At 73.0% G+C, this 56513-nt stretch carries 50 protein-coding genes and 2 pseudogenes (2 of these 52 cut by a window edge); 19 read left to right on the top strand and 33 right to left on the bottom strand.

Annotated elements, in window-relative coordinates; genetic code table 11:
• On the top strand, window positions 1–800 hold the 3' portion of the coding sequence (locus tag ABZX40_RS29370) for a glycosyltransferase 87 family protein (protein ID WP_355747669.1). 547 nt of this gene lie to the left of the window's left edge; only the last 800 of its 1347 coding nucleotides appear in the window; the start codon falls outside the window, past its left edge; its stop codon occupies window positions 798–800.
• A gap of 35 nt (window positions 801–835) precedes the next feature.
• Here the strand turns inward: ABZX40_RS29370 and ABZX40_RS29365 are convergent.
• From ABZX40_RS29365 to ABZX40_RS29350, 4 genes and pseudogenes are all read right to left on the bottom strand, one after another.
• A pseudogene (locus ABZX40_RS29365) lies at window positions 836–1732 on the bottom strand (serine hydrolase); the annotation flags it as partial.
• Between the two features lie 498 nt (window positions 1733–2230).
• The gene (gene rho, locus ABZX40_RS29360; RefSeq protein ID WP_355747516.1) at window positions 2231–3397 is read right to left on the bottom strand and encodes a transcription termination factor Rho; all 1167 of its coding nucleotides are present in this window, start codon (window positions 3395–3397) and stop codon (window positions 2231–2233) included.
• Between the two features lie 327 nt (window positions 3398–3724).
• On the bottom strand, window positions 3725–4555 hold the full coding sequence (locus ABZX40_RS29355; RefSeq protein WP_355747518.1) for a class I SAM-dependent methyltransferase: 831 nt from the start codon (window positions 4553–4555) through the stop codon (window positions 3725–3727).
• Window positions 4556–4616: 61 nt separating this feature from the next.
• On the bottom strand, window positions 4617–5015 hold the full coding sequence (locus tag ABZX40_RS29350) for a nuclear transport factor 2 family protein (protein ID WP_355747521.1): 399 nt from the start codon (window positions 5013–5015) through the stop codon (window positions 4617–4619).
• Between the two features lie 70 nt (window positions 5016–5085).
• On the opposite strand from ABZX40_RS29350, the gene ABZX40_RS29345 reads away from it, so the two are divergent.
• Both ABZX40_RS29345 and ABZX40_RS29340 read left to right on the top strand, forming a co-directional pair.
• Entirely contained in the window at window positions 5086–5658 is a 573-nt protein-coding gene (locus ABZX40_RS29345; RefSeq protein WP_355747523.1) for a PadR family transcriptional regulator, read from the top strand.
• A gap of 5 nt (window positions 5659–5663) precedes the next feature.
• Window positions 5664–6398, top strand: a complete 735-nt coding sequence (locus ABZX40_RS29340) for a class I SAM-dependent methyltransferase (RefSeq protein ID WP_355747525.1) — start codon at window positions 5664–5666, stop codon at window positions 6396–6398.
• 651 nt (window positions 6399–7049) lie between these two features.
• On the opposite strand, the gene ABZX40_RS29335 is transcribed toward ABZX40_RS29340, so the two are convergent.
• The 4 genes and pseudogenes from ABZX40_RS29335 to ABZX40_RS29320 all read right to left on the bottom strand — a co-directional run bounded on the left by ABZX40_RS29335 (window position 7050) and on the right by ABZX40_RS29320 (window position 10766).
• Complete coding sequence (locus ABZX40_RS29335; RefSeq protein ID WP_355747528.1) at window positions 7050–7787, bottom strand: GntR family transcriptional regulator; 738 nt, start codon at window positions 7785–7787, stop codon at window positions 7050–7052.
• A gap of 138 nt (window positions 7788–7925) precedes the next feature.
• Window positions 7926–8956 (bottom strand): annotated as a pseudogene (locus ABZX40_RS29330) (serine hydrolase domain-containing protein).
• Window positions 8957–9048: 92 nt separating this feature from the next.
• On the bottom strand, window positions 9049–10017 hold the full coding sequence (locus tag ABZX40_RS29325; protein WP_355747531.1) for an acetylxylan esterase: 969 nt from the start codon (window positions 10015–10017) through the stop codon (window positions 9049–9051).
• 125 nt (window positions 10018–10142) lie between these two features.
• A complete protein-coding gene (locus ABZX40_RS29320; RefSeq protein WP_355747534.1) occupies window positions 10143–10766 on the bottom strand; it encodes a hypothetical protein in 624 nt (207 codons plus the stop codon).
• Between the two features lie 235 nt (window positions 10767–11001).
• On the opposite strand from ABZX40_RS29320, the gene ABZX40_RS29315 reads away from it, so the two are divergent.
• The 3 genes from ABZX40_RS29315 to ABZX40_RS29305 all read left to right on the top strand — a co-directional run bounded on the left by ABZX40_RS29315 (window position 11002) and on the right by ABZX40_RS29305 (window position 13781).
• Window positions 11002–11925 (top strand): NADP-dependent oxidoreductase, encoded by a 924-nt coding sequence (locus tag ABZX40_RS29315; protein ID WP_355747537.1) that lies wholly within the window; start codon window positions 11002–11004, stop codon window positions 11923–11925.
• Window positions 11922–12728, top strand: coding sequence for a GNAT family N-acetyltransferase (locus tag ABZX40_RS29310; RefSeq protein WP_355747539.1), 807 nt, complete (start codon window positions 11922–11924; stop codon window positions 12726–12728). Before ABZX40_RS29315 ends, ABZX40_RS29310 begins: the two co-directional genes overlap by 4 nt.
• 216 nt (window positions 12729–12944) lie before the next feature.
• Entirely contained in the window at window positions 12945–13781 is an 837-nt protein-coding gene (locus tag ABZX40_RS29305; protein WP_355747542.1) for a putative protein N(5)-glutamine methyltransferase, read from the top strand.
• A 226-nt stretch (window positions 13782–14007) separates the two neighbouring features.
• Here ABZX40_RS29305 and ABZX40_RS29300 read toward each other — a convergent pair whose 3' ends face one another.
• Entirely contained in the window at window positions 14008–16086 is a 2079-nt protein-coding gene (locus ABZX40_RS29300; RefSeq protein ID WP_355747545.1) for a SpoIIE family protein phosphatase, read from the bottom strand.
• A gap of 249 nt (window positions 16087–16335) precedes the next feature.
• On the opposite strand from ABZX40_RS29300, the gene ABZX40_RS29295 reads away from it, so the two are divergent.
• From ABZX40_RS29295 to ABZX40_RS29285, 3 genes are all read left to right on the top strand, one after another.
• Window positions 16336–16704: a hypothetical protein gene (locus tag ABZX40_RS29295; protein WP_355747547.1), complete on the top strand. Its 369-nt coding sequence runs from the start codon at window positions 16336–16338 to the stop codon at window positions 16702–16704.
• 92 nt (window positions 16705–16796) lie between these two features.
• Entirely contained in the window at window positions 16797–18821 is a 2025-nt protein-coding gene (locus ABZX40_RS29290) for an NADPH-dependent 2,4-dienoyl-CoA reductase (protein ID WP_355747550.1), read from the top strand.
• Between the two features lie 43 nt (window positions 18822–18864).
• The gene (locus tag ABZX40_RS29285) at window positions 18865–19428 is read left to right on the top strand and encodes a PadR family transcriptional regulator (RefSeq protein WP_355747553.1); all 564 of its coding nucleotides are present in this window, start codon (window positions 18865–18867) and stop codon (window positions 19426–19428) included.
• On the opposite strand, the gene ABZX40_RS29280 is transcribed toward ABZX40_RS29285, so the two are convergent.
• Window positions 19416–19985 carry a hypothetical protein gene (locus tag ABZX40_RS29280; protein WP_355747556.1) on the bottom strand — a complete coding sequence of 190 codons (570 nt, stop codon included), beginning with the start codon at window positions 19983–19985 and terminating at the stop codon, window positions 19416–19418. The genes ABZX40_RS29285 and ABZX40_RS29280 overlap by 13 nt on opposite strands.
• On the opposite strand from ABZX40_RS29280, the gene ABZX40_RS29275 reads away from it, so the two are divergent.
• Complete coding sequence (locus ABZX40_RS29275; RefSeq protein WP_355747559.1) at window positions 19984–20214, top strand: hypothetical protein; 231 nt, start codon at window positions 19984–19986, stop codon at window positions 20212–20214. The genes ABZX40_RS29280 and ABZX40_RS29275 overlap by 2 nt on opposite strands.
• Here ABZX40_RS29275 and ABZX40_RS29270 read toward each other — a convergent pair.
• A complete protein-coding gene (locus ABZX40_RS29270; protein WP_355747562.1) occupies window positions 20175–21152 on the bottom strand; it encodes a fibronectin type III domain-containing protein in 978 nt (325 codons plus the stop codon). The two genes, ABZX40_RS29275 and ABZX40_RS29270, sit on opposite strands and share 40 nt — an antisense overlap.
• A 482-nt stretch (window positions 21153–21634) precedes the next feature.
• On the opposite strand from ABZX40_RS29270, the gene ABZX40_RS29265 reads away from it, so the two are divergent.
• Complete coding sequence (locus ABZX40_RS29265; RefSeq protein ID WP_355747565.1) at window positions 21635–22330, top strand: glycoside hydrolase family 75 protein; 696 nt, start codon at window positions 21635–21637, stop codon at window positions 22328–22330.
• Window positions 22331–22343: 13 nt separating this feature from the next.
• On the opposite strand, the gene ABZX40_RS29260 is transcribed toward ABZX40_RS29265, so the two are convergent.
• The 3 genes from ABZX40_RS29260 to dhaK form a co-directional block, all read right to left on the bottom strand.
• Window positions 22344–22754, bottom strand: coding sequence for a PTS fructose transporter subunit IIA (locus tag ABZX40_RS29260; RefSeq protein WP_355747568.1), 411 nt, complete (start codon window positions 22752–22754; stop codon window positions 22344–22346).
• Window positions 22747–23346, bottom strand: a complete 600-nt coding sequence (gene dhaL / locus ABZX40_RS29255) for a dihydroxyacetone kinase subunit DhaL (RefSeq protein ID WP_355747571.1) — start codon at window positions 23344–23346, stop codon at window positions 22747–22749. The genes ABZX40_RS29260 and dhaL overlap by 8 nt, the downstream gene beginning before the upstream one ends.
• Before the next feature lie 61 nt (window positions 23347–23407).
• Window positions 23408–24400 carry a dihydroxyacetone kinase subunit DhaK gene (gene dhaK, locus ABZX40_RS29250; protein WP_355747574.1) on the bottom strand — a complete coding sequence of 331 codons (993 nt, stop codon included), beginning with the start codon at window positions 24398–24400 and terminating at the stop codon, window positions 23408–23410.
• Window positions 24401–24664: 264 nt separating this feature from the next.
• Between dhaK and ABZX40_RS29245 the strand changes: the two genes are divergently transcribed.
• On the top strand, window positions 24665–25597 hold the full coding sequence (locus ABZX40_RS29245; protein WP_355747576.1) for a hypothetical protein: 933 nt from the start codon (window positions 24665–24667) through the stop codon (window positions 25595–25597).
• 21 nt (window positions 25598–25618) lie between these two features.
• On the opposite strand, the gene ABZX40_RS29240 is transcribed toward ABZX40_RS29245, so the two are convergent.
• On the bottom strand, window positions 25619–26068 hold the full coding sequence (locus tag ABZX40_RS29240) for a hypothetical protein (protein ID WP_355747578.1): 450 nt from the start codon (window positions 26066–26068) through the stop codon (window positions 25619–25621).
• Window positions 26069–26275: 207 nt separating this feature from the next.
• On the opposite strand from ABZX40_RS29240, the gene ABZX40_RS29235 reads away from it, so the two are divergent.
• Window positions 26276–28387 (top strand): tetratricopeptide repeat protein, encoded by a 2112-nt coding sequence (locus ABZX40_RS29235; protein ID WP_355747581.1) that lies wholly within the window; start codon window positions 26276–26278, stop codon window positions 28385–28387.
• Here the strand turns inward: ABZX40_RS29235 and ABZX40_RS29230 are convergent.
• The 10 genes from ABZX40_RS29230 to ABZX40_RS29185 all read right to left on the bottom strand — a co-directional run bounded on the left by ABZX40_RS29230 (window position 28384) and on the right by ABZX40_RS29185 (window position 40696).
• Entirely contained in the window at window positions 28384–29244 is an 861-nt protein-coding gene (locus tag ABZX40_RS29230; RefSeq protein WP_355747584.1) for a fumarylacetoacetate hydrolase family protein, read from the bottom strand. The two genes, ABZX40_RS29235 and ABZX40_RS29230, sit on opposite strands and share 4 nt — an antisense overlap.
• A gap of 123 nt (window positions 29245–29367) precedes the next feature.
• Entirely contained in the window at window positions 29368–30384 is a 1017-nt protein-coding gene (locus tag ABZX40_RS29225; RefSeq protein ID WP_355747587.1) for a hydroxyacid dehydrogenase, read from the bottom strand.
• The gene (locus ABZX40_RS29220) at window positions 30368–31462 is read right to left on the bottom strand and encodes a dihydrodipicolinate synthase family protein (protein WP_355747590.1); all 1095 of its coding nucleotides are present in this window, start codon (window positions 31460–31462) and stop codon (window positions 30368–30370) included. Before ABZX40_RS29220 ends, ABZX40_RS29225 begins: the two co-directional genes overlap by 17 nt.
• 6 nt (window positions 31463–31468) lie before the next feature.
• Window positions 31469–32614: an NAD-dependent epimerase/dehydratase family protein gene (locus ABZX40_RS29215; RefSeq protein ID WP_355747593.1), complete on the bottom strand. Its 1146-nt coding sequence runs from the start codon at window positions 32612–32614 to the stop codon at window positions 31469–31471.
• 5 nt (window positions 32615–32619) lie between these two features.
• Window positions 32620–33567 (bottom strand): carbohydrate ABC transporter permease, encoded by a 948-nt coding sequence (locus ABZX40_RS29210; protein ID WP_355747596.1) that lies wholly within the window; start codon window positions 33565–33567, stop codon window positions 32620–32622.
• A 5-nt stretch (window positions 33568–33572) separates the two neighbouring features.
• Window positions 33573–34481 (bottom strand): sugar ABC transporter permease, encoded by a 909-nt coding sequence (locus tag ABZX40_RS29205; RefSeq protein WP_355747599.1) that lies wholly within the window; start codon window positions 34479–34481, stop codon window positions 33573–33575.
• Window positions 34482–34534: 53 nt separating this feature from the next.
• A complete protein-coding gene (locus ABZX40_RS29200; RefSeq protein WP_355747602.1) occupies window positions 34535–35806 on the bottom strand; it encodes an extracellular solute-binding protein in 1272 nt (423 codons plus the stop codon).
• A 66-nt stretch (window positions 35807–35872) separates the two neighbouring features.
• Window positions 35873–37192: a Gfo/Idh/MocA family oxidoreductase gene (locus ABZX40_RS29195; protein ID WP_355747605.1), complete on the bottom strand. Its 1320-nt coding sequence runs from the start codon at window positions 37190–37192 to the stop codon at window positions 35873–35875.
• 138 nt (window positions 37193–37330) lie between these two features.
• Window positions 37331–39511 (bottom strand): peptidase C14, encoded by a 2181-nt coding sequence (locus ABZX40_RS29190; RefSeq protein WP_355747672.1) that lies wholly within the window; start codon window positions 39509–39511, stop codon window positions 37331–37333.
• 414 nt (window positions 39512–39925) lie between these two features.
• Window positions 39926–40696 (bottom strand): IclR family transcriptional regulator, encoded by a 771-nt coding sequence (locus ABZX40_RS29185; protein ID WP_355747675.1) that lies wholly within the window; start codon window positions 40694–40696, stop codon window positions 39926–39928.
• 367 nt (window positions 40697–41063) lie between these two features.
• Between ABZX40_RS29185 and ABZX40_RS29180 the strand changes: the two genes are divergently transcribed.
• The 4 genes from ABZX40_RS29180 (at window position 41064) to ABZX40_RS29165 (ending at window position 45358) form a co-directional block, all read left to right on the top strand.
• Entirely contained in the window at window positions 41064–42401 is a 1338-nt protein-coding gene (locus ABZX40_RS29180) for an aspartate aminotransferase family protein (protein ID WP_355747608.1), read from the top strand.
• Window positions 42401–43588 carry a mandelate racemase/muconate lactonizing enzyme family protein gene (locus tag ABZX40_RS29175; RefSeq protein WP_355747611.1) on the top strand — a complete coding sequence of 396 codons (1188 nt, stop codon included), beginning with the start codon at window positions 42401–42403 and terminating at the stop codon, window positions 43586–43588. The genes ABZX40_RS29180 and ABZX40_RS29175 overlap by 1 nt, the downstream gene beginning before the upstream one ends.
• The gene (locus ABZX40_RS29170) at window positions 43585–44427 is read left to right on the top strand and encodes an amidohydrolase family protein (RefSeq protein WP_355747613.1); all 843 of its coding nucleotides are present in this window, start codon (window positions 43585–43587) and stop codon (window positions 44425–44427) included. The genes ABZX40_RS29175 and ABZX40_RS29170 overlap by 4 nt, the downstream gene beginning before the upstream one ends.
• Before the next feature lie 106 nt (window positions 44428–44533).
• Window positions 44534–45358 carry an SDR family oxidoreductase gene (locus ABZX40_RS29165; protein WP_355747616.1) on the top strand — a complete coding sequence of 275 codons (825 nt, stop codon included), beginning with the start codon at window positions 44534–44536 and terminating at the stop codon, window positions 45356–45358.
• A gap of 7 nt (window positions 45359–45365) precedes the next feature.
• Here the strand turns inward: ABZX40_RS29165 and ABZX40_RS29160 are convergent, their stop codons facing one another.
• Entirely contained in the window at window positions 45366–46163 is a 798-nt protein-coding gene (locus ABZX40_RS29160; protein ID WP_355747619.1) for a class I SAM-dependent methyltransferase, read from the bottom strand.
• Between the two features lie 800 nt (window positions 46164–46963).
• Here ABZX40_RS29160 and ABZX40_RS29155 point away from each other — a divergent pair.
• Window positions 46964–48475 (top strand): MFS transporter, encoded by a 1512-nt coding sequence (locus tag ABZX40_RS29155; RefSeq protein WP_355747622.1) that lies wholly within the window; start codon window positions 46964–46966, stop codon window positions 48473–48475.
• A gap of 369 nt (window positions 48476–48844) precedes the next feature.
• On the opposite strand, the gene ABZX40_RS29150 is transcribed toward ABZX40_RS29155, so the two are convergent.
• From ABZX40_RS29150 to ABZX40_RS29120, 7 genes are all read right to left on the bottom strand, one after another.
• Window positions 48845–49201 carry a MazG-like family protein gene (locus ABZX40_RS29150; protein ID WP_355747624.1) on the bottom strand — a complete coding sequence of 119 codons (357 nt, stop codon included), beginning with the start codon at window positions 49199–49201 and terminating at the stop codon, window positions 48845–48847.
• A 282-nt stretch (window positions 49202–49483) separates the two neighbouring features.
• Window positions 49484–50617, bottom strand: coding sequence for a hypothetical protein (locus ABZX40_RS29145; protein ID WP_355747627.1), 1134 nt, complete (start codon window positions 50615–50617; stop codon window positions 49484–49486).
• Window positions 50614–51543: an NAD(P)-binding domain-containing protein gene (locus ABZX40_RS29140; protein WP_355747630.1), complete on the bottom strand. Its 930-nt coding sequence runs from the start codon at window positions 51541–51543 to the stop codon at window positions 50614–50616. Before ABZX40_RS29140 ends, ABZX40_RS29145 begins: the two co-directional genes overlap by 4 nt.
• A complete protein-coding gene (locus tag ABZX40_RS29135) occupies window positions 51537–52754 on the bottom strand; it encodes a hypothetical protein (RefSeq protein WP_355747633.1) in 1218 nt (405 codons plus the stop codon). Before ABZX40_RS29135 ends, ABZX40_RS29140 begins: the two co-directional genes overlap by 7 nt.
• A gap of 529 nt (window positions 52755–53283) precedes the next feature.
• Window positions 53284–53829, bottom strand: a complete 546-nt coding sequence (locus ABZX40_RS29130) for a hypothetical protein (protein WP_355747635.1) — start codon at window positions 53827–53829, stop codon at window positions 53284–53286.
• Window positions 53826–54560, bottom strand: a complete 735-nt coding sequence (locus tag ABZX40_RS29125) for a hypothetical protein (RefSeq protein ID WP_355747637.1) — start codon at window positions 54558–54560, stop codon at window positions 53826–53828. Before ABZX40_RS29125 ends, ABZX40_RS29130 begins: the two co-directional genes overlap by 4 nt.
• Window positions 54561–54737: 177 nt before the next feature.
• Window positions 54738–55991 carry a helix-turn-helix transcriptional regulator gene (locus ABZX40_RS29120; RefSeq protein ID WP_355747640.1) on the bottom strand — a complete coding sequence of 418 codons (1254 nt, stop codon included), beginning with the start codon at window positions 55989–55991 and terminating at the stop codon, window positions 54738–54740.
• Window positions 55992–56218: 227 nt separating this feature from the next.
• Here ABZX40_RS29120 and ABZX40_RS29115 point away from each other — a divergent pair, with 227 nt between their 5' ends.
• Window positions 56219–56513, top strand: partial view of a hypothetical protein gene (locus tag ABZX40_RS29115; RefSeq protein WP_355747642.1) — the 5' portion only. The gene runs 179 nt beyond the window's last position; the window shows 295 of its 474 coding nt (coding positions 1–295); it begins with the start codon at window positions 56219–56221; the stop codon falls past the right edge of the window.

The following is a 56513-nucleotide window of genomic DNA, read 5'->3' as shown; positions in this document are numbered from 1 at the left end:
GGCTGCTGCTGGTCGCCCGGCGCTGGCGGGCCGCCGCCGTCGCCACCCTCGTCGCCACCGCGGCGACCGGCGTCGCCGCCCTGCTGGTGCCCGGCGCCTCCGGCTTCTACTGGACCGAGGCGCTGTGGGACACCACCCGCGTCGGCCGCCTCGACCATGTCTCCAACCAGTCCCTCCAGGGCCTGCTGGCCCGGCTCGGCGAGACCGGCCGCCCCGCCTGGGCGCTCGCGGTCGCCCTGGTCCTCGGCGTCTGGGTCTGGCGCACCCGCCGGGCGGTGGCCGGCGGCGACTGGCGGGCCGCGTTCGCGCTGACCGGGCTGACGGCCTGTCTGATCAGCCCGATCACCTGGGTCCACCATCTGGTGTGGCTGCTGCCCGCCTTCGCCGTCCTCGTCCGCGCCGGACACCGCAGAGCCGCGGGCACCCTCTACGCGCTGCTGTGCACCAGCGTGGTCTGGCTCTGGTTCGACGACGCCTCCGGCCTCGACGGCTTCCTCGGCAGCAACCTCTACACCTGGATCACCCTCGGTCTGCTGCTGTGGCTGCCGGTCGGTCAGTCCGCCCGTACGCCCACCCTGCGCAGCGCCACCGACATCGCGCCCGCGCCCAGACAGGCCGCGAACGCGATGGCCACGATCTCCGGCCACCCCGGCCCGGTCTCCGGTACGGCGGCCATGGCGACCGGCACCGCGTCGGGATCGGACCGCGGACGGGACCGCAGCGCGTCCAGCGAGCCGACCGGGTTCACCCGCCCGGCCGCGTCGAAGCCCCAGTCGAGCAGCGACCGGGCCTCCTCGTAGACCGCCGAGGCACGGCCGTCCTGCGGGTTCATCACCGTGACGACCAGGGTGCGGCCGTCCCGGTGGGCGGCGGTGACCAGGGTGTACCCGGCGTTGCTGGTGTAGCCGTTCTTGATGCCGAGCAGCCCCTCGTAGGGCTCCACCCCGTCGTCGCCGGTGAGCAGCCGGTTGGTGTTGCGGATCGGGAACGTCCAGCCGCCGCCCCCGGGGAACTTCGCCTCGACCGTCCGGCAGTACCCGGCGAAGTCCGCGTTGCGCAGCCCCTCCCGCCCGAACACCGCGAGGTCGTACGCCGAGGAGACCTGGCCGTCCGTGTCGTAGCCGTCGGGGGACTCCACGTGGGTGTCCTTGGCGCCCAGGCTGCGCGCCTTCTCCTGCATCCGGCGGGCGGTCGGCCCCCAGCCGCCGTTGAGCCGGGCCAGCACCCGCACGGCGTCGTTGCCGGAGCTGAGGAACACCCCGCGCCACAGATCCTCCAGCCGGTAGGAGACGCCCTCCTGGACCCCGACCAGACTGCTGCCGGGCCCCACGTCGAGGAGTTCGTCGTCGGCCACCTCGTGCTCGATGCCGCCGGGCAGCTTCGGCAGCACGGTCAGCGCGAAGAGGGTCTTCAGGGTGCTGGCGGGCGGCAGTCTGCGGTGCGCCTCGTGGGCGGCGAGCACCTCGCCGGTGCGGGCGTCGGCGACCAGCCATGACAGTGCGGAGACGTCCGGGACCCGGGGCGCCCCGGCATGCGGGCGGACCTGCGTGCCGGAGCGGTACAGCAGGGACGGATGCGGGGTCAGGGCGCTCTGTCCGGGGGCGAGGGGATCCGCGCCGGGCCGCGCGGCCCCCGCGCCCACGGCGGCGGGAGCGGGGGCGAGGGCGAGGACGCCCGCGACACAGAGCACGCAGGACACGGAGGCCGTCCGGGAGGAGAATCCGATCGTCATACGATCAACGTAGGAAGCCGGGCGCCGGGCAACCGCGCTGCAAGGTCCGAACGGGCCACGCGAGCACCCGTATGCCGCACGCCTGCGGCGTGTCGGGGCGACGGGGGGAGTGACGTCCCCGTCTCGGCGGGACCGGTTCTGTTCGGCCAGTCGGGTCGGGTCGGGGAGGCGGGGCCGGTCGGGGTCCACGGACCGTGGTGGGGGCGGGGCCGCTTCGGCCTTGGGGGACGGGCCACTCCCGTATCGGCGGGGTTGGGGGCGGCTCACGCCCCGGTGGGGTTAAGGGCCGTTCATGGCCCGGCAGGGTTCGGGGCCGCCTATGGCCCGGCGAGGCGGGTCGGGGCCGTTCATGATCCGGCGAGGCCGGACGAGGCCGGACGAGGCCGATCGGGGCCGTTCATAGTCCGGGGCCGGGCCGGTCGGGGCCCATCTGCCCCGGTGGTGGCAGTGGTGGTGGCAGCGGTGGCGGCGGAAGCCGACGGCCCCGCCCGCCTCCGCCTACTGCGCCCCCGCCCCTGTCCCCGTCCCCGGCAGCGTCGGCTGGATGCGGCGCAGGAACGTCGCGTTGTCCGGGGTGGTGCGCAGTCGGTCCAGGAGGGTTTCGAGGCTCGCCTCGCCGTCGCGGTTCTGGAGGACCCGGCGCAGTCCGTGCATCGTGGTCAACTCGGGCGGGGCGAGGAGGAGTTCCTCGCGGCGGGTGCCGGAGCGGTTGATGTCGACGGCCGGGTACACCCGGCGGGCGGCGAGTTCGCGGTGGAGCCGCAGCTCCATGTTGCCGGTGCTCTTCAGCTCCTCGAAGAAGAAGTCGTCCGCGCGGGACCCGGTGTCGACGAGCGCGCTGGCGAGAATGGTGAGCGAACCGCCCTCCTCGGCCAGCCGGGCGGCGCCGAACAGCCGCTTCGGGCCGTGCAGCGCGCCCGCGTCGACCCCGCCGCTCAGGGTGCGCCCGCTGGAGGCCGCCGCGTTGTTGTGGGCCCGGCACAGCCGGGTCAGCGAGTCGAGCAGGATCACCACGTCCTCGCCCGCCTCGACCAGCCGCTTGGCGCGTTCGATGACGAGTTCGGCGAGCGCGATGTGCTGCTTGGGCGCCCGGTCGAAGGTGGAGGCGTACACCTCGCCGCGCACCGAGCGCCGCATGTCGGTGACTTCCTCGGGGCGTTCGTCGAGCAGTACCACCATCAGATGGCACTCGGGGTGATTACCGGCGACGGCCGCCGCGATCTGCTGGAGCAGTACGGTCTTGCCGGTCTTGGGCGGGGCCACGATGAGCCCGCGCTGGCCCTTGCCGACCGGGGAGATCAGATCGGTGACGCGGCCGGTGAGTCCGGCCGCCGGGTGTTCGAGCCGCAGCCGCTCCTGGGGGTGCAGCGGGGTCAGCTCGTGGAAGTGGCGGCGTCCGCGCTGCTCGTCGGGGGTGCGCCCGTTGATGAGCGCGACCTCGGTGAGGCCACCGCGCTCACCGCGGGTGCCCTCCACCAGATCGCCCTTGCGCAGTTGGTGACGGCGGATCAGGGCGGGGGAGACGACGGGGTCGGCGGAGGCGGGTGTCAGGCTCTCGGCCCGCAGATGCCCCTTCCCGTTGCCGTCGATGTCGAGGACGCCGACGGCGAGCCGGGGAGCGGTCTGCTGCCGTACCGGGGGGTGTTCGAGTGTGGTGGTGGTCATGGAGTGCGGTCCTTTCGAGGACACGGGCATGGGACATGCGAGAGGAAGGGGTTGCCGCGAGAGAGAGGCGGTCGGGCGCTCGGACACGCGCCACGCCTGGGTGCGGCGGGAAACAGCTCACCTGGAACAGGTGGTGCTGGAGAGCCGGGGATCGGAACCGGGAAGGCGGCCGGATCAGCGGCGGGAGTGAGGAGAGGAAGAACCATCCGGCACCGGCGTCCACGACGGGACGAACACAAGTGCTGCCCGTACCGTACCACCCGGGGGCGGGTACGGGGTGGAAATCGCCCGGCGTTGCGGCTCAGCGTTCCGGCTAGGCGTTGCGGCTCAGCGTTCCACGAGGAGGCCGTACAGGAGGGGGATCCGGGGTTCCGGGAGGCGCCACCAGCCCGAGGGCGTGCGCTCCATCCGGTCCCAGCGCGGCCACGGCAGCTCGTCGCTCTCGCGCAGCCGCCGGACCTTCAGTCCCGCAGTCGTCAACGCGGTGATGACCTCCCCTATTCCGTGCATCCACTCGTAACTCTCGGTGGCGCCCTCGACGGCGGGCCCGTCGGTGTAGGTGAAGGTGGCGTCCCGGCGCACGGCCCCGCTCCCGGCAAGACAGTCGTGGCGCAGCAGCAGCTCCGGTCCCTCGCCGGGGCCCGGGGTGGGGCCGAGCGCGTTGAGCAGCGGATGGAACTCCACCACGTACAGCGCCCCGCCCGGCTTCAGGAGGCGGGCGGTCACCTCGGCCCAGCGCGGGAGGTCCGGCAGGTAGCACAGGGCGCCCTTGCCGGTGTAGACGACGTCGAAGCGCCGCCCGCCGAGCGCCGCCTCGGCGTCGTACACATTGGCCTGCACATAGGTCACGTCCAGCGCCGCGCGGGCGGCGAGGTCCCGGGCCGCGGTGACCGCCGCCGGGGAGAAGTCCAGGCCGGTCACGGTGGCCGCGCCGCGCCGGGCGAAGGCGAGGGTCTCGGTGCCCAGATGGCACTGGAGGTGCAGCACCTCGCGCCCGGCGAGATCCCCGAGGTCGGTCCACTCGAAGGGGGCGAACCAGCGTTCCGGGTCGGCCCCGGTGTCCACCCCGTAGAAGCGGCTCGCCAGATGGACGGGGGTGCGCGCGTCCCAGTTGGCGCGGTTGGCCCGCATCCGGTGGTCGTCCTCGTCGCTGGTCATGGGGTCATCCAACCGCGCGGGGCGCGGCGGCACCGAACCCGGTCGAAGGCCAGGGGCGGGATCAGGCCGTTCGCGCCGCGGCCTCCCGGGCGATCTGTTCGAAGCGGGCGCCCATGGCCTCGGCCAGCGCCCGGGCGGCCGACAGCGGCCGGACCATCACCATGAACCGGTCGATGCGGCCCTCGGGGTCGGTGTGCAGGAAGTCGCAGCCGGTGAGGGCGCGGTCGCCGACCCGGGCGGTGAAGACCAGGGCGTGGTCGTCGCCGCTCTCGCCCGCGTACTCGGTCTGATAGCGGAAGTCCTGGAAGACCTCGGCGACCGTGCGCAGCACGGCCGCCGTGATCGCCCTGCCCTCGTAGGGCTTGAAGACGACCGGGCTGGTGAAGACCACGTTCTCGGCGAGCAGTGCCTCGGCGGCGTCCAGGTCGCCCGCCTCGATCGCGGCGCGGAATGCGTGCATCGGAGCACCTCATAGTCAATTTATTGATTAAGTGCGGATGACAATAGTCACCTGCTGTTAGCGTGTCCATATGTCGTTGAAGTACGCCGTGCTGGCGGCCCTGCTGGAGGGCGAGGCGTCCGGCTATCAGCTCTCCAAGGTGTTCGATGTCTCGCTGGCCAATTTCTGGCCCGCCACCCCTCAGCAGCTCTACCGGGAGCTGGAGCGGCTGGCCGGGGACGGGCTGATCCGGGCCCGGGTGGTGCGCCAGGAGCGGCGGCCCGACAAACGGATGTTCACCCTCACCGAGACCGGCCGCGAGGAGCTGCGGGCCTTCGCCGCCGCGCCCGTCCGGCGCCCCACCGCCCTGCGCGACGAACTCCTGATCAAGATCCAGGCGATGGACGGCACCGACCCCGCCGTCACCCGCGAGCTGATCGAGGAGCGCCGCACCTGGGCGCGCGGCCGGCTCGACCGCTACGAACGGATGCGCGAACGCCTGCTGGACGGGCGCGACGAGGACGCCTACCTCGACGACGCGCGGCGGATCGGCCCGTATCTGACGCTGATGGGCGGGATCGCCTTCGAGCGGGAGAACCTCGCCTGGTGCGACCGGGTGCTCGCGGTCCTCGGACAGCGCGCCGCGCGCGCGGGCCGGGGATGACGCCGATGTTCCATCCCGAGGGCCCCAGCCTGCGTGAACTCACCGTCCAGGCCCTGTCGTCCGTCGAGCACGGCTACGACCTGCTCGCCCCCAAGTTCGACCGCACCCCGTTCCGCACCCCCGAGCCCCTCCTCGGCGCCATGGCCGCCGCCCTCACCCGCCCCGGTGTCCGCCCAGGCGGCTACGCCCACGGACTCGACCTGTGCTGCGGCACCGGAGCCGGGGTCGAGGTGCTGGCCGAGGTGTGCCGGGAGACGGCGACCGGCGTGGACTTCAGCACCGGGATGCTGGAGGTGGCCCGCGCGCGTGCCTGGCCCGCCGCACCCCGGGTGTCCTGGGTGCGCGCCGACGCCCGTGCCCTGCCCTTCGCGCCCGCCTTCGACCTGGTCGTCAGCCTTGGCGCGTTCGGGCACTTCCTGCCGCGCGAACTGCCCGCGCTGCTCGCGCAGGTCCGCGCGGTGCTGCGGCCCGGCGGCGACTTCGTCTTCCCGGTGCTGGCCCCGCCCCGCCCGACCACCCGCGCCTACTGGATGCTGGCCGGTTTCGATGCGGTGATGCGGGTGCGCAACGCGCTGTGGCGGCCCCCGTTCGTCATGTACTACCGGGCCTTCGGCCCCGGCGCGATGGAGCGGGAGCTGACGGCCGCCGGATTCCGGGTGGGCCTGACGACCCTGCCCGAGTTCGGCCGCCGCGACGACGGCAGCCCCCGGGTACGGATGGTGACGGCCCGGGTGGAGTGATCCATGTCCCTGGGGAATCGCGGACGCTGACCAGGCACTTCCTCGCGCCCGTCGGCGTGGCGTCGGCCCGCTGTACTTCTCCGGGTCCGCCCCGGAGGCCGGGCGGACCCGGAGCGCCGCCTGTCTGTTTCACCTGGCGCCAGAACGCTCCGCTCCGGCCCCCACTACGAGGGACGACCCGCCCCCGACGCCCCCCCGCCCCGCCGACTGCCCGGTCCTCGAACTGCCCGGACACCTCGTCCCGTTCGCCCCGCCAGCCGGAGATCCGACCCGCCACCGCCGACCGGGGGCGAGCGGGCCGAACTCACCGCCTGGGGCCGGTGCACGGACGGCCGGGCGTTGGACGCGGCGGCCGGGACCACCCTCGCCGCCGCGCTCCTCACCGACGCCCTGCCGCCCGCTGGCACACCCCCGGCCGGTGCCCACCGCCGAACCAACCGTCCACGGCACCGACGCCCTGACCGGCGCCGCCCCCCGAGGGCCCCGCGCCGGTCCGGATCCGCGCCGAGCGCGCGGACGGGGCCGGGGCCGTCCGGCGACAGCGCGGTCCGGGGCTGCCTCCTGCCGCGGCTGCTCGCCCTCGGGCGCCGGGCCCGGCCGATCCGGGCCGCGCGGCCCGCCGACGGCATCTGACCGCGTGGAGCGGGCTCCTCAGCCCGCCGCGGGCACGGTGAACTCATAGACCAGCGCGTCCTGCCGGGCCTCCACCAGGAGATCGGTGATCTCCAGGGGCCGGGCGTGCTGATCGTGCACCAGCCGGGTCACCCGCATCGACGGGATGTCGTGGAGGGGGGTGATCGCATCCCGGTGGTGCAGCGCCAGACCGGCCCGCCGCATCCAGTCGTAGACCCGCCGCAACTGGGCCGAGTCGCTGGTCAGCGGGCGCTCCCGGTACCGGGCCAGCTCCGCCACCTCGGACAGCGCGACCGCCGAGAACGTGGTGATCGCGGTGGACCCGCCGAGCCCGTCCGCGCCCGCCGACTCATAGCGGTGGACCAGCGTCGGCCGGTTCGGGGCCAGCCCCAGCGCGCGGGCGTGTTCGGCCGAGGGCAGCTCCCAGGCGACCGTCGCCCGGTCGGAACCGCCGGTCGCCCGGATGCCCACCGGGAAGCTCAGCGCCGTCGGATGTTCGACCGGTACCCCCGGCAGCGTGGCATGACTGCCCCGCCGGTCCGTGGCCACCAGCCCCTCGCGGCGCAGCACCTCCAGTGCCTGCCGGACCGTCTCCCTGCTCACGCCGAAGTGCTCGGACAACTGCCGTTCCCCCGGCAGCCGCTCGCCTGGAGGAATCGTTCCGTCGCGGAGTTCACCGAGCAGTTCCGTCGCTATCCGCCGATACAGGGGCGGCGCCTCGCCCCGAGAGTGGTCGTGCGGGGTGGTGCAGGCCATGCCGCGCCCTCCAGTGGTGACGTGCTGTAGCCGTGCGGGCTCATTGCGCCACCAGATCTAGCACCGGCGCGAATCACCGAGGAAGAGTGGTTGGGAGGTTCGGCCGAAACCGGACCGTCCGGCCTCGGCCAGGCATTGTTACAGCGCGCTGTACACGGCGTTGACCAGGGCTGACTTTCGTGGATCATCGACGATACGCGGGCCCATCCGGTTCATGACATAGCCCACCGAGAGCCGGGCCTCCGGGTCGGCCAGCCCGAACGACCCGCCGAATCCATCGTGACCGAAAGCCTCCGGGTTGGGTCCGTAGGCGCCGCGCGGTCCGCTGAGCCAGAACCCCAGGGCCAGCTCGGTCTCCCCGCCCAGCGCCGCCCCCGGCACCAGATCCACGCCCGCCCCCTGGCCCTGGCGGGCCCGCGCCACCGCCTCCGGCGACAGCACCCGCCGCCCGGCCAGGCTGCCCCCGCCCGCGAGGATCCCGTACAGCGCCGCCACCGCCCGCGCGGTGCCGTGGCCGTTCGCGGCCGGGATCTCCGCCGCCCGCCACACCGCGCTGTTCGCGACCGGAACGGGCACCGCCGGACTGGTCGGCACGGCGAGGGCGACCGGCGTCAACTGGCCGAGCAGCTCCGCCTGCGCGGCGAACTCCTCCGGCGCCGGAGGCACCAGTTCCGCCGCCCTCCCGCGTCCGCCTCCGGCAGTCCGACGGTGAAGTCGATGCCCGGCGGGCCGGTGATCTCGCGGGCCAGGAACGCCCCCGGCCGCAGCCCCGACACCCGGCGCACCACCTCACCGACCAGATGGCCGAACGTCATCAGGTGATAGCCCGACGCGGTGCCCGGCTCCCACCACGGCTCGGTCGCCGCCAGCCGCTCGACCGCCGGCTCCCAGGCGTAGAACTGCTCCAGCGTCATCTCCTCGCGCGGCCCGGCCGGCCCCGCCCGGTGCGCGAGCAGATGCCGTACCAGCACCCCCTCCTTGCCGGCCGCCGCGAACTCCGGCCAGTACGCCGCCACCGGGGCGTCGAGATCGAGCAGCCCCCGGTCGGCCAGGTGGGGGCACCTCCCACGCCCTTGAGGCAGTGGGGGAGGGTTCTCCTCGAACGCCTCGCGCACCCCGGCGAACGCCGGTGCGCAGTCGCCCCTGACCTGGTGTTCCGGCTCGGACATCGAGCGGCCCTCCCTCACCCCGCGGCCCGGATCCGGCGAACGCCAGCGACGGCCGGGACGGCGAGGAAGACCGCGTACCGGGACCGGCCGGGTCAGGTGTACGACCGCAGCCAGCGCATCTTGGCCGCCTCCTGGTACGGCCCGCCGCCCTCGTGGTCGTTGAAGTCGTACACCTCGATCGCCTTGTCGTCGTGGGCCCAGGCGTTGAACGCGGCGAAGACCGTCGACGGCGGGCAGGTCTGGTCCTCCAGCGCCGCCGAGAACAGCGCCGGGGACCGGCCGCGGGCCGCGAAGTGCACCCCGTCGAAGTAGGCCAGCGTGCGCAGCGCGTCCTCGGTGCGGCCCCGGTGGGTCTTCAGCCACAGCGCGATCTCCCGGTAGGGAAGCCGCTCCGTCAGGGTCGTCGCGCGCGGGAAGTCGCACAGGAACGGCACATCCGGGGCGATGGCCACCAGGTCCGGGACCAGGGCGCCCACCGCCACCGTGATCCCGCCGCCCTGGCTGGTCCCCAGCGCCACGGTCCGGGAGGCGTCGGCCAGCGGATGCGAGCGGGCGGCCTCCACCGCCCGGACGGCGTCGGTGTAGACCCGCCGGTAGTAGTAGTTCTCCGGCGCGTCGATGCCCCGGGTCATGAAACCGGGGTACGCCGGACCGCCCGCCACCGGGTCCGCGGTGCCGCCGCCCCCGCCCCAGGCGCTGCCCTGGCCCCGGGTGTCCATCACGAAGTGCGCCCGGCCGGTCGACGCCCACAGCAGATGCTCGTGCGCCAGCCCGCGCCCGCCGCCGTACCCGAGGAACTGCACCACCAGCGGCAGCGGCCCGGCCGGGTTCGCGGGCAGGGTCAGCCAGCCCTTCACCGGGTGACCGCCGAACCCGGCGAAGGTCACGTCGTACACCTCCACCGTGGTCAGCCCGCTGTCCACGGGCTCGAACCGGGCGTCCAGATCGTGCTCGCGGGCCTCCTGGAGCGTCTTGGCCCAGAAGGCGTCGAAGTCCTCGGGGGCGACGGAGGCGCTGCGGTACTCCCGCAGCGCGTCGAGGGGCAGATCGAACAGGGGCATACGGGATCACCTTCGCGGAGAGGGGCAAGGCTGCGGATGATCACACCGTAGGCACGGGGTGGGACGGGGCACCAGGGTGCGGCGGCCGTACGGTCGCAGGGGGCGGGGGAGCGAGCCGTGCGCGGTCACGCCCAGCGGCGGGTCCACTCCGGCTCCGTGCGGTCCCAGTCCCGCTCCCACTCCGCCATCCGGTGGCCGAGGGCGACCCGGCGCGACGCCGACCAGCCCAGCAGCACGGCCGCCGCCGTACCGCCGGAGGCGCAGACGCCCAGGGTGATCGCGTGCTGCCAGACGATCGACGCGTCCGGCGGCGGCCCCACGTCACGGTCCCGCCGGTCCAGCCACAGCCGGACCGTGTCCCCCGGGCGGGCGCTCTCCGGCACCGAGGTCACCCCGGCCTCCCGCCGCCCCCCGGGATCCGTCCAGCGGACCGCCGCCTGATAGGTGTACGGGCCGCCGCCGACCGCCGGGAGCGCCCGCCGGGGCTCGCCCGCCACCACCGCGCTCACCTGGTGCCGCTCCGCCCGCTGGGCCGCCACCGTCGCCCGCGCGTCCCCGTACGCCCACCAGCCCGTCGCGGCCCCCGCCAGGGGTGCCCCGAGCAGCAGGAGCAGGGCGACCACGAGCAGCGCCCACGCCTCGATCACATCCGACCGGCGCCGCAGCGGACTGGACCGCCAGCGCCAGCCCCGTACCCGGTTCCGCATGCCGACCTCCTCGCCCTCACGCGCGCGAGTGGTTCTAAGCATCAGGTACCCCGTCCGTCGCTCTCTTGAGCCTCCCGGCGGGGACCTATCGAAGCGGACATTCCGGGTGGCGGGCGTGGCGGGGTCGCCCGAACGGATCCGCGATCGTGAACCGCGTATGAAGTCTTCCGCGGCCCGGGAATAGCTCGACAGCGATCTTCCTTGCCCGAGATGCCCGATCCGCCGGTGCGCACGTCCCCCTCGTGCCCCGGCGACAGCGCGAAAAGTGGGAGCCACCATGCCCAAGGCATACGTCTTCACCCGGAACGGCGGTCCGGAGACCGAGGCGCTCGTCGACCGGGACCGGCCCGTGCCCGGTCCCGGCGAGCTGCTGGTCGCCGTGCGCGTCGCCGGGGTCAATCCGGTCGACTACAAGATCCGCAACGGCTACCGCCGCGCGGGTCAGGGTGCCGTCGAGCCCCCGGCCGTCCTCGGCAGCGAGGTCTCCGGGGTGGTCGAGGAGGTCGGTCCGGAGGTCACCGGGTTCGCCGTCGGCGACGCGGTGTTCGGGTCGCCGGTCTCGGGCGGTTACGCCGAGTTCGCGGTCCTCCCGGTGGAGGTGGCCGCGCACAAGCCCGACGCGCTCTCCTTCACCACCGCCGCGACCCTCCCGGTGGCCGCCGCCACCGCCTACGACGGCGTCCGGCAGCTGGACCTGCCCTCCGGCAGCACCTTGCTGGTGACCGGCGCGGGCGGCGGCGTCGGGGTGGCCGCCGTCCAGATCGCCCGAGCCGCCGGGATCCGGGTGCTGGGGCTGGCCGGGGCCACCAAGAAGGATCTGCTGGACTCCCTCGGCGCGGTCCACGTACCGTCCGGGCCGGGCTGGCCCGAGCGCGTCCGGGCCGCCGCCCCCGAGGGCGTCGACGGCATCTTCGACCTCGTCGGCGGCGAGGTCTTCGAGGAGGCGGCGGCGCTGGTGCCCGGCGGGACCCGGCTGATCACCGCCGCGGTGCGCCCCGAGGAGGCCGAGCGGCTCGGCGGCGCCCGGGTGGCCCGCGCCCGCAACGCGTCCGTGCTGGACGCCGTCGCCGCCCTCGCGGTCGACGGCACCCTGGATCCGCAGGTCAGCCGGACGTACCCGCTGGAGCGCGCCGGGGAGGCCCTGCGCGCGGTCGAGGACGGCCACGCCCACGGCAAGACGGTCATCGAGGTGTCCCGGTGACCCGGGACGAGCGCGGGCGGATACCCGAGCAGCCCCGGACCCCGGGCCCGTCCCACGGGCCGGAGGCGCCCCCGACGCCGGACAGCCCCCACACCCCCCACCTCCTCGACAACCCCGCCCGCGCCGCCCTCACCGGGCCGCACGCCCATTTCGCCGAGCGGCGCGGGCGGATCCTGCGCTACCCGGTCGACGTCTCCCCCTGGCTCGCGCTGCCCGACCGGCTGGAGCCCGAGGACTGGGCCGATCTGGCGGCACTGTCCGGGCCGGGTGCCGAGGTACCGCTCCTCGGCCATCAGGGGCCCGTCCCGGACGGCTGGGAGATCACCTTCCACGCGGAGGGCGTCCAGCTCGTCGACGACGGGATCGCCGCCGCGCCCGAGCCCGAGGCGATCGTCCTCGGCCCCGCCGACGTACCCGAGATGCTCGACCTGGTCGAGCGCACCCGGCCCGGTCCGTTCCTGCCCCGCACCATCGAGATGGGCACCTATCTGGGCATCCGGCGACAGGGACGGCTCGTCGCCATGGCGGGGGAGCGGCTGCACCCGCCGGGCTGGACCGAGATCAGCGCGGTCTGCACCGACCCCTCCGCCCGCGGTGAGGGACTCGCCACCCGGCTGGTCCTCGCCGTCGCCCACGGCATCCGCGAGCGCGGCGAGACCCCGTTCCTGCACACCGGCGCCGCCAACACCGGCGCCATCCGGCTTTACGAGCACCTGGGCTTCCGGCTGCGCCGCAGCACCGCGTTCATGGCGGCCCGCGCTCCGCAACCGACGGGCGGGGAACGGGCGATGGCGGTGTCCTGAGCGGCGGCCGGGCGCCGATCGAGCAGGTGTATGGTGGCCGTCCGGCCGGGGGTGGACCCCGGCCGCAGGACCGAGGAGGTGAGATCCATTCCCGCTGTGCCAGCCGGGGTGCTCCCTCCTCGAACCGGCGCGGATCAACGTCAGGGCATGTCCTAGGCCCTGGGACCGCGGCCACCGGGAGCGCCCTTCGTGTCCCGAAAGGCTCCCGCACCTTCCATGTCGTCATCGTCATCGTCGTCATCATCTGGGTCCGCGTCTGCGGCACCCTCCTCGTTCCCTTCGCCCACCCCTGATCGCGTCGTGGTGGCGCTGCGGGCCGCGGGGTGTGTGTTCGCCGAGGACGAGGCCGCGCTGATCCTCGCCACCGCCCGCACCCCCGCCGAACTCGCCGCCCTGGTGGAACGCCGGGTCGCCGGGCTGCCCGTGGAACTGGTCGTCGGATGGGCCGGCTTCCGGGGCCTGCGCATCTCGGTGGCGGCCGGGGTGTTCGTCCCGCGCCGCCGGACCGAGTACCTGGTCGAACAGGCCCTCGCCCGGGTGCCGGACGCGCGGGTGGTGGTCGACCTGTGCTGCGGCTCCGGCGCGGTCGGGGCGGCGCTGGCCGCCTCCCTGGGCCCCGTCGAACTGCACGCCGCCGACATCGACCCGGTCGCGGTCCGCTGCGCCGCCCGCAATGTCGCCGCCTATGACGGGCGGGTGCACCGGGGCGACCTGTTCGCGGCGCTGCCCGCCGGGCTGCGCGGCCGGGTCGGCATCCTCGCGGCCAATGTGCCCTATGTGCCGACCGGGGAGGTCGGGCTGCTCCCCGCCGAGGCCCGCGACCATGAACCGCTGGCCGCGCTCGACGGCGGCGGCGACGGACTGGACGTCCTGCGCCGGGTCGCCGCCGGTGCCCCGCCCTGGCTGGCCCCCGGCGGCCGGCTCCTGACCGAGACCAGCGCCCGCCAGGCGCCCCACGCGGTCGACGCGTACACCCGGGCCGGTCTCACGGCGGAGGTGGCGGTGTGCGAGGACACGGACGCGTATGTGGTGATCGGGGGGTTGCCGGATTGAGGGGGGTGCCCCGGGGCCGGGACCGCGGGGGCTCGGCCCGGCTCGCCCGCCCGCCTGATCGGCGTACGGACGCGCAGACGGTGATCGGGGGTTGCCGGACCGAGTGGCGGCCCCGGGCCGCGGCAACCTTGGGCTGAGCCCATCTCTCCCGCGCCTTCGCGATCAGCAGCGCCCTGTCGCCGCCACGGACGCGCAGACGGCGCTCAGGGGCGCGACCGCCGGGGGCTCAGCCCGGTTCCCGTGCCCGTGCGATCAGTACCGCCACGTCGTCGTGGTTGTCCGGCTGGTGCAGGGTGCGGAGCAGGCGGTCGCAGGTGTCCTCCAGGGGGCGGGACGGGTCGTCCAGGAGGGTGAGCAGGGTGTGGAGGCGTTCGTCCAGGGAGTGGTGGCGGGTCTCCACCAGACCGTCGGTGTACAGGACGAGCTGGTCGCCGGGGGTGAAGCCGAAGCTGGTGGTGGCGAAGGGGACGCCGCCGACGCCGAGGGGCGCGCCGGTCGGGAGGTCCAGGAGTTCGGGTGGGCGGCCCGCGCGGATCCGGGCCGGTGGGAGATGGCCCGCGTTGGCGATCAGACAGCGGCCGGACACCGGGTCGTGGACGGCGTAGAGGCAGGTGGCGATGGAGTCCTTGAGGCCCGACGTGATGCGGTCGAGGTGCTCCAGCAGAACGGCGGGGTCCAGGTCCAGCGGGGCGAGGGTCGCCGTGGCGGTGCGCAGCCGGCCCATGGTGGCGGCGGCGCCGATCCCGCTGCCCATCACATCGCCGACCACCAGCGCGGTCCGGCCGCCCTCCAGCGGGATCACATCGAACCAGTCGCCGCCCACCTCGCTGGTCGCGCCGGCCGGCTGGTAGCGGGAGGCGACCTCCAGACCGCCGGTGACGGGCGGATGGCTGGGCAGCAGACTGCGCTGGAGGGTGAGGGCCGCGTCCCGGGCGTTCTGGTACCAGCGGGCGTTGTCGATCTGCACCGCGGCGCGGGCGGCGAGTTCCCGGGCGAGCAGCAGATCGTCCTCGCCGAACGGCAGCGGATTGCGGGTGCGTTTGAGGTCCAGGGCGCCCAGCACCTCCCCGCGCGCGATCAGCGGCACCGCCAGATAGGAGTGCACGCCCGCGCGGGCGAGCAGGACCGCGGCGGCGGGCGAGCGGGCGATCCTCGGCAGATCGTCGTCCTCGACCTGGGCGACGAGCACCGCCTCCCCGGTGCGGACGCACTGGGTGACCAGCCGGTCCGGTCCGTAGCGGGCGACCTGGCCGGGCGGGTCGGCCGCGGCCAGCGCCTCGGACTCCCCGGCCGCGCGGACCGCGAGCGCCCGGATCACCGCCGGTTCGGACGGGCCGAGGCGGCTGCGGCGGCCCGCGACCACCGCGTCCAGCAGATCCACCGCCGCGATGTCCGCCAGCTCCGGTACCGCCACCTCGGCCAGCTCGCGGGCCGTGCGGTCCAGCTCCAGCGTGGTGCCGATGCGCGCCGAGGCGTCCGCGATCAGCGCCAGCCGCCGCCGGGCCGCCTCCGCCTCCACGGCCGCCCGGTACTGCTCGGTGACGTCCACCAGTGAGAGGGCCACGCCGAGCGCGGTGCCGAGGGCGTCCTCCAGCCGGTACAGGGACGCCGTCCAGGCATGGTCCTCGTCCGGGTCGGCGGGGGTGCGGCCGAGGACCGGACGGTCGATCTGGGCGCGGCCGGTGGCGAGAACCTCCCGGGCGGCCCTCTCCAGCGCCTCGGCGTCCAGCAGGGGCAGCACCTCCCGCATCGTCCGCCCCAGATGCTCCGCCGCCGGTACCCCGTCGAGCAGCTCCAGCGCCGGGTTGACCGAGACATAGCGCAGTGTGGTGTCCAGTACGGCGATACCGATCGGGGACCGGTCGACGACCTGCGCCGACAGCGCCACGTCCCGCTCCAGCCGGCGGACCGTGTCGTGGTCGGCGGCGAGGCCGAGGGCGTAGTCCTGACCGTGGTCGTCGGTGAGCCGCGTGGTGCGCAGCTCGACCAGCCGGGTGCCGCCGTCCTTGTGGCGGACCGGGAACGCGCCCGCCCAGCCCCGGCCGGTGGCCATCACGTCCGCGAACAGCTTCACCACCAGGTCCAGGTGCTGTTCGTGGATCAGCAGCCGGGCGGCGTACCGGCCCAGCGACTCCGCCGCCGTGTAGCCGAACAGCTCCTCGGCCCGCGGGCTCCACAGCACGATGCGGCCCTCGGCGTCCAGGACCACCGAGGCCACACCCAGCACGTCCAGCAGTCCACTGGGCCGTTCCGTCCCCTCGTCCGCCTCGTCACCCCCGGTGACCGGAGATCCCGGTGTACTCATCACGCACCGCCCTGGGCTCGTGCCATGGCACCCGTTCCCCCGTGCCGGCTCTCCCTGTCGTAGCGCGCCCGGCGCGTTCTGCCGCGCCCCGCGCTCGTTTCTCCACCATCCCTCAACACATCGGCGTCCGTCCGGCGATCCCTTGAGCCCGGCGCCGCCCCCGCCCCCGCCGGTGGTGTTCTCCCGCGCGCGGTGCTTCCCTGGGAGTGGCGGCAGGGCCGCGGCCAGGCCAGGGAAGGAGCGGTCGCGATGAACGCAGCAGCCTCGCACCCGGAATCGGTCTCCGTGGAGATCAGCGGGTGCAGCAAGGAGGACGCCCGGGTCGTGTTCGACACCCTGTGCGCGTCCTTCACCTCCGACCGGTGCGCCGAGGATGTGCCGGAGGAGCTCCACGAGACCCGCCCGGCCGTCTGGCTGGGCACCTTCGACGTGGCCGACACCCACCCGGGCGCGGCTCCCGGACGGCTGTCCGCGTCGGTGACGGCGGACATCCAGGGCGGCTACTGGGCCATCGACCGCTTCCGTACGACGCTCCACTCGCTGTTCTCGGTACGCGATCTGTCCACCGCGTCCGGCGACCAGGAGCGGGAGCTGCACGTGCTGCTGGAGAACCGCTGAGCCGAAACAGGCCCGGCTTCTTGTGCAACTAGTTGCATAATCCGTGCGCGGTCCTCTACAACTGAGGGCGGACACCGCGCACGGAGGGGCCCATGAGCCGTTACCCGCATCTGCTGAGGCCGCTCGATCTGGGCTTCACCACCCTGCCCAACCGCGTCCTCATGGGCTCGATGCACATCGGCCTGGAGGAGGCGGAGGGCGGTTTCACCCGGCTGGCCGCGTTCTACGCCGCTCGGGCGCGCGGGGGAGTGGGCCTGATCGTCACCGGCGGTATCGCGCCCAACGAGGAGGGCCGCCCCTGGGCGGGCGGCGCCCGGCTCACCACGGCGGCGGAGGCGGAGCGGCATCGGGAGATCACCGCCGCCGTGCACCGCGAGGGCGGCCGGATCGCCCTCCAGATCCTGCACTTCGGCCGCTACGCCCACCACCCCGGCCTGGTCGCCCCCAGCCCGCTCCAGGCCCCCATCAGCCCCCATGTCCCGCGCGAGCTGACCGAGGCGGACATCGAGCGGACCATCGACGACTACGCCCGCACCGCCCGGCTCGCCCGCGAGGCCGGGTATGACGGCGTCGAGATCATGGGCTCCGAGGGCTATCTCATCAATGAGTTCATCGCCCGGCAGACCAACCACCGCACCGACCGCTGGGGCGGCTCCCACGAGAACCGGACGCGCTTCCCGGTGGAGATCGTCCGCCGGGTGCGCGAGGCCGTCGGCACCGACTTCATCGTCATCTACCGGCTGTCCATGCTGGACCTGGTGCCCGGCGGCTCCACCCTGGACGAGGTGATCGCCCTCGGCCGGGCCGTCGAGGCCGCCGGAGCCACCCTCATCAACACCGGCATCGGCTGGCACGAGGCCCGTATCCCCACCATCGCCACCTCCGTGCCGCGCGGCGCCTACACCTGGGTCACCCGGCGGCTGATGGGCGAGGTGTCCGTCCCCCTGATCACCACCAACCGCATCAACACCCCCGAACTCGCCGAGCGGCTCCTCGCCGACGGCCACGCCGACATGGTGTCCCTGGCCCGCCCGATGCTCGCCGACCCCGACTTCGTCGCCAAGGCCGCCGCCGGCACCCCCGACGCCATCAACACCTGCATCGGCTGCAACCAGGCGTGCCTGGACCACACCTTCAGCGGGCGGATCACCTCCTGCCTGGTCAACCCGCGCGCCTGCCACGAGACCGAGCTGGTGCTGTCCCCGACCCGGCGGCGCCGACGCGTCGCCGTCGTCGGCGCCGGACCGGCCGGGCTCGCCTGCGCGGTCACCGCCGCCGAACGCGGCCACGAGGTCACCCTCTACGACGCCGCGAGCGAGATCGGCGGCCAGCTCAACGTGGCCCGCAAGGTCCCCGGCAAGCGGGAGTTCGACGAGACCCTGCGCTATTTCCGGCACCGACTCGCCGCCCACCGCGTCGATGTCCGCCTGGACACCCCGGTCACCGCCGCCGATCTCACCGGACCCACCGGCTACGACGACATCGTGGTCGCCACCGGCGTCACCCCCCGTGTCCCCGGCATCCCCGGCGTCGACCACTCCAGCGTCCTCGGGTACCTCGACGTACTGCGCGACGGCGCCCCCGTCGGCGAGCGGGTCGCCGTCCTCGGCGCGGGCGGTATCGGCTTCGATGTGGCCGCCTATCTCACCGATGGCGGCGACGGGGCGAGCGAGGACCCCGGGGCCTACTTCCGCCGCTGGGGCGTCGACCCGGAGTACGCGCACCCCGGCGGCCTCGGCACCCCCGAGCGTCCCACGCCGCCCCGCGCGGTCCATCTCCTCCAGCGCAGAACCACCAAGGTCGGCGCCGGACTCGGCCGGACCACCGGCTGGATCCACCGCACCGAACTCCGCCACCGCGGCGTCACCATGGTCCCGGGCGTCCGCTACGACCGGATCGACGACGCCGGACTCCATCTGACCGTCGCGGGCGAGAGCACCGTCCTGCCGGTCGACACGGTCGTCCTGTGCACCGGCCAGGAACCGCGCCGCGACCTCTACGACGAGCTGATCGCCGCCGGGGTCCGCGCCCATCTCGTCGGCGGCGCCGATGTGGCCGCCGAACTCGACGCCAAGCGCGCGATCAAACAGGGCACGGAGGTGGCGGCGGCCCTGTGAGCGGGCCCCCGGCCGGGCACCGGGCGGTCCCTAGGATGACCGCATGTCACTCCCGCACGCGATCCTGACCGCCCTGCTCGAAAAGCCGTCCTCGGGGCTGGAACTGACCCGCCGGTTCGACAGGTCGATCGGCTACTTCTGGTCGGCGACCCATCAGCAGATCTATCGCGAGCTGGGACGACTGGAGGCCGAGGGGCTCATCCGGGAACTGCCCGGCGACCGTCCGGCCCGCGGCCAGAAGAAGAGCTACGAGGTCCTGCCCGCGGGCCGCGCCGAACTCGCCCGCTGGACCGCCGCCCCCCAGGACCCCAAGCCGCTGCGGGACGCCCTGCTGCTGCGGCTGCGCGCCTCCGCCATGGTCGGCACCGGCGGACTGGACGGCGATCTGCGCCGCCATCTTCAGCTGCACCGGGCGCAGCTGACGCGCTACCGGGAGATCGAGGAGCGGGACTTCCCGCCGGGCCGGGACACCCCCCAGGACCGCATCCAGCACCTCGTACTGCGCGCGGGCATCGACCTGGAGACGTTCTGGACCCAGTGGCTGACCCGCGCGCTGGACGAACTGGAGGACCTTGAAGGGACGGAGGAGGGGCCTCAGAGCCGGTAGGGCTTGGACCGCCTGCGCAGGAACCAGCCCGCCGCGATGGCCCCGGCGCCCACCAGCACCCCACCGGCCACCAGCGTCAGCGTGCCGTAGTCCTTGATGCCGCCGCCGACCCCGCCCAGCACGCCCTTCGGCGAGGCGGACGCGGAGGGTGAGGGCGAGGGGGCGGGGGAGGAGGTCGCCGAGATGGTCGGGGTGGCCGGGGCGGCGGAGACGATCACCGACTGGGTGCCGGCCGTGTTCCCGCCCGCGCACACCACGCTGACCGTGTAGGTGCCGGGGGCGACACCGGACCAGGCGGCCGACTGGAGGTTGGCGGTGCCGGTCAGGGCGACCTGGCGGCCCTGGGCGAAGTCGGACTGGGCGCTGTTGAGCAGCGAGGCGTTGCCCCAGCTGCCGTTCATCTGGGCGCACACGGTGGTGGTGACCGACACCGAGGAGCCCGAGGTGCTCACGGAGACGCCGTTCGCCGCGCCGGCCGGGGCGGCGGCCAGGACGACGGGTACCGCGGTGGCGGTCAGGATCGGGCCGGAGCGCAGGATGTGCTGGAAAGTTCGCATGGATCTGTCCTCCGGCGGCACGGTCGGCGGTACATCCGTGGCGCCGCCGTGGTCGGGGACGTCCGTGCGCCTCACCGGCAGCCAATGCCGCCGCGCCGCCCGCCGCACTCCGGCCGCGCCCGGCCGGGTGAAGGATTCCGCCGTACGGCCCCGCCGGTCCGCGCGCACCCGACTGGGGCCGACACCGGCTCAGGACGCGCCGGTCGTCACCGTCAACTCCTTCGAGTAGCCGCCCCAGGTGCCGTCCGGCAGCTTGGCCCGCAGCCGCACCCGGTGGGTCTGACCGGCCTTCTCCCCGATGTAGAAGCTGTACTCCGAGCGGCCCTCGGGCGGATTGCCGCCCCACACCAGCGAGGTGGCGCTCTGCCCGTCCAACTGGATCTGGTACTCGGAGATCACCCCGTCCACCGGCGGCGGCAGCCACGACAGATCGAGGTTGTACGCCCCGTCCGCCTCGCTGGTCGCCGCCCGGAAGTCGGTCGGCGCGGTGTCCTGCCCGCTGGCGTCGTCCCCGGCCGCGGTGGTGAGCTTCACCGTGTTCCCGGCGGGCGACACATTGTCGGCGGCGTCCCGCGCCTTGACGGTGAACGCGTAGTCGGTGTCCGGCCGCAGCCCGGTCACCACGGCCGCCGTCTGGTTCCCACCCACACTGTGGATCTTCGAATCCCCCTGGAAGATGTCGTACGACACCACCTTCTGATCGTCCTTCGCCGCGCCCCACTCCAGCTGGACCGCCCGGCTGCCGGCGGCCCGCCCGGTGGTCCGGCCCGGGGCGCTGGGCGGGGAGTCGTCGGCGGCGACGGCGGCCGGGGTGGTCGCCGCGACCTGGCGGCTGGGCTCGCTGAGCCGCCCCTCGGCGTCCTTGGCGCGGACCGTGAAGACATACCGGGTAGCGGGCTTGAGCTGGACGACATCGACCATGTGCTCGTCGGCGTCGACCTCCTTGATCTTCTTCGAGCCCTCGTAGATCTCGTACTCGGTGATCGGCGGTTCGCCCGTCACCTGGTTCCACATCACATGCACGCTGGTCGCGCTGCCGGCCTCGGCGGTGACCCCGGCCGGGATCCCGGGTGGGCGCTCGCCGCCGTCCGCTCCGCCCCAGGCGCAGGAGGTCACGAGCAGCAGGGTGCCGCTGACAAGCACGGCGGGAACGGGGGCGCGTCGCACGGTTCTGCCTCCCCAGGCGGTGGCAATGGTCCGGACCAATTCTGCGCGTCTGACGGGATCACATCAAGAGGGGGCGGGGTCCGGACTGGGCCCGCGGACGGCATCCGGACGCCGCTGGTGAGCATCGCCCGGAGTTACGTATGCTGAAGACCCCTACGGCCGAACTTGCCGAACTCTCCCAGGGTGCGGGCCAGTTCATGCCTGTGGCGCGGATCGCTGTCGTCGCTGTTGCCGCGCCGGCGCGGGCGCCGGGGGCCGGAGCCGACGGTTTCATCCGGGGCTCGGGCCCCCGCCCCCTGTCGCCCTTCGAAGGGCACGTCTTCCCACATCGGGACATTCTTGGACACTCCGGACGGGTGCTCTCCGGCCCTGTTGCGTGGCTCCGGGATCGGAAAGGGCGTCAGATAGGGCTGAATGTCCGTCATGTTCTGGATCTCGGACCCTTGATGCCCGATTCCCGATGCTCGGAGAGGCTCCCTATCGTGCGTGTCCAGTCGCTGACCCTCGTCATGGCGAGCGCCGCCCTGCTCGCCCCGACGATCTCCCCCACGCCGTCCGCCGATCCGCCCCCGCGCGATGTCCCGGCGGTGCTGGGCGAGGGCTCGGTCCCCGCCGCCGAGCTGCTCGCCGAGGTGCGCGACTGCGCCCCCGTCTCCCAGGGGCGCTACCGCACCGACGCCGGGGCCCGCGCCACCGTCCCGGTCTGCGGCACCGGGGACGCCGTGTTCTGGAAGGCCGACATGGACATCGACTGCGACGGCCGGGCGGGCCGCCACTGCAACTCCCGCACCGACCCCTACTTCTCCCCCCAGACCGCCTACCCGGGGTCCGACGGCAGCGCCCTGGACTCCGAGACCCTCCCGCACATCGTCGTCCCCGTGCCCAGCGGCATCTGGGACCACGGCGACCACGGGGTGAAGGGCGGGACGATCGCCGCCGTGGTGTACCGGGACCGGGTCCAGTACGCCGTCGTCGGCGACCGCGGCCCCCGCGACCTCATCGGCGAGGCGTCCTACGCCACCGCCGAGGCCCTCGGCATCGACCCCGACCCCCGGCACGGCGGAACGGCGTCCGGGGTGACCTACATCCTCTTCAAGGACACGGTGGCCACCCCCATCGAGAACCACGCGGCGGCCGTACGCGAAGGCGAGCGCAGAGCCAGGGCGTTCGTGCGGTGACCCGCGCCGGGCGTCAGACCTTGCGGTAGCCGTACGCGTCGGCCGCCGCCGCCTCCACCGCCGCCAGGTCGGCGCCCGCCGCCGCCGTGACCACCGCCGCCACCGCGCCCTCCACGAAGGGCGCGTCCACCAGCCGGGTGTCCGGCGGGAGTTCGTCGCCCTCGGCGAGCAGCGCCTTGACCGTGAGGACCGCGCTGCCGAGGTCGGTGAGCACGGCGACCCCGGCGCCCCGGTCCACCGACGCCGCCGCCGCGGCGATCAACTCCGCGCTGGTCCCCAGCTCACCGCCCTCGGTACCGCCCGCGGGCGCCACCGGCACGGTGTCCCCGCCGCCCGCCAGCGCCTTGGCCAGCGCCGCCACCGACGCGGCCACCTCCGCGCTGTGCGACACCAGCACGATCCCGACCGGGTTGCCGTCACTCACCGTGTGCCTCCGCCAGAGCCGCGATCAGCAGCGCCGCCGAGGTGGCGCCCGGATCCTGGTGGCCGATACTGCGCTCGCCCAGATAGCTCGCCCGGCCCTTGCGCGCCTGGAGCGGCGTGGTCGCCTCCGCGCCCCGCTCCGCCGCCGTCCGGGCCGCCGCGAAGGAGTCGCCGAGCGCGTCCACCGCCGGCACCAGCGCGTCGATCATCGTCTTGTCGCCGGGCGCCGCCCCGCCGAGCGTCATCACCGCGTCCACCCCGGTGCGCAGCGCCCCCGCGAACTCCGCCTCGCTCACCTCGGGAGCATCGCCGAGGGCCTTGCCCGTCCGGCGCAGCAGCGTGCCGTACAGCGGCCCCGAGGCGCCGCCGACCTTCGAGATCAGATGCTTGGCCGCCAGCAGCAGCACCGCGCCCGGGGTGTCCGGCGCGTCCTGCTCCAGCGCGGCGGACACGGCGGCGAAGCCCCGGTTCATATTGCTGCCGTGGTCGGCGTCCCCGATCGGTGAGTCGAGGGCGGTGAGCCGGTCCGCCTCGCGTGCCACGGACGCGGCGGTGCCCGTCATCCAGCGGCGGAAGAAATCGGCGTCGAGCACGGGAACTCCTTGCGTGGTAGGGACATGAAGGGTGGGGACATGCACGGTCGGCAGACGCAGGTCAGCGGCCCCAGCGCAGCCCCGGCGTGCTGACCGGCGCGTCCCACAGCCGCAGCAGCTCCTCGTCCACCTGGCACAGCGTCACCGAGGCGCCGGCCATGTCCAGCGAGGTGACGTAGTCGCCGACGAGGGTGCGGGCGACGGCGACCCGATTGGCGGCCAGCACCCGCTGCACCTCCGCGTTGAAGCCGTACAGCTCCAGCAGCGGGGTCGCGCCCATGCCGTTCACCAGCACCAGCACCGGGCCGCGCGGTGTCATGTCCTCCAGGAGCGCGTGCACGGCGACATCGGCGATCTCCCCGGAGGTCATCATCGCCCGCCGCTCCCGGCCGGGCTCGCCATGGATGCCGATGCCCAGCTCCAGCTCACCGGCCGGCAGATCGAAGGTGGGGCTGCCCTTGGCGGGCGTGGTGACCGCGCTCAGCGCGAACCCGAAGCTGCGGGAGTTCTCATTGACCTGCCGGGCGATGGCCTCCACCCGCTCCAGCGGCTGCCCCTCGTCGGCCGCCGCGCCCGCGATCTTCTCCACGAACAAGGTGGCCCCGGTACCCCGCCGCCCCGCCGTGTAGAGGCTGTCGGTCACCGCCACATCATCATTGACCAGCACCTTCGCGACCCGGATGCCCTCGTCCTCGGCCAGCTCGGCGGCCATGTCGAAGTTGAGCACGTCCCCGGTGTAGTTCTTGACGATGAACAGCACCCCGGCGCCGCTGTCCACGGCCGCGGCGGCCCGCACCATCTGATCGGGCACCGGCGAGGTGAACACCTCCCCCGGACACGCCGCCGACAGCATCCCGGGCCCCACGAACCCCCCGTGCAGCGGCTCATGCCCCGAGCCACCGCCCGAGACCAGCCCCACCTTCCCGGCGACGGGCGCGTCCCGCCGTACGATCACCCGGTTCTCCACATCCACGACCAGCTCGGGATGGGCGGCGGCCATGCCCCGGAGCGCGTCCGCCACCACGGATTCGGGGACGTTGATCAACATCTTCACGGGTCTCTCCTGTCAGCGTCGGTGCGTTCGCCGTGGGACGTGCGCGGCGGGTACTGCGGTCCTGCTCCGGAGTGTCACTGAAGGCAGTATCGACCTTGTGGGAGGGAAGGGCACGCGCGCCGGGGGCGGGGCCGTGCCCGGCGGGCCCCTCGCGCGGCCTTTTCCGGGCCGGTGAATTCACGGCGGGGCGGGTGGCCGCCCCTTTCTGCCGCCTGATTTTCCAGCGCCTTGCCAAAATAAATTGAAAATGCCAGGGTCGTCGGCATGGCACTCGCATTCAGGGGCGCTACGCCCTACTGCTACTCGAATTCACTGGCCATGGTGATGGGTTCCGCCGCGCCCGCGCCCTCGGCCCTCGAAGTCCTCACCGGCTCTCCGTTCGGCGCGCAGTGGGAGGAGAACGGCCTGTTCTTCTTCGACCCGCCCGGCTGGGACCCCGACCTCGGTCTCGACCGCGCCCTCGATCTGCTCGGCTGGACCTGCCGCACCACCGGCGGCGGGGACGAGACGCAGGCCGTACGGCGGCTCCGGGACGCCACCCGGTCGGGACCGGCCGTCGTCGGACCGGTCGACATGGGGCTGCTGCTGCACCAGCCAGGGGCCGCCGGGAGGGCCGAGGGTGCCGACCACTGGGTCGTCGTCCTCGCCGTCGAGGACGGGGAGGTCGTCTTCCACGACCCCGAGGGATTTCCCTTCGCCACCCTTCCCCTCCCCGCTTTCGTCGCCGCCTGGAACAGCCGCGAGGTTCATTTCGCCCGCCCTTTCACCCTGCGCAGTGAATTCCGGCGCGTGCGTCACGTCGATGTCCTGGATGCCGTCCGGAATTCACTGCAGGCCGCCCGGCGCTGGATTTCGGGCGGCGGCCCCGACGGCGAATTCCGGACCCGGCGGGACGCGGGGCAGGGCCCGTCCGGCGCGGTGGAGCGGCTCGCCGACCGGGTCCGGGCGGGACTGGACGACCGCACGCGTGCCCATCTGGTCGAGTTCGCCGTCCGCGTCGGCACCCGGCGGCTCGCCGACGCCTCGCTCTGGCTGGCGGAGGTGGGGGCCCGGGACGCCGCCGGGGTCGCCGCGCGGCAGGCTCGGCTGCTGGGCGGTGTGCAGTACGGCCTGGTCGCCGGGGACACGGAGACGGCGGCGGCCACCCTGGGGCAACTGGCCGGAACCTATGGGGAGATGGAGGCCGCGCTCGGGTGATCCCCGGGCGGGCGACCCCGGTCAGCCCCGCGTCTCGCCCGGGTCGGGGGCGGCGGGCGGTGGCGGCGCCGCGTACATCGTGATGCCGTGGTAGTCGCGGCCCTGGAACACCGCGTTGTTGTAGGTGCCGCCGCTCATGGTGTTGGACACGGAGCCCTGGCCGGTGCTGAGGTGCTTCGCCCGGTCGTGCCAGGCCGACAGGGCGGCGGCGAACTCGGGGTCCTGGGCCGCGCGGGCGGACAGGGCGGCACTGAGGACCTGGACGCGGGCGCGGTCCGTGGGGACCTCCTCCACCCGCGCCAACGCGCCCTCGTCCGCCTCCGGTTCACCGCCGGACGTCAGCGCCGGGGCGTCCCCGCGCCGGAAGGGGCGCCGGATCAGGGCGCTCAGGCCCGCCCATGCCTCCCGGCCCAGTTCGCCCCCGGCACCTCCCGCGAGGGCCGCCAGCAGTGCCACCGAGATCGGTTCCATGACCATCACGCTCCGCGATTGAGGGTTCACCTGGAGTGGACACCGGGTGTGGGGGAGGTGGTTCCGTCGAATCGTTACCCGGTTCTCCCGGGCGTTCCTCCCCCTCGGCCGGTTCTTCTCCGGTTCGCTGGGGACCCATTCCCTGGGGAGCGGATCCGTAGCGTGGGAGGGGCGCCGGTGGACGACGGCCGAGGAGTGCGCAATGTCGTGGCCGACTCGACCGCGGGGACGGTCATCCAGGCCGGGACCATCCACGGCGGCGTGCACTTCCATCAAGGAGGCGCCCCCGGGCAGCCGCCCCCGGTGATCCCCGCCCAACTGCCCTCCGGCATCCCCCATTTCGTCGGCCGGGAACGCGAACTCGGGCTGCTGCTGCGGCGCCTGGAGGAGGACGCCGGAGCCGGACGGGCCGTGGTGATCAGCTCCCTCGGGGGCACCGCCGGGATCGGCAAGACCGCCCTCGCCGTGCACTGGGGACGGCTGCACCGGGAACGGTTCCCCGACGGGCAGCTGTACGTGGACCTGCGGGGGTTCGCCCCGGGGCGGGCGCCCATGACGGCCGACGAGGCGGTGCGCGGGTTCCTCGACGCCTTCCAGGTCCCCGCCGACCGCATCCCCACCGGCCTCGACGCGCAGACCGCCCTCTACCGCACCCTGACCGCGAGCAGACGGCTGCTGATCGTGCTCGACAACGCCCGGGACTCCGCCCAGGTGCGGGCCCTGCTGCCCGGCGGTCCCGGCTGCCTCGTCCTGGTCACCAGCCGCCGGGGACTGACCGGCCTGGTCGCCCGGGAGCAGGCCCGGCACCTCGCCCTCGATCTGCTCTCCGCCGACGAGGCCCGCGCCCTGCTCACCGGATTCCTCGGCGCCGACCGGGTCACCGCCGAATCCGGTGCCGTGGACCGGCTGGTCGAGCGGTGCGCGGGGCTGCCCATCGCCCTGTCCATCGTCGCCGCCCGCGCCGCCACCAGCCCCGCCCTCCCCCTCACCGCCCTCGCCGCGGAACTGGAGGACGTACGGAACCGGCTGGTCGCCCTGTCCACCGGGGACGGCGACGACACCGACATCCGTGCCGTCTTCTCCTGGTCCCGCACCGCCCTGACCCCCGGCGCCGCCGAACTGTTCACCCTCCTCGGCCTGCACCCCGGCCCCGATCTCGGCCTGGACGCCGCCGCCTCCCTGCACGGCACCGGCCTGCCCCGCACCCGGGCCCTGCTCGCCGAACTCACCGGCGCCCACCTCCTGGAGGAGTACCTCCCCGGCCGCTTCCGCTGCCACGACCTGCTCCGCGCCTACGCCGCCGGACTCGCCGCCACCGAGCTGACGGAGCCCCGGCGCCGCGACGCCGTCCACCGCGTCCTCGACTTCTATCTGCACACCGCCCTGGCCGCCAACCGCCCCCTCGCCCCGCACCGCGACCCCCTCCAGGTGCCCCCGCCCCGGCCCGGCGTCACCCCGCTCGCCGTCCCCGACCACACCGCCGCCATGCGCTGGTTCACCACCGAGCACGCCAACCTCACCGCCGCCGTCGAACTGGCCGCCGAAGCCGGGTTCGACCGGCACGCCTGGCAACTGCCCTGGCCCTTCGCCACCTTCCTCGACCGCGAGGGCCACTGGCTCGACCGCGCCGCCGGACTGCGCACCGCCCTCGCCGCCGCCCGCCGCCTCGGCGACCGCCCCGCCCAGGCCACCAACCACCGGCTCCTCGGCAACACCTGCGCCCGCCTCGGCCGCTACCCCGAGGCCCGCGCCGAACTCGGCCACGCCCTCGCCCTCTACGAACAACTCGGCGACCGCACCGGACAGGCCGCCACCCACCACGGCCTCGGCTGGGCCCACGGCCGCGCGGGCGACCACGCCGAAGCCCTCACCCACGACCTCACCGCCCTCGCCCTCTTCCGCGAGACCGGCGCCGAGGCCGGCGAGGCCGACGCCCTCAACAACGTCAGCCGCTGGTACGCCCGCCTCGGCGACCACGACCGGGCCCTCGACCAGGGCCGTCAGGCACTCGCCCTGCACCGCGCCCTCGGCAACCGCTACGGCGAGGCCAACGCCCTCGACAGCCTCGGCTACGCCCACCACTGTCTCGGCCGCCACGACGAGGCCCTCGCCGCCCATCACCAGGCCCTCGCCCTCTGGCGCGAACTGGGCGACCACCACTTCCAGAGCGTCACCCTCAGACACCTCGGCACCGTCCACGACACCCTCGGCGACCCGTCGGCCGCCCGCGCCGCCCGGGAACAGGCGCTCACCCTTCTGGAGGCGCTCGGCCACCCGGACGCCGAGACCGTCCGCCGCGAACTCGCCGACAGTGTCTAGTGCGGGTCCGCCGCCACCAACGCGTTCCGGTGCCTGCCCAGTCCCTCGATCTCCAGCTCCATCACATCCCCGGCCCGCAGATAGGGGAACCGGCCCGACAGGGCCACCCCCTCCGGGGTGCCGGTGTTGATGAGGTCGCCGGGGTCCAGGACCAGGTACCGGGAGAGATGGCGGACGATCTCGGCCACCGGGAAGATCATGTCCGCGCTGGTGGAGTCCTGGCGGGGCTCCCCGTTGATCCAGGACCGCAGTCGCAGCCGCTGCGGGTCCCCGATCTCGTCGGACGTCACCAGCCAGGGCCCCAGGGGATTGAACGTCGGAGCGCTCTTGCCCTTCGACCACTGACCGCCCGGCGCCCCCAACTGCACGGCCCGCTCCGAGACATCGTTGCTGAGGACATACCCGGCGACATACGACAGCGGATCCTCGTCCGGGGTGATCCGGTGGGCGCGGCGGCCGATCACCACCCCGAGCTCCACCTCCCAGTCCGTCTGCTCCGAACCCGGCGGGATCACCACGTCGTCGGCGGGACCGGCGAGCGAGCTGGGGCCCTTGTAGAAGAGGATCGGCTCCGTCGGCGGCTCGGAGCCCGACTCGGCGGCGTGCGCCGCGTAATTCTGGCCGATGCACAGGATCGCGCCGGGGCGGGCGAGGGGCGGGGCGATCCGCAGACCGGTCACCTCGGCCGGGGGCAGGGCGCCGGACGCGTGGGCCGCCGCGACCCGGGTGGGGCCGTCCCCGGCGAAGAACTCCGGGGTGAGGTCGTCGGTGAGCGGGGTCAGGTCGTAGTGGCGGCCGTCGGGGGCGTACAGGACGGGGCGTTCGCCGCCGGGGGTGCCGACGCGCATCAGTCGCATGGGGGTTCCGTTCAGGTGGTTCGGGAAGGGCGGGTCACTCGGTGCGGGGTCGCTTGGTCCGGGGTCGCTCGGTGCGGAGTCGCTTGGTCCGGGGTCGCTCGGTTCGGGGTCGCTCGGTCCGGGTCACTCGACCCGGGTCCGGGACTCCGGGCCCACCGCGTGGAGCAGGGGGCGGCCGGTCAGGAAGCGGGCCACCTCGGCGACCGTGGACGCGCCGAGCGCCCGGCGGCCCTCGACGGTGGCCGCCGCCTGGTGCGGGGTGAGCAGGACATTGGGCAGGGTCCGCAGGGGGTGACCGACGGGGAGCGGTTCGTGGTCGTAGACGTCCAGGGCCGCGTCCAGGCGGCCGGTGCGGAGTTCGGTGAGCAGGGCCGTCTCGTCCACCAGCCAGGAGCGGGCGGTGTTCACCAGGCCCGCGCCGTCGGGCAGCAGCGCCAGTTCGCGGGCGCCCAGCAGATGCCGGGTCGCGGGCAGCGCGGGGGCGTGCACGGCGACGATCCGGCTGGTGCGCAGCACCTCGTCCAGCGGAGCCGCGACCACGCCGAGCCGCTCCGCCTCGGCGGCCGTCAGATACGGGTCGAAGACCGTGACCCGGGCGCCCAGGGCCTGGACGAGGGTCAGATAGGCGCGGCCGGTGCGGGAGGCGCCGATGACGCCTATCGGGCAGCCCCGGATCTCATGGCGCGGGGGCGCGGCGCTCGCCGTCGCCCAGTCGGCGCCGGAGCGCAGGGCGTGATCGAAGCGGTGGGTGCGGTGGAGGAGGGACAGGGTGAAGGTGAGGGCGACCTCGGCGACGGGCGCCGCCATCGCCCCACCGGCCTGCGTGACCCGGACGCCCCGGGCGAAGACCTCCGGGGTGACGAACGGGCTGACCGCGCCGCCGGTGTGGGCGACCAGGCCCAGGCCGGGCGCCGCCGCCAGCAGCCCGGCGTCCAGCAGGGCCGCGCCCCACGCGGTGACCAGGACCCGGGCCCCGCCCCCCAGCGCGGCGGCGACCGCCTCCCGGTCCCGGTGCGCGTCCACCACGGTCAGCGGCGCCAGCGCCCCGAGCCGCTCCCACTCCCCGGCGGCGAAGAACTCCGCCCGCAGCCCCTCGGGTACGGCGACCACGATCCCGGCCGGGTCAGCGGAGCCAGTCATCGAGGTGCTCCCGGACGAAGTCGTCGTCGGTGAGCCACGGGTGGGCGGCGGCGACCCGGGCGATCTCCTCGGCCTGGCCCGGGGACAGCCGCTCCTCGGGGTTGAGGCACCAGGTGCCGGCCAGCAGCCCCTGGGCGCGCAGCACCTCGTGCACCCCGGCGATGCAGCCCCGGAAGTCGTAGCGCACATCGAACACGGCCGCGTTGGCCTCGCTGAGCTGGGGTGCCCGGCGCAGCAGATCGACGGTGAGGGCGTGGTCACCGGCGCGGGCGGCCCGTACCTCCTCGAAGAGGCGGACCGCGGCCCGCGTCCACACCGCCCACTGGCCGAGCAGCCCCCCGGCGAACCAGCGCAGTCCGCCCGCCGTGCGGTACGGGGTCAGCAGGTCCTGGATGATGGCGTCGTCGTTGCCGGTGTAGAGGGCGACCTCGTCCGCCCGGTCGGCGGCGGCGACGGCCGCGATGACCTCGGCGGTGCGGTAGCGGTCGAAGGGGGCCGTCTTGATGGCGACGACGGACGGGATGTCGGCGAGCGCCCGCCAGTAGGCCGGGGACAGATGGCGTCCGCCGACCGCGTCCTGGAGGTAGAAGCCGATCACCGGCAGCACCTCGCCGACCGCGCGGGTGCGGTCCAGCAGCCCGGCCTCGTCGGCGCCGGGCACGGCCGGGCTCAACAGCACCGCGTCGTAGCCGAGGGACGCGGCGAGTTCGGCCTCGGCGACGGCCTGCGCGGTGTAGCCGCAGGCCCCGGCGACCTTCACGACCGGCACATGGCCCGGCCCCCGCTCCGCCTCATGGGCGCGGACGATGTCGGCGGCCGACTCCAGCACCGGGCGCAGCAGCCCGACGGAGGGTTCCCGGATCTCGAACTGGGTGGTGTGCACCCCGACCGCGAGACCGCCCGCGCCGGAGGCCAGGTAGTAGCGGGTCAGGGCGCGCTGCCGCCGCTCGTCGAGACGGCGCTCGGCGTCGAGGGCGAGCGGATGGGCGGGGACGACCGTTCCCGAGGCCAGCACATCGAGCGCGGTCGGCGCGGTCGGGGCGGCCGGGGTGGCCGGGGTGGGGGTGGGCGTGGGCACGGTGGGTCAGAACCTTCCGTCGCGGACCTGGAACTTGGTGGGCTTGCCGGACAGCGGATGGCCGCGCCGGATCCACTCCGCCTGCCAGCCCACCAGGGTGCGCAGCGGCAGCCCGGGGTAGCCGAACAGGGCGTGGCAGAGCGAGGCGTCGGAGAGCAGCGCGGTGCCGGACTCCACCCCGGCCGTGCGGGCGGTCGTACCGAACTCGTCGGCGAAGTACGCCGCGAGCCGGCGGACCGACGCGGTCTCGGGGCCGGTGAGGTTCAGGGTGAACGGCTCCGGCGCGGACGCGTACCGCAGCGCGCGCAGCGCGACCTCGTTGGCGTACCCCTGCCAGACGGCGTTGAGGTGGCCGGTGGTGAGGTCGACGGGCTCCCCGGCGTGCACGGCCGTGGCGATGTCGGCGAGGACGCCGTAGCGCAGATCGACGGCGTAGTTGAGGCGGATCACCGCGAGGCGCAGGCCGTGTTCGGCGGTGTGGTGGCCGAAGACCCGCTCGCGGCCCAGGCAGGACATGGCGTACTCGCCGACCGGGCCGACCGGGTCGCCCTCCGCGCTGCCCGCCGAGGCGGTCGGCACCAGCGGGTAGACATTGCCGGTGGAGAAGGCGGAGATCCGGGCGGTGCGGTAGCGGCGGGCGACCCGGTCCGGGAGGGCGGCGTTGACCGCCCAGGCGTGCGCGGGGCTGCCCGCCGAGCCGAACTTGGCGCCCACCATGAAGACCACATTGCCCGCGTCGGGCAGCGCGGCCGGGTCGCCGTCGAGCAGATCGAAGGGGACCGGTGTGACCCCGTCGGCGGCGAGCCGGTCGGCGGCGGCCCGGTCGGTCCACCGGGAGACGGCGTGCACAGCGAGGTCCCGGCGGTCGGCGGCGTCCAGCGCGCGCCGCGCCAGCCGGGCCAGGCTCGGGCCCATCTTGCCGCCCGCGCCGAGGATCACCAGATCCCCTTCGAGACCGGCGAGATCGGCGATCAGCCCGGGGGAGGGGGTGGCGAGGAGGTCTTCGAGGGCGTCCTCGCCGTCGGGGAAGAGGGGCGGGGCGGGGAGTGCGGGGTGCTGCGTGAGATGGGTGGGGAGCGGAGGGTGGGTGGGGAGCTGAAGGTGGGTGGGGAGCGGAGGTTGGGTGGCGGTTTCCTGATCACTGAGAGGCATGGCTGTCATCCCTTGACTGCGGAGCCGGTGATGCCCTCGGTGAAGTACCGCTGGCCCACCAGATAGGCGCTGAAGATCGGTACGAACGCGATGACGGAACCGGCGAGGACCTGATTGAGGGGCACCTGCTGCTGCTGGAGCGAGGCGATACCGACGGTGAGGGTGCGCATCTCGGTGCTCTGCCCGATGACCAGCGGCCACAGGAAGTCGTTCCAGTGCCACAGGAAGACAAAGGTGCCGAGGGTCGCGAGGATCGGTTTGAGCAGCGGCAGCACGATCCGGAAGAAGATCTGGAGCTCTCCCGCCCCGTCCAGCCGGGCCGCCTCGAACAGTTCGTCGGGCAGCCCGATGATGAACTGCCGCATCAGGAACACCGCCTGGGCGTTGGCGAGGGTGGGCACGATCAGCCCCCAGTAGCTGTCCACCCCGCCGAGCTTCGCGATGAGGATGAAGGTCGGGATCATCGTGACGTGGTACGGGACCATCACCATCGACAGGAACGACCAGAACATCGCCTCCCGGCCCGGGAACCGCTTCTTGGCGAAGGCGTACCCGGCGAGCGCGGCCAGCAGCAGCGTGCCCACCACCGACACCAGTGAGTAGACCAGGGTGTTGAACAGCCAGCGCGGTACGTCCTGCGAGCCGAGGACATCGCCGTAGGCGCCGCCTTCGAGCGGCCAGGGCGCCAGGCTGCCCGGCAGTTCGATCGCGCCCTCCGGCTTCAGCGACAGCACCACCATCGCGTAGAACGGGAAGAGGGTGACGATCGAGGCCAGGCCCAGCAGCAGGGCGCGCAGCAGCTTGCCGCGCGGGCGCATCCGCAGGGAGCTGGGCAGGGTGTCGCGTTCGCGGGGGGTGCGGGGGCGCCGGGGCGGCGGGTCGCTCTTCACCGGGGTGGTGGGGGCGGGGCGCTCGGCCGTGAGGGTGGAGGTGGTCCGGGGGGTGTCGCTCATGCTCGTCACTGCTCCTTTCCGATGACCAGTCGCTGGATCCCGGCCACCACGAGCGTGAGGACGAACAAGACACAGCCGATCGCGCTGGCGTAACCGAGGTCGAAGTACTTGAAGCCGGCGTCGTACAGCTGGAAGACCAGGCTGTAGCTGGCGTTGGCGGGGCCGCCGCCGGTCATCATGTAGACGGCGTCGAAGACCTGGAAGCTGGCGGTGGTCTCGATCACGGCCAGGAAGAAGAACGAGCCCTTGAGCTGCGGGGCGACGATGTGGCGGAAGCGCTGCACCGGACCCGCGCCGTCCATCAGCGCGGCCTCCTCCAGCTCGCGCGGCACCTCCTGGAGCCGGGCCAGCAGGATCAGCATCCCGTAGCCGCAGCGCGACCAGACCCCGACCAGCGCGAGGGCGGGCAGCACCAGCGCGGAGTCACTCAGCCAGGACTGGTCGGGCAGACCCAGCCACCCCATCACCGTCGACCACGGACCGTCGGTGGAGAAGATCCAGATGAACACGGTGGACGCCAGGATCAGACTGGTGACCACCGGCAGGAAGAACACCGACCGGAACAGCTTGGAGCCCCGGAAGGCGCGGCGGGTGAGCAGCGCCAGTCCCAGCGAGAGCCCGATGGTGACGGGCACCGCCATCACGGTGTAGAGGACGGTGACCTTGAGGGCCGACCAGAACACCGGGTCGTCCATCAGCCGCCGGAAGTTCTCCAGCCCGGTGAAGCTGGTCTCGGCGCCCAGGGTGTAATCGGTGAAGCCGAGAAGGAGGCCCGCCGCCGCGGGCCCGAAGCGGAAGGCGAGGAAGACCAGGAGCGCGGGCAGGACGAACATCAGCCCGATCCGCGCCTCCCGTCGGGAGTGCGGCCCGCGGCGGACCTTGGTCGGGCGGGGGCGTTCCGCGACTGCGGCCACGGGACCTCCTTCGTACGGCCGAACGATGGGTTGAGGTGGTCGGGCTGAGACGGTCAGCGCTTACGGGCGATCAGCTGGTCCGCCGCCTTGGCCGCCGCGTCGAGGGCGTCCTGGGGGCTCTTCTGGTCCAGCAGCGCCGCCTGGAGCTCCGGCGCGAGCACGCCCATGACATCCCGGGCGGCCTTGTTCAGCGGCCCGACCTGGGTGGTGTCCAGCACCTTCGCGGTCTCCTGCTGCTGGGCGTCGCCGGGGTACAGATCGGCGGCCCCGGTCCGCGTCGGGAAGTAACCCCCGGGCTTCTGGAGCCCGGCACTGTTCTTCTCCTGCGCCACGAAGGAGACCCACTTGCCGGCCGCGTCCGTGTCACCGCCCTTGAAGACGGCGAGGGTGCCGACCGTGCCGTAGGCGGCCTCGGCGTCGGCCTTCAGCGCCGGGCGGACCACGATGTTGTCCTTGCCCCAGAACGGCTCGACCTCGGCGGCGGAGTTCTGCCAGGTGCAGGCCACCTTGTTCTTCGCCAGATCGGTCTGCTCGATCTTCGGGGTGGTGGTGACCAGGTCCTTGGGCGCCCAGCCCTCGTCGATGAAGGTCTTCAGCCAGGTCAGCGCCTTCACCCCGGCCGCGCTGTTGAAGGCGGCCTTGGTGCCGTCCTCGGAGAAGACATCCCCGCCCGCCTGCCACAGCAGCGGATAGAAGGTCATGTTGAGGGTGGCGGTGGTGTCGCCGCTGTAGCTGGTGGCGTAGTAGCCCTTCTCCTTGAGCTGCGGCGCGAGCGCGCTCAGCTCCTCCCAGGTGGTGGGGTACCGGTCGGTGAGCCCGGCCTCGTCGAACACCGTCTTGTTGCACAGCAGCGGATACGCCGACATCAGCACCGGCGTCGCGAGCGGGGTGTCGCCGACGGTGACCGCCTTCAGCGCGGCCGGGCGCAGCGCGTCCCGGTCGGCCTGGGACAGATACTCGTCGGCCGGGACGAGATTGCGCTCATAGGCGGCGAGCTGGTCCGGGATCAGATAGGCCACGTCCGGGCCCTTGTCGGCGGCCAGCGCGGTGGCGAGGGCGGTGTCCCGGTTGGCCCAGGGGTAGGTGGAGACCTTCACCTCGACATCGGGGTTCGCCTTCTCGAACTCCGCCACCAGACCGTCCCAGTACGCCTGGTTGGCCTTCTCGTCGGCGATCACCGGGTACACCCAGGTGGTGACCGTGCCGCCGCCGGTGCTGGAACTGCCCGAGCCGCAGGCGCCGACGGCGGCGACGGTGGTCAGGGCGACGGCGGTACACGCCAGAGTTCTGCTGATCCGCTTGCTGCTTCGCTTGCTGCTTCGCATGATGCTTTCGCTCTCCTGATGAGGGTGGTTCGGGAAGAAGTCCTGGTCAGCGGGGCGGGGTTGCGTTCAGTGCTCGGGGATCTGCTCGACCGTGCCGTTCAGCCGGGAGCGGTCGGCGGCGAAGGCCGCGAGATGACTGCTCAGCGACTCGGCCGGACCCGACCGGATGAACGACCGGTCCCCGGTGGCCAGCGCCGCGACGAACGACGCGATCAGCGCGGTGTCACCGCCGCCGTGCCCGTCCGCCGCGTTGGAGCCGGTGGCGTCCGTCTGGTGCACGGTCACGGTGTCGTCGCGGAAGTCATGGACGGTGACCCGCTCACCGTCGCCGCGCAGCCAGCCGTGGCTGCCGAAGATCCGGGTCTGGCGGTGGGTCTGCTCGGTGAACGCGGTCATGGTGAAGGTGCCGGTCAGCCCGCCCGACAGCCGCATCGCCACCACCTGGTTGTCGACCACGTCGTTGTCCGACCGGTACACACAGCGCCCGTACGGCCCGGTGCGCAGCGCCTCGGTCAGCACCGCCTCGTCCTCCGGGCCGTGCGCCCGGTCGGTGACATGACTGACCGGCCACTGCCCGCCGGTGCGCAGCAGCGCCGGGTAGTAGAGCTTGCGGGCGGAGTAGGGGCAGCCCGCCTCGACCTCGGCCGGGCAGGTCAGACAGGAGTCGGTGGACCCCTCGGGCGCGTTCTCCGGCCGGAAGTGGGCCAGCGAGCCGAAGCTCGCCACCGTCTCGATCCGGCGGCCCGTCACATAGGTGATCCAGTCCAGATCGTGGCTGGACTTGGCGAGGATCATCGGCGACGACTCGTCCTGGCGCCGCCAGGGCCCGCGCACATAACTGTGCGCGTAGTGCCACCAGCCGACCGGCTCCAGATGCTCGATACCGGTGAGGGTGCCGAGCACCCCGCTGTCCACCACGCCCTTCACCAGATCGGTGTAGGGCGTGTAGCGCAGGACATGGCAGACGGCGAACGGTACGCCGGTCTCCCGCACCCCGGTGACCAGCGTCCGGCACTCGTCCTCGGTGGGCGCGAGCGGCTTCTCCGTCATGATGGCGTACCCGGCGCGGGCCAGCGCGAGCACCGGCTCGACATGGTCCCGGTCCTGGGTGCACACCAGCACGGCGTCCGCGATCCGCTCACCGGAGGTGAGCAGCGCCCGCCAGTCGTCGTACGCGGCCACCGGTCCGGCGGCACGGGCGGCGGCCCGCTCCCGGGCCCTCGGGTCGGGATCGGCCACGGCGGTGAGCCGGGCTCGGGAGGGGTGGTCGTGGATCCAGTCGGTGTAGGTCAGCCCCCGGTTGCCCGCGCCGACGAGGGCGATCCGGACGGGCCGGTCCACCGGAGGTCGTCGGTCGGCGGGGGGCGGGGAGGGGTGATCGGGCATGTCGGTCCACTCGGTCCACGGGTGCGTGATCGGACGGGGGGAGAGGGGGTGGGGCGAAGGAAGAGGGGGCAAAGGGGGGAAGGAAGAGGGGGCCAAAGGGGGCCCTGCTCGTACAGGCGCCCCCCAGCCCGGGGCCCGCTAGCCGAGCAGCAGGTTCCCGGTCTCGTGCCGGATCCGGTCGCCCTCGGGCGGCATCGCGGTACGGGTCGTGCCGTCCTCGACGCAGCCGCTGTGCAGCAGATGGCCGGAGCCCGCGAAGGCGTCCGCGGCGAGTTCCAGCCGTCCGCCGGTGAAGGTGGAGTGGGCGGCCCGGTAGCGGTTGGTGCCCTCGGTGATCTTCAGATGGGCGGTGTCGGACGCGCCCGCCTCGCCCTGGAAGCCGTCCAGCCGCCAGCTCACCGTGCGGTCACCGCCGGTACGGCCGAGGAAGGCGCCCGCGCTGTTGGTGCCGCCGAAGCGGGCCCCGTCGCTCAGCCGGATCTCCTGGTCCCCGCCGCCGTTCAGCACGAACCCGGTGTCCTGGAAGCGTCCGCCGCCGATCGCGGTGGAGGGGTGGGCGAGGGAGCTGGGCGCGGCCTTGTCGGACGCCCCGGTGAAGACACAGCGGTCGAGGACCAGATCACCGGTGCCCTTGAACACCGCCCCGTCCAGCCCGGTGAGGGCGACCCGCTCCAGATGGACGGCCGCGCGCACATTGCTCTGTGTGACGACCGAGTCCTTGCCGTGGTGGAAGGTGGAGTCGGCGATCACATTGGCCCGCTTCGACAGCGCCGACGCCTGGGTGATCACCAGCGGCCCGGACGCCGTGCAGCCGCGCAGCTGCACCCCGTCGGCGTTCACCCAGAGCATCCCGGACCCGGACTGGGCGTTGCCGATGACCCGGACGTCCTCCAGGGTCAGATCGGTCACCTTGACCCGGGCCACGAACCACGAGCACACATGCTGCCGTACGGTGATCCGCTTGGCGGCGGAGCCCCAGGCGGCACCCGAGTTGGCGAAGGTCATCAGCCCCGAGTTGCCGGTGTAGACGAGGTCGTGCTCGAACTGGCCGTGGGTGACGAAGGGGCCCTGGTCGTCGCCGTCGCCGTGGCAGTTGGTGACATAGCAGTAGGCGGAGGCGGTCCAGTCGTTGAGGTGCCGGGCGTTGGCCACATGGCAGTCCTCGACATGGCCGTACAGACAGTAGATCTGCTGGGTGAGATAACCGGCGCCGCCCCAGGTGACGGAGGCGGGGTTGCGCAACTGGCACTGGTAGGTGCGGAAGTAGGTGCACCAGCGGCGCATCACCACCGGCCAGAACGAGCCGGTCGCGTCGATCCCGGAGACATCGCAGGACACCGCGTACTCGTACGCCACCGGGTGCGAGCCGGTGTACTGGTCGCCGCCCGCGACACCCTCGAAGACCATGTTGCGGACATGGCTGCGCTCAACCGGCTTCACCCGGGTCCAGCGGAAGGTGCGCCCCGCCGCCAGCTCCCAGCCGATCTTGTAGTTGACCCGGACATGGGTGGCGTCCACCCGCTGGGTGATCTGCACGAGCCGCTGCACCTCGCGCTCCCAGCGCCCGCCGCCCTTGACGGCGTCGATCTCCACGGCCCACCACTGGCCGACCTCGAAGGCGCCGGAGTCGGGCACCTCGAAGATGTCCGCGAGATCGGGCATGGGCGCCGACAGGGTGGCGGTGACCACGGTGTCGGTCACCTCGCCGCGGAAGGAGAGGACGGCGCCGAAGGGGTTGTCGGCGGTGTTGCGCTCGATGCCGGTGGTCAGCACCCGTCGGCCGCCGAAGTCCAGCTCGATACCGGAGCGGGAGAAGGTGTGCCGCTTGGTGAACAGCAGATCGGTGTGCGCCTCGACGCGGTGCACGGCCGGGTCGTTCACCAGCGCGTCCAGCGCGGCATCGGCCGGGCTGTCCGCGTCGAAGTGGCCGAACGAGCGGAAGTCGACGACACCGTCGTGGAGCTGGTGCCAGCGTCCGCGGGTACCGGGCTTCTCCGGGGCGAGCACGGTGCCGCCGTTGTGGGCGGCGGTGGAGGAGGCGTCCCAGCGGACGGTCGACCCACCGCCGTCCCCGGCCGCCCGGTAACCGGCGACGACGGCGATCTCACCGTCGGCGAGCTGCCGGGCGGACAGCTCGCGCAGGGCCTTGACATGGGCGACGGCACGGATGCGTTCGGTCGCCTTGGAGCGCGCGTCCTTGTCCTGGCCGGGCGCGGCGACGGCCGGTGCGGTACCGGCCGCGGCGGCGGCGACCAGCAGCCCACCGATACCACCGGCGCGCAGCAACTGCCGTCGTCCGGTGCTGTCGTCCTGCGACATGTGGGCGGCGTCCATGACGGGACGCGTGAAGGGGCGGGGCACAGAGCTCACGGGGTCCTCAGCCTTCGAGAGGGCGGGCAAGTGAGGTGAGGGGGGTCCCGCGACGAGCGCATGAGCGGATGGCTGAAAGGTGGGGGATGTGCGGCCGGCCGTGGTCTTCGGGGGAGCAGCCCCGTCCGGTGAAACACCGATGACCACAGGGCGAACGGGATCAACCGCTCGGCACGCCAGGAACTTAAGCCGCCCCGAGGGACGGGGTCAACCCTCGGGGGAAGACCAATTCCGGCCCATCTTCTACAACGGGGGGCCAGGAGGTGGCTTTTAGGGGCGCTGGGGGTACCCCCTCTGGGGGAGGAACTGCGCGAGTACCACCCACACAGCCGCACCCGCCACGACACCCTCACCCCCACGGCGTTACTGCGCTTCCGCCCGATACCCCAGCGCCCCACTGATCCTCGCGGCAGCGTCCGTCACCTGCCGCCCGATCTCCTGAAACCGCCAGCTCGGCTGATCCAGCTTCAGCCCGGTCACACTGATCGCCCCGGCCGTCCCGCCCCGGTGGTCCCGCACCACACTCCCCACGCAGAAGATCCCCTCCGCGTCCTCCTCGTCGTCCAGCGCGTAGCCGGACCGCCGGATGTCGCGCAGATGGGCGAGCAGGGTGTCCTCGTCGGTGATCGTCCGTGAGGTGCGCCGCGGCAGCCCGGTGCGGGCGATCAGCGCCCGTGCCTCGTCCTCCGGCATCTCGGCGAGCAGCGCCTTGCCGAGCCCGGAGCAGTGCGGCAGCTCCCGCGTGCCCATCCGCAGATCGAGCCGGGGTCCGTCGACCAGGTCGACCTGGTCGATGACGACCGCGTGCCCGTCCTCCAGCACCGCGACCCGGGAGGCCATGGCGGTGGCCCGGGACAGCTCCAGCAGCACGGGCCGGGCGACGTCCCGCAGGGAGACCTGGGAGCGGGCCCGGTCGCCGAGCCGGGCCAGCGTCATCCCGAGGCGGTAGCGGCGGTGCATGCCCTCGCCCTCGTCGGCGACCAGCCCGTAGTGGCGCAGGGTCTGGAGGATGCCGAAGGCGGCGCTCTTGGAGATCCCGCACGCCTGACCGACCTCGGTGACGCTCATGCCGTGCCCGGCGCCCCTGGTGGCGAGTGCCTCCAGGATCTCCGCGCCGCGGCCGACGGTCTTCACCCAGTACTTGGCGCGCTCGGCGGCCTCGGGGCCGGCGTCCGCCGTACCGGCCGCCTCTTCCTGGCTCTGACTGTTCTGCATATCCGAACAGGGTAGTCGTCCTCCCGTCGATCCGAGTGCGAAACGGCTCTTGACGCCGAAGAAGTGGCGATCTACAGTGAGCGAACTGTTCTGCTATTTAGAACAGTGTTCTGAAAACGAAGAATGAAAACGAAGAACGCGCTGCGAACGCACCACGGACGCAGCGCGAAAGCACCACCTGAACCACCCCAAAACGCGACGACTGCCCAGAGCGGATGGCACCCGTGGCCGGTGGCTGTGCAGAGCCCCGGCCCGACCGACAAGCAATCGACGCAAGGAGCACCGCATGACGCTCGCCGACCGCGCCCGCCGGGTCATCCCGGGAGGCGTCAACAGCGGCCAGCGCAGCATCCCCGGCTTCACCGATCTCGTGATCACCCGTACCAGGGGCGCCCGCTTCTGGGACCAGCACGGCCGGGAATTCACCGACTACCACGCGGCCTTCGGGCCCGCGCTGCTCGGCCACAACGACCCCGACGTGGCCGCCGCGACCGCCGCCGCAGGCACCGCGCTCGCCCTGCCGGGCGTGGCCGTCACCGATGGCGAGGTCGCCCTCGCCGAACGGCTCACCGAACTGGTGCCCTCCCTGGAGAAGGTGCTGCTCACCAGCACCGGCAGCGAGGCCACCTTCCACGCCCTGAGGGTGGCCCGCGCGGCGACCGGGCGCCGTCTCGTCGTCAAGTTCCAGGGCTGCTACCACGGCTGGCACGACTCCGTCAGCCTCAATGTCATCTCCGCCCCGGACCGGATCGGCGCCCACGACCCCACCTCCACCGGCATCCTCCCCGAGGTGCTGGACGCCACCCTCGTCCTGCGCTTCAACGACACCGCCGCCGTCCGCCAGGTCTTCGCCGACCACGGCGACGACATCGCCGCCGTCATCCTCGAACCCATCCCGCACAATGTGGGCGCCCTGCTGCCCACCGACGACTTCCTGCGCACCCTGCGCGAGGAGTGCACCAGGGCGGGCAGCGTCCTGGTCTTCGACGAGGTCATCACCGGCTTCCGGCACGCCCTGGGCGGCTACCAGTCGATCTGCGGCATCACCCCCGACCTCACCACCCTCGGCAAGGCCATCGCCAACGGCGCCCCCGTCGGCGCGCTCGGCGGCCGGGCCGACCTGATGGACCTGTTCAGCACCCGCCCCGGCGGCCCCGCCTTCTTCGCCGGCACCTACAACGGCCACCCCCAGGTGGTCGCCGCCGCCCTCGCCACCCTGCGCAAGCTCAGCGACGAACCCGTCCACGAGCACACCTTCCGGCTCGGCGAGCGTGCCCGCACCGAACTCGCCGCGCTCTACCGCTCCCTGGACATCCCCACCGTCGTCACCGGCTACGGCTCCGTCTTCGTCACCTACTTCATGGACGGCCCCGCCCCCCGCTCCTACGACGATCTGCTCGCCAACGACGCCGCCCGGTTCATCGGCGTGCGCCGCAACCTCACCGAGCACGGCATCTTCGAACTCCCCCTCAACCTCAAGCGCAGCCATATCTCCTACGCGCACACCGACGCCGACATCGACCGGCTGATCGAGGCCACCGAGGCCGCCGTCACCAAGACCCTCGCCGACGGCGGACCCGCCGACCTGGCCCACACCTCCACCATGGGCGGAGCCCAGCGCTGATGCTCACCGTCAACACCACCCGCCCCGCGGGCCCCGCCGGACGCATCACCCGCGTCGAGACCCTGGCCCTCGGCACCGCCTGGCGCGACTTCGGCTATGTCCGGCTGCACACCGACGAGGGACTCACCGGCATCGGCGAGATCACCCACCCCTACCGCGTCGCCGAGACCTGCCACCTGGCCGAGGCCATGGGCGGACGCCATCTCATCGGAGCCGACCCCTTCGACGTGGAGGAGATCTGGCTGCGGATGTACCAGGGCGACTTCCTGCGCGGCGGCGATGTCGGGGGAGTGGTCGTCTCCGGCATCGACCAGGCCCTGTACGACCTGATGGGCAAGGCCCTCGGGCTGCCCGCCTACCGGCTCACCGGCGGTGCCGTCCGCGACCGCGTCCGGGTCTACGCCAACGGCTGGTACACCGGCGACCGCGACCCCGCGGTGTTCGCCGCGAAGGCGCGCGAGACCGTCGCCAAGGGCTACACCGCCCTCAAGTTCGACCCGTTCGGCGCGGGCCTGACCCATCTGGAGAAGAGCGAACTGCGCCGCTCCCTCGACCTGGTCGCCGCCGTCCGCGAGGCCGTCGGACCGGACATCGACCTGTTCATCGAGGGCCACGCCCGCTTCGGCACCGGCACCGCCCGGCAACTGGTGCACGGGCTGGCGCCGTTCGACATCGGCTGGTTCGAGGAGCCGATGCCCTGGACCCATATCGAGCGCTACGCCGAACTGCGGGCCATGGCCCCCTTCCCGATCTCCGGCGGCGAGCACTTCCACAACCGGTACGAGTACAAGCAGCTCTTCGCCACCGGCGCCGTCGACATCGTCCAGCCCGACCTGTCCATGGCCGGCGGCTTCACCGAGGTCCGCAAGATCGCCGCCCAGGCCGACGCCCACGGCATGACGGTCGCCCCGCACAACTCCAACTCCCCGCTGTGCACCACCGTCTCCGTCCACGCGGCCCTCGGCATCCCCAACTTCCAGATCCTGGAGACCTTCGACGGACTCCTCGAACCGTATGTCTTCGACGCGCTCAAGGGCGTCCTGCCCGTGACCGGCGGCCATGTCGAACTGCCCACCGCCCCCGGGCTGGGGGTCGAGCTGGTGGACGAGGTCTTCGCCGAGCACCCGCCGACCCACCGGTTCTGGAACATGTTCGCCGAGGGCTGGGAGAAGAGGAACCGCACATGATCACGGATGTGCACTCCCATCTCTTCCGGCACAGCCATGACTTCGACGCCACCTTCCGCGCCGAGTCCGCCCGCGCCCACGCCGGGGAGGTCGACCTCACCGTCCGCTACGAGGACTACGCGGCCACCGCCCCCGACACCACCCGCACGGTCGTCGTCGGCGGCAAGGCCCGCCGCAGCGGCCTCTGGGTCGACGACACCGCCGTGGCCGCCTACGTCCGCGCCCACCCGGACCGGCTCATCGGCTATCTCTCCATCGACCCCACCCAGCCCGGCTGGCAGGACGAACTCCGCCACGGCCACCAGGAACTGGGCCTGCGCGGCATCAAGATCATGCCGATGTACGCGGGCTTCAACCCCGCCGACCGCGTCTACGACGACCTCTTCGCCTACGCCGAACGGCACGCCCTGCCGATGCTGGTCCACACCGGCACCACCTTCGTCTCCCAGGCGCCCCTGGAATACGCGATGCCCCGCCATCTCGACCCGGTCGCCATGCGCCACCCCGAGCTGCGGATGGTCCTCGCCCACCTGGGCCACCCCTTCGAGGGCGAGTGCATCGCCGTCATCCGCAAACACCGCCATGTCTACGCCGACATCAGCGCCCTGCACTACCGCCCCTTCCAGCTCTGGCACAGTCTGCGGCTGGTCCAGGACTACGGCGTCTGGGACAAGCTGCTCTTCGGCAGCGACTACCCCTTCACCACGGTGAACGACTCCGTGGACGGGCTCCGCCGTATCGCCCGGATCCCCGGCATCCCCGGTCTCGACCCGCTCGACCAGGACGCGGTCGAGGCCCTCATCCACCGCCCGGCACTGGACCTGCTGGGCCTCGCCTGACCGTCCCCCGCCGGGCGACCGAACAGAACATCTCCAGAACAGACCAGGATCAGAACCGATCAGAGCAACCGATCAGAGCAACCGATCAGAGCACCGGGAGCGACCCTTGCAGCACTTCGACCTCACCGGCCGCACCGCCCTGGTGACCGGCGCCGCCCGCGGTCTCGGCCGGGCGCTCGCCCTCGCGCTCGCCGGGGCCGGCGCCGATCTGGTCCTGGTCGACCTGCCCGGCGCCCCCGGCCTCACCGAGACCGCCGACCTGGTCCGTGCCACCGGCCGCACCGCCCGCATCCACCCCCAGGACCTGGCCCGCACCGAGGAACTCGCCGACTTCGCCGACCGGGTGCGGGCCGCCGCGGGCCCGCTGCACATCCTGGTCAACAACGCCGGGGTCGCCGCCCTGGAACGGTTCAACGAGATCACCCCGGAGAGCTGGTCCCGGATCATGCGGGTCAACCTCGACGCGGTGTTCTTCCTCAGCCAACGGATCGCCGAGCACATGATCCGGGACGGGGTGGCGGGCCGGATCATCACCGTCACCTCCAAGAACGGCCTGGTCGCCGAGGCCGGACTCGCCCACTACAACGCCTCCAAGGCCGCCGCCGAGTCACTCACCCAGACCCTCGCCGTCGAACTCGCCCCGCACGGCATCACCGTCAACGCGATCGCCCCCGGCATGGTGGAGACCCCGATCGACGGCGAGTTCCCCTTCGACCGCGAGGCGTTCGAGGCCGCCTACCGGGAGCGCATCCCGCTCGGCCGCTACGCCCGGCCCGACGAATGCGCCGGAGCCCTGCTGCTGCTCGCCTCCGACGCCGGGAGCTACATCACCGGCACCCGGATCGTCGTGGACGGCGGTGTCCTCGCCGACCAGATGCCCCGCACCCGGTTCATGCCGCCCTACCGCAGCACCCTGCCGTCCGGCGGGTGAGCGGGGGTCAGGGGCGGCGACCCTGGGTGCAGTACAGGACGCAGGAGGTGGCCAGGAAGTCCCGGTGGGCCATGACCCGCCGGGCGGCGGCCAGCCCGGCGTCACCCAGCCCGGCCGCGCGGAAACGGTCCCGCAGATGCCGGGTGTTGTGGATCTGGAGCGCGGTGCCCGGCGAGTCGTGATGCCATGCCTGGACCTCCGGCACGGCGTGCACATACCGCAGCCCGCAGCGGGACATCTCCGTCGCCACGCTCCGGCCCCAGGACAGTTCCACCCCCGCCGACTCCAGCAGCCGCAGCTTCGCCGCCAGATAGGCGGCGTACGCCCGCTCCGCGGCGCCGCCGTCGTCCAGCTCACCGACCGGGACGAGCGGACCGTAGGTCGTCTCGTCGAACTCGTCGAGCTGGAGCCAGCCGCCCGGCTTCAGGGACCGCGCCAACCGCTCCAGGACCGCCCTGCGCTCCGGCAGATGCAGCAGCACCAGCCGGGCGTGGACGAGGTCGAACGCGGCCTCGGGCAGCGGGTCCCGGGTGATGTCGTGGACCTCGACCGTCAGTCCGGGCACCCGGGGGATGTGGTGCGGCTTGACATCGGTGGCCAACACCGAACCGCCCGGCGCCACCCGCTCGGCGAGCCACCGCGCGATGCTCCCGCCGCCCGCGCCCACCTCCAGACACCGCATCCCGCGCCGCGGTTCGAGCCGGGTGAGCGCACGGGTGGTCGCCCCGTCGAGCCCGATGGCCAGACAGCGGTGCTGCTCGGCGGCGTGCGCGCTGTCGTTGTCGAAGGCGTAGCCGGGGGTCACGGGAGGAGGGCCTCGTTCACTGTCATGGGCCGTGATCCTAGGGTCACGGGCGGCCGGGTGAGGGCCGCGGGACGGTCCCCGGTACGACGGGCGAGGTCCGCGCGGCGCCGGGGCGTGCCCGACGGCTCTCCGGGGCCTTTTCCGCGCCTCTTCGGCGCCTCCTCCGCGCCTCTTCCGGGCCTCCTCTGTGCCTCCTCCCGGCCTTCTCCGGGTCCCCTCCGAGTCTTCTCCGGGTCTCCTCCCGGCCTCTTCCGGGCGGCCCCCGATCCCGGGGCCAGGGGTGTGCTCGCCGCCCCGCGTCGGCGCAGGGCCCGCCGAGTTGCCGGTGGGCGCTGGGCGCTGGGCGGTGGGCGCTGGACGGTGGCGCGGGCGGCGGGGTCGTCCCTGTGTTCGGCGGCGGTGAGTGCGGTGCGCCAGGTTGCCGGGCCGTCCTCGCCGTGGCCCCGGTTGGGCCGGAACAGCCGCCTGACCAGCGCGTTCGAGCGTGACGCAAGGCGCTCCGCCGGACTCCCCCGGGGAGGGGCACGAGCGGGGCGGCCAGGGAGCCCGCACAGATGGTGCACAGGTGATGCGCAGGCGATGCACAGGAAAGCGTGACGCTGTTCACCCGGCTATCGAAACGTTTGCGTTTCGCGGAGGAGGGGCCTAGTCTCTTCCTCGTACGAAACGGTTTCGTTTCGCATCCGTGGGGCCGCACCCCGGGTAGACCCCCGGGCGGTCCCCGGGCTCCCTCGTACCTTCTTGAGCACGCTCTTGAGCCCGTTCTCCTGAGCGTCGTCCCTGACAGGAGTTGTGTCTCCATGGCACAGACAGACACGGCCGCGGACACGCCGTCCCTCACCAAGACCGCGGCACCGGCCGGGACCTCCGCCTCGCCGCACCGCTGGTGGATCCTCGCCGTCGTCGCCACCGCCCAGCTGATGGTCACCCTGGACTCGACCATCGTGAACATCGCGCTGCCGTCGGCCCAGGCCGACCTCGGCTTCTCCGACGGCAACCGCACCTGGATCGTCACCGCGTACTCCCTGGCCTTCGGCAGTCTGCTGCTGCTCGGCGGCCGGATCGCCGACCTCTTCGGCCGCAAGCTCGCCTTCCTGACCGGCGTCGCCGGCTTCGCCGCGGCCTCCGCGCTGGCCGGAGCCGCGACCAGCTTCGAGGTGCTGGTCGCAGGCCGTGCCCTCCAGGGCGTCTTCGGCGCCCTGCTCGCCCCGGCCGCGCTCTCATTGCTCACCACGACGTTCACCGACGCCAAGGAACGCGCCAAGGCGTTCGGCATCTACGGCGCCATCGCCGGTTCCGGCGCCGCCGTCGGACTGCTGCTCGGCGGTGTCCTCACCGAGTACCTCAACTGGCGCTGGACCCTGTACGTCAATGTGCTGTTCGCGGCGCTCGCCCTGGTCGGCGGCTGGCTCCTGCTCCAGCGCGGCACCCGTGAGTCCGGCGCCAAGCTCGACATCCCCGGCACCATCCTGGTCACCGGCGGACTGTTCGCCGTCGTCTACGGCTTCTCCAACGCCGAGTCGCACGGCTGGAGCAACTGGATGGCCTGGGGCTACCTGACCGCCGGTGCCGTCGTCCTCGCCGTCTTCACCTGGTGGCAGACCCGGTCGCCGCACCCGCTGCTCCCGCTGCGGGTCCTGCTGGACCGCAACCGCGGGGCGTCCTTCCTGGCGATGCTGATCATCAGCGCCGGAATGTTCGGGGTGTTCCTCTTCCTGACCTACTACCTCCAGCTCTCCCTGGGCTTCTCCGCCGTGAAGACCGGACTCGCCTTCCTGCCGATGGTGCTGTCCCTGATGGTCGCCGCCACCCTCGCCACCAGCCTGCTGCTGCCCCGGGTCGGTCCGAAGACCGTCGTCGGGCTCGGCATGGCGCTCGGCGCGGTCGGCCTGGCGTGGCTCACCCGCCTCGAACTGACCAGCACCTACACCGCCGACGTCCTGCCCGCCCTGGTGGTCGCCGGGATCGGCATCGGCCTGGTCATGGCCCCCGCGATGAGCCTCGCCACCAGCGGGATCGCCCCCGACGACGCCGGAGTCGCCTCCGCCTCCGTCAACACCATGCAGCAGATCGGCGGTTCCATCGGCACCGCGCTGCTCAACACCCTGGCCGCCAGCGCCGCGACCGCCTATCTGACCGGCCGCGATGTCACCGACCCGGTGGTCCAGGCCCAGGCCGCGCTGGAGTCCTACTCCACCGCCTACTGGTGGTCGGCCGGATTCTTCGCGGTCGGCGCCGTGATCACCCTGCTGCTCTACCGGCGCGGAGTCCCGTCCACCGACGGTGACGCCGCCCCCGCGGTCCACATGTGAGCGGCATGTGGTGAGCCGCGCCCGCCTTGGGACGGGGCGGGCGCGGACGGACCTTACGCCGGGGTCCTGGTCGACGGAGGTCGGCCGGGGCGCCGGTGTTCTTGTGCGCGGGGTGAGGTGCGGGGCGTCCGGGGGAGTTCGCGCGGCAGGCCGACGCCGTACGGCTGGGGCGGGGCGAGGGGGGGGCGTGGAGCGCCCAGGTCCGTCGATGCACCCCAGCCATCGTCGCGCAGGTACAGCAGTACTGTGCCGTCGCCCATGGAGGAGACGTGTACCCCGTGACGCGGAACAGCCGGCCTTCGCGGATCGCTCGTCCGGGAAGTGAGTCGGCCTCCACCCGCCCGCCGGGGCATGCGTCCGGCTCGGTCCTCAGTTCCCGGGCTGTCCAGTCCGTTGTGGGACCTGATCCCCCGGAAGCACGCGGTCGACCAGGGCGTCCAGTCGCGCCTCGAAGGTGCCCCGGGCGTCGGGCGCGATCGTGTCCAGGGCGACCATCGCCGTCACGATGGTGTCCACGAGTTCCTTCTCCACGTCCGTCCAGGTGTGCGAGTGGCCCTTGCGGGGGTTGGTGCCGAGCGCGCCGTGCAGCGCCTCCGCGACCTCCCCGTACTCCTCCGCGATCTTCAGCACGCGCAGGAGCCGGACGTCCGCCCCGCCCACATCCGGGGCCATTTCGTCCAGCCACTCCCGGATGCGGCCCACCTGGTCCCAGGTACGTTCACCCATCGGCTTCTTCTCCTCGGTAGTTCGTGCATAACAGGGGCTGGAGCGCGTCCGCGGTCTGCATCGGGGCAGCTCCCGGAAACGGGCAGGGCAGTTCTCCCACGACCCGGTCGGTGCCCGTGGCGGGGCGGTTCATGAGGCGTCCGGTGATGGCCACAAGGTCAACGCCACGGGCGAACCTCTCCCCAGGGCGGTCCCGGACGACTGCCGCCCAGGACCACAGCTTCCCGTTGCGGGCCCGGCCTCCTTCTCCCCCGAAGGTCGGGCCCTTCCGTCCGGTCAGACTCACAGGCAGCCGGTGAGCTTCGCCAGGAAGGCCGCGTTCCCGGCCACGTCGTGGCCGAGGACCACACAGTGGTGCGGCAGCGCTGCCAGGCGCCTGGTGACCTCGTCCCGGGCCGCGGGCGCGCCGCCGCCGTCGACTCCACGGGCCAGGGCGAACACATCGGGGTAGCGGTCCTCCGTCGCCCCGCTCATGAAGTCGCCGTCCTCCAGCTTCCGGCCGCGGTCCTCCAGGGCCGGGGTGGCGCCGGGCTCGATCCGCGGGAAGACGATCGCGGCGGCCCGGCCGCCGGTCGCCAGGGTCAGGCCGAACCAGTGGGGGAACTGGTCGGGGAAGATCTGTGCCTTGAGTTCCCGCCCGCCACGCCACAGGGGCTCGGTCCGGCCGGTGAGCAGCGCCTGTGTGACCTGCTCGTCCTGTGTGGGGTGCAGGGCCTCGCCGTGCTCCAGCCGGTCCCGGGCGATGGCGGACCAGCCGAGGGCGTCCAGGAGACCGAGGCCGAGCGCCGCGGCGGACGGCCAGGGCAGCACGTCCACGCCGCCGTCCTCGTCGGCCCGGACGAACACGCGGTCATTGGCCAGGAGGCCGAGCCGGTGCGTGTGCGCCAGGGCCACGGCGGTGGTCGTCTTCCCGGCCCCCTTCTCGCCGATCGTGAGAACCACCCGGCCCTCGTGGACGACGGCGGAGGCGTGGAGGATGGACCACCCGTCCTGGAGGAGCGCGCCGCGGACCATCTCCCGGGCGAGGCGGGCGGTCGCCGTGGAGACGGCCTCCGGGTCGTGGCCGATGACCTCCAGCGTGCCCGCGGCAGGCTCCGACCGGTAGGCGAGCCCGCTCCCCTCGGTGACGGCCCGGATCACCCCGGAGGAGACGTCACTCGACAGGAGCATGGTCTCCCGGGCGTATGTGGTGCTCCGGTGCGGCTGCTGCGTCACCAGGAACGCCGCGTCGTCGTACGCCTTCCGGTCGACCGTCGAGGTGAGGAGCGGGCCGGTGCAGATGCTTGCCGGGTCGGTCTCGGCCGCGTTCCACCACGGTCCGATGTAGCGGCCGGTCCAGTCCGTGACGTCCTTGACCGTGGAGACCACGGTGACGGCTGCGCCGGCGGTCTCCAGGCGGACAGCGTGAGGGGTCATGTGTTCCTCCCAGGCGGAAGAGGTTGGATCGGGATACCGCGCGCGCCTTCGTAGGCGGCGCGGAGCTTGGATTGGGCGGCCTCCCACTGGCGGGCCTCGGTGTCGTCCAGCGCAGGCACGCACGGTAGGGGACGGCCCCTGGTGAACTGCAAGGGGATTCCGAGGCAGACGCCGCCGTGCGGGGCGGAGAGTTCGGTGATCCCGTCCTCCATGCCGAGGGTCAGCCGGAGTGCGGTCACCAGGGCTCCGGCCGGGCCGTAGCGGGTGCGGCCGATCCCGGCGCCGATCCGGCCGGGCCGTCCGGCGAGTTCGGCGCGTACCCGCTCAAGGGGGACCGGCGCGGGCGCGCCGTTGACGGTGGTCGAGGAGGCGCACACCACCGCGCCGTCCCCGTGCTCACCGATCACGTGCCCGCGTACGGCGTCCACGGGCACGTCCAGGAGCCGGGCGAGGGTGAGGCGGTACCGGGTGGTGTCGAGGCTGGAGCCGAGGCCGAACACCCGGGCGTTCCCGGATGCCTCCGCGACGAGGCGCGTCATGATGTCCACCGGGTTGGTCACCACCAGGAGCGTCCCGGGGTAGCCGCGGAACTCCTCGGCCAGGGCCAGGAGGGCGGGCGCGTTCGCGTGCATCCCGGCCATGCGGACGTCCGTGCTCCGGGTGTTCGTGAAGCGGGCCCGGACCGCGACCACCACGGCGGGGCAGGAACGGAGCTGCCGGACCTCCACCGGGGAGGAGCGCACCGGCGAGCCGAGGCCGACGCCCATGTCGTTGAGGTCGTCCGCCAGGGCGGCGGCCCGGTCCACGGAGCGGGAGGCCAGCAGGAGGCGGCCCGCGAGACCGGCGGAGACCAGCGCGGCGCCCACGGCCTGGCCGACCGCCCCGGCCCCGATCACACCGACCGCCGTCACCCCCGGGCTCAGCACGCCATCTCCACGGCACGCTCCAGGGCCCGGTCCCACACGCCGTCCGCGTCGGCCCGGCTCGCGGTGTCGGTGCTCACGGTGTCGATGAACGAGCACACCGGGACGGCCCGCTCCACCAGCTCCAGGCCGAGGTCCGCGAGGGGGAGCGCGGCCGGGGCGGAGAGATAGGAGGAGAGGATGTTGACTGTGTCGGTGAGCCAGAGCGTCAGGACGTTTCCGAGCCACATCCGCCGTTCCCGGAAGGAGAGACGGACCAGGCCCGTGGCGAACTCGTCCACGCCCTCCAGGATCTGACGTACCGCCGCCTCCCCAGGTCGGTGCGCGACGAGGGAGAGCGCGACCCGGCTCACCAGCTTGGCGACATCCACGGCCGGGCTCATCCGCACGAGGCCGGGGTCCAGGAGCACCGGCCGCCCGCCGGGGCCGTCCGGATACTTCACGTGCTCCGGCTTGAGGTCCCCGTACGCGAACGTTGTCCCCTCCGCGGCCGGGAGCGGCGCGCGCAGGCGGCGGAGCTGCCGGACGGACGTCCGCATGAGGCGGACGACGTCCTCCCGCGCGCCCGGCGCGCACCGCTCCTCCCCGAGCCGGTCCACGTAGGCCGTCCCGGAGATCCCGTTGAACTTCCGCAGGAAGGTCCCGCCGATGCCGCGCTCACCGATCGCGCGGCCCACCCCCAGGTGGCGGGCCGCGCCGGGCCGGTGGAGCGGCCGTAACTCGGCGTAGAGATCGGCCAGGAGCTCCGCGGTACGGCCCGGCTCCAGGAGGAGGACGTCCTCTAGGCACGGCCCCGGCACGGGTTCCGTGAAGAGAACGCCGCGGTGCACGCCGGCCACCCGGCTGACCTGCGGGCCGCCGTCCAGTCCGGCGAGGGCGGTGAGCTGCGCAGCCTCCCTCGGGACCAGCCCGTCCGGCCGCATCACATACGCCTCCTGCGCCAGGCGCGCCGAAGACCAGTCCCCGCACGCACCGAGCAGGACGGAGACCAGGGAGACGCCGAGGACGGAAACCTTGCCGTAGAGCACGCGGTCCCCCACGCGGCCTTGGTGGACGTACGCGGTGATGCCGGGGACATGCCGCTCCAGGACGACCGGGGCACCGGGCCAGAGCTCGGCGGCGGCGGTGTGTAGCTGCGTCGCGGCGTACCCGAAGACCTCCCCGACACCGGGGAGACGGTCACGGGCCGGTGCGGCAGAAACGCTGATCGTCATGGGCGCCTCCTGGGGCGGCTCGGTCGTGAGCAAAGGGGTGGTCGGCCCGGCGCGCCCCTGGGGGATATGAAAAGGGCGCGCCGGGCCCGGGCCCGTCTCGGGGCCCGCTCTCCCGCCACGGCACGGCGCCGCAGCGCCGGGGCGGAGTCTTCATACGGCCTGGAGCTTCGAGACCCTGGCGAACTCGTCCTCCAGCGGTCCCGGCCGAGGGCCGCCCACTCCCGCTCCAGACCGGTCGGCTTCACGCCGTGGAGCTCGACCACCAGGCGCGCGGCCATGGTCCATAGGGCCGGATCGGACCCGTACTCCACGGGCTCCAGGTACCGGCCCGGGATCGGCTGGACGGTGCAGGGTCAGGGGAGCGCGCCGGTAGCGGAGGAAGTCGGAACGGGGTGGGGCGGCGCCAGCCGCCGGGGGCGTCCAGGTTCGCTCCGGGACGACTAGCGGGTGAGGATGCCGAACGCGAGGCTGCCCATGAGGGCGGCCACGACGACGGCGTAGAGGATCTGCCCCACCCGGCTGTCGGGTCTCAACGGGCGCACGGCCACTCCCCGCGTTCCTGCGCGGCCCGGACGGCCGCCTGGTAGGGCTTCAGGAGCGTGCCGCCGCGCGTCAGCTCGGGGTGGAGCGGGGCGCCTGTCCCGGGGTGACACGGTGGGATCAACCAGCTCCGTGCGCCCACCGTCCGGGTCTCGTCCCCGGGCGGCGGCAGGAGGACGAGCGCGCCCGTGCGCAGCACCAGGGAGAGAGGCGCGGACCAGCCTGCCGCGGAGCCGCGTTCGATGATGAACTCCGCGCCGAGCGGCCCGAACAAGACGGGACCAACCCGGTGGCCGTCCCGGTGGAGGCGGCGAACAGCCTCCCGGCCGAGCCCGGCGGGAACATTGAGGACGTCGAACCCTACGCCGACCGGGACCTCCGCGAGGTGTCCGTTGGCCCACGCCTTCAGGACGCGTTCCAGGCGCCCGGTGGCCATGAGCCAGGGCATGGGGCCCATGGCGGAGAGGGTCCGGTCCCTCCGCGCCGAGCGCAGGCGGGAGAGAACGGGCGCGGGGGCGAGCGGCAGCGCCGTCACGAGTCGTCCGCCTCGTCTCGGGCGGCGCGCCCGCGCTGGATGAGCTGCTCCACTTCGTCCATGGAGCAGAGGGCCCCGGGGCCCCACATGGGGACGGACCAGTACGAGCACCCGCCCGGCTCCGTGAGGCTGACGGGAGGCACGCCCAGGTAGTGGTCCCGGCCGAGTACGGCCGCCTCGGAGCGGGGGTGATCCGCGCAGCTCGGGGCGGCCGAGGTGGGCACGAGGAAGTAGTAGTGGTGTGAGTGGAGGTCCATGATCGCGGCGCCTCCGTCGAACCAGGTCCGGAGGCACGCGTCCACCTCGGCCAGGTCCTCGGACCCGGTGGCCGCCCACACGAAATGGGCGGGCACCCTGACGGCCGAGAAGATCCCGCCGCAAGCCAGGAGTACGAGGTGGCTTCCCTGCTGCCAATGGACCCGGGCCCTGTCCACGTCCTGGGCGGCGGACAGCAGCCACTGCGATACGGCAAGCTGCCGCTCAGGGCCGCCGCCCGTCACCACCGCGGGCCGGTCGACAGCGGGGGTGCCGGTCTCCTCACCGCCGAGGCCGATCTCCGGCTCCTCCTCCACCGGCTGGGAAGGCTCGGTCGGGGGCAGGGTCCGGCGGGGCTGGGGGTGTGCGAGGGGGTGGGGGAAGAGGGGGTCGCTCCCGGTCACGGGTGTGACGGCTTCCTGGGAGGCATCGGCCAGCTCACGACGCCGCTCCCGATCAGCGGTTGTTCTACGCATGGTAAGTCCCTGGCGTGGGTCTCTAGTTGACACTTGGACCGTACGGCCAGAGCGCAGCGAACGCCACGGAGAGTGATTGCCAGTTCACTGAATGATGCCTGCGGGCTACCAAGCTGATGGGTAGTTCGCAGCTGAGCACCGCGAACTACCCATCTCTCTATCGATTCAGATGCTCCGTCAGGCCCGTACGTCGAGGTACGTGGACATCTCCCGCATCTCCTGGGTCAGCGTCCGCTTCCGGGTCTTGAGGATGTCCTCCATGACGTACCGGGCCATCGGCTGATGGCGAATCCAGGTGGGCGCGCCCGTCTTGACGCGGCTCAGCTCCTGCATGGCGTCGTGGGTCGACCCCACCGTGAGGTGGGCTCGGGCGACGTCCAGCCGGTGCCGGTGCCAGTTGATGGCAGAGGGTCGGCCCACTGTCTCCAGCATCTCCTTCGACAGAGTGCCTTGGTCCTTGCGGCGGAGGACGCCGTGGGCGTTACCGGCCAGGGAAAGGTCTTCCACCGCTTTGACCTCCACCGTGGCCGGGCCGAAGCGAGCCCAGTGGCTCCGGTAGTCGCGGTGCTCACGCCCCATCGCGGATGCCGCGCTGGCCGCCCTCCGCCGCGCCTGATCCGCCACGTCCTCCCGGCCGTTGCGGACGGCGGCGGCAGTGACACGGAGGCAGAGTTCCCCCCACGCCGCCAGCTCCCCCATGGTCGCCTCGGACCACTTCGGCTCAATGGCCGCGGCCGTCGTGGCCGCCAGACGCTCCACCTCGTCGAACCGGTCCTGCCTGAGCAGGAGCCAGCACAGCCCTGTGACGCCCGTCGCCGCGACCAGCCGGTCGTCCACCTCCCGGGCAAGCCTGATCGCCTCCACGAGTGCCTGATAGGCCATGTCGTACTGGCGGACCTGCGTGAGGTACTTCCCGGCCAGTTGCAGGGCATGGGCCCGGACGAGAACGGCCTCCCGCTTATGGTCCTCCTCCTCCGCCGCGACCACCGCGGCGTCGGCCTGCCGCAGGAGTCCCGGGAGCATGAGCGCCACAGACTCGTACCGATCCGAGTTGTAGAGCGACAGCCCATCCTCGATCGATCGGCGGATGGCTGACAGCTCCACCGCCTCACCGGGGTCCGCCATGCTCTCCGCCTCGATCCCCACCGGCGGCATGAGAGCCTGCCGGAGCGACGCGAGCAACTGCCGATTCGCGCTGTCGTCCTCCCCCACGGGATGCGGCACCCCCGGCGCGAAGAGCGCGGAGACCGGCACGCCGAATGCCTGTGCCACCTGGCTCAGTGTGTCCAGTCTCGCGTGTCCGCGCTGCTCGATGTTCCTGATGGTGCCCACGGAGAGACCGGACTCTTCCGCGAGTCGTTCCTGACCCCATCCGGCCGTTCGCCGGTAGGCACGGACGGTGTCTCCCAAAGGAGTTGAGTTGTGCGGCATACTGAAGCCTCCGTTCTGGCTTAGACACTCAAAACGGTACTCGCGTCAACGCCCCGTGGCTCCCTTGAGCGGACGGGGCGTTGACGTTCCCGGGTGTCGGTGTTCGGACGCACGGTAGGTCCATGCCCTCCTCCACCAGGTCAGACGGCCCGTACTGCCTGGTGCGGGATTTCGACGAACGCCTGTACGGCGTCTACTTGTAGAAGCAGGAGAGGGGAGACAACGGGATGCGCGTGGGTATCACCGGACATCGTGGGCTGGGCCAGGACGCGGAGCGGCGAGTCCGAGAGATGCTTGACGAGGCCGTACGCGGCTTCGTGGAGGACGATCTGACCGCCGTGTCATGCATCGCCGACGGCCCTGACTCCTGGTTCGCCGAGGCGGTACTGGAGCATGGTGGAAGCCTTGAGGTGGTCGTTCCCGCCGCCGAGTACCGCGAGGGCCTCCCGGAATGGCACCACCCGGTCTACGACGTGCTGTACCGCAGCGCGGCCGATGTCCACGAAACCGGCATGAACGAGT

Source organism: Streptomyces sp. NPDC004610 (assembly GCF_040609715.1).
Lineage (GTDB): Bacteria > Actinomycetota > Actinomycetes > Streptomycetales > Streptomycetaceae > Streptomyces.
The sequence above is the reverse complement of the archived record's forward strand: the minus strand, read 5'-3'. Positions and strand labels throughout refer to the sequence as shown.

Coding starts and splice junctions, on each gene's coding strand:
- ABZX40_RS29320 (WP_355747534.1), bottom strand. CDS start 10,766: ATGCTTAGAACCACTCGCGCGCGTGAGGGCGAGGAGGTCGGCATGCGG.
- ABZX40_RS29145 (WP_355747627.1), bottom strand. CDS start 50,617: ATGACCCCTCACGCTGTCCGCCTGGAGACCGCCGGCGCAGCCGTCACC.
- ABZX40_RS29295 (WP_355747547.1), top strand. CDS start 16,336: ATGAACGCAGCAGCCTCGCACCCGGAATCGGTCTCCGTGGAGATCAGC.
- ABZX40_RS29170 (WP_355747613.1), top strand. CDS start 43,585: ATGATCACGGATGTGCACTCCCATCTCTTCCGGCACAGCCATGACTTC.
- ABZX40_RS29350 (WP_355747521.1), bottom strand. CDS start 5,015: ATGCACGCATTCCGCGCCGCGATCGAGGCGGGCGACCTGGACGCCGCC.
- ABZX40_RS29180 (WP_355747608.1), top strand. CDS start 41,064: ATGACGCTCGCCGACCGCGCCCGCCGGGTCATCCCGGGAGGCGTCAAC.
- ABZX40_RS29345 (WP_355747523.1), top strand. CDS start 5,086: ATGTCGTTGAAGTACGCCGTGCTGGCGGCCCTGCTGGAGGGCGAGGCG.
- ABZX40_RS29280 (WP_355747556.1), bottom strand. CDS start 19,985: ATGCGAACTTTCCAGCACATCCTGCGCTCCGGCCCGATCCTGACCGCC.
- ABZX40_RS29230 (WP_355747584.1), bottom strand. CDS start 29,244: ATGCGACTGATGCGCGTCGGCACCCCCGGCGGCGAACGCCCCGTCCTG.
- ABZX40_RS29240 (WP_355747578.1), bottom strand. CDS start 26,068: ATGGAACCGATCTCGGTGGCACTGCTGGCGGCCCTCGCGGGAGGTGCC.
- ABZX40_RS29150 (WP_355747624.1), bottom strand. CDS start 49,201: ATGGGTGAACGTACCTGGGACCAGGTGGGCCGCATCCGGGAGTGGCTG.
- ABZX40_RS29155 (WP_355747622.1), top strand. CDS start 46,964: ATGGCACAGACAGACACGGCCGCGGACACGCCGTCCCTCACCAAGACC.
- ABZX40_RS29290 (WP_355747550.1), top strand. CDS start 16,797: ATGAGCCGTTACCCGCATCTGCTGAGGCCGCTCGATCTGGGCTTCACC.
- ABZX40_RS29315 (WP_355747537.1), top strand. CDS start 11,002: ATGCCCAAGGCATACGTCTTCACCCGGAACGGCGGTCCGGAGACCGAG.
- ABZX40_RS29355 (WP_355747518.1), bottom strand. CDS start 4,555: ATGACCAGCGACGAGGACGACCACCGGATGCGGGCCAACCGCGCCAAC.
- ABZX40_RS29335 (WP_355747528.1), bottom strand. CDS start 7,787: ATGGCCTGCACCACCCCGCACGACCACTCTCGGGGCGAGGCGCCGCCC.
- ABZX40_RS29305 (WP_355747542.1), top strand. CDS start 12,945: ATGTCGTCATCGTCATCGTCGTCATCATCTGGGTCCGCGTCTGCGGCA.
- ABZX40_RS29200 (WP_355747602.1), bottom strand. CDS start 35,806: ATGCGAAGCAGCAAGCGAAGCAGCAAGCGGATCAGCAGAACTCTGGCG.
- ABZX40_RS29175 (WP_355747611.1), top strand. CDS start 42,401: ATGCTCACCGTCAACACCACCCGCCCCGCGGGCCCCGCCGGACGCATC.
- ABZX40_RS29210 (WP_355747596.1), bottom strand. CDS start 33,567: ATGAGCGACACCCCCCGGACCACCTCCACCCTCACGGCCGAGCGCCCC.
- ABZX40_RS29225 (WP_355747587.1), bottom strand. CDS start 30,384: ATGACTGGCTCCGCTGACCCGGCCGGGATCGTGGTCGCCGTACCCGAG.
- ABZX40_RS29215 (WP_355747593.1), bottom strand. CDS start 32,614: ATGCCTCTCAGTGATCAGGAAACCGCCACCCAACCTCCGCTCCCCACC.
- ABZX40_RS29340 (WP_355747525.1), top strand. CDS start 5,664: ATGTTCCATCCCGAGGGCCCCAGCCTGCGTGAACTCACCGTCCAGGCC.
- ABZX40_RS29135 (WP_355747633.1), bottom strand. CDS start 52,754: ATGACGATCAGCGTTTCTGCCGCACCGGCCCGTGACCGTCTCCCCGGT.
- rho (WP_355747516.1), bottom strand. CDS start 3,397: ATGACCACCACCACACTCGAACACCCCCCGGTACGGCAGCAGACCGCT.
- ABZX40_RS29125 (WP_355747637.1), bottom strand. CDS start 54,560: ATGCGTAGAACAACCGCTGATCGGGAGCGGCGTCGTGAGCTGGCCGAT.
- ABZX40_RS29245 (WP_355747576.1), top strand. CDS start 24,665: ATGGCACTCGCATTCAGGGGCGCTACGCCCTACTGCTACTCGAATTCA.
- ABZX40_RS29275 (WP_355747559.1), top strand. CDS start 19,984: ATGGATCTGTCCTCCGGCGGCACGGTCGGCGGTACATCCGTGGCGCCG.
- ABZX40_RS29195 (WP_355747605.1), bottom strand. CDS start 37,192: ATGCCCGATCACCCCTCCCCGCCCCCCGCCGACCGACGACCTCCGGTG.
- ABZX40_RS29120 (WP_355747640.1), bottom strand. CDS start 55,991: ATGCCGCACAACTCAACTCCTTTGGGAGACACCGTCCGTGCCTACCGG.
- ABZX40_RS29190 (WP_355747672.1), bottom strand. CDS start 39,511: ATGTCGCAGGACGACAGCACCGGACGACGGCAGTTGCTGCGCGCCGGT.
- ABZX40_RS29325 (WP_355747531.1), bottom strand. CDS start 10,017: ATGCCCCTGTTCGATCTGCCCCTCGACGCGCTGCGGGAGTACCGCAGC.
- ABZX40_RS29300 (WP_355747545.1), bottom strand. CDS start 16,086: ATGAGTACACCGGGATCTCCGGTCACCGGGGGTGACGAGGCGGACGAG.
- ABZX40_RS29285 (WP_355747553.1), top strand. CDS start 18,865: ATGTCACTCCCGCACGCGATCCTGACCGCCCTGCTCGAAAAGCCGTCC.